48 protein-coding genes and 2 pseudogenes (1 of these 50 running past the window's edge) are annotated in these 57,671 nt (G+C 46.2%); 46 read left to right on the forward strand and 4 right to left on the reverse strand.

The window, feature by feature from the left end; genetic code table 11:
* The first annotated feature begins 323 nt into the window (after window positions 1-323).
* Window positions 324-947 carry a hypothetical protein gene (locus ACAN56_RS33690; protein ID WP_379148250.1) on the forward strand — a complete coding sequence of 208 codons (624 nt, stop codon included), beginning with the start codon at window positions 324-326 and terminating at the stop codon, window positions 945-947.
* Window positions 948-1,501: 554 nt separating this feature from the next.
* On the opposite strand, the gene ACAN56_RS33695 is transcribed toward ACAN56_RS33690, so the two are convergent.
* Window positions 1,502-2,260, reverse strand: a complete 759-nt coding sequence (locus ACAN56_RS33695) for a hypothetical protein (protein WP_379148322.1) — start codon at window positions 2,258-2,260, stop codon at window positions 1,502-1,504.
* A gap of 451 nt (window positions 2,261-2,711) precedes the next feature.
* Between ACAN56_RS33695 and ACAN56_RS33700 the strand changes: the two genes are divergently transcribed.
* The 12 genes and pseudogenes from ACAN56_RS33700 to ACAN56_RS33755 all read left to right on the forward strand — a co-directional run.
* The gene (locus ACAN56_RS33700; protein ID WP_269322560.1) at window positions 2,712-2,840 is read left to right on the forward strand and encodes a hypothetical protein; all 129 of its coding nucleotides are present in this window, start codon (window positions 2,712-2,714) and stop codon (window positions 2,838-2,840) included.
* Window positions 2,841-3,070: 230 nt separating this feature from the next.
* Window positions 3,071-3,148: a K(+)-transporting ATPase subunit F gene (gene kdpF, locus ACAN56_RS33705; protein ID WP_081966187.1), complete on the forward strand. Its 78-nt coding sequence runs from the start codon at window positions 3,071-3,073 to the stop codon at window positions 3,146-3,148.
* Between the two features lie 71 nt (window positions 3,149-3,219).
* Window positions 3,220-4,896: a potassium-transporting ATPase subunit KdpA gene (gene kdpA, locus ACAN56_RS33710; RefSeq protein WP_379148253.1), complete on the forward strand. Its 1,677-nt coding sequence runs from the start codon at window positions 3,220-3,222 to the stop codon at window positions 4,894-4,896.
* 19 nt (window positions 4,897-4,915) lie between these two features.
* Complete coding sequence (gene kdpB / locus ACAN56_RS33715; protein WP_379148256.1) at window positions 4,916-6,949, forward strand: potassium-transporting ATPase subunit KdpB; 2,034 nt, start codon at window positions 4,916-4,918, stop codon at window positions 6,947-6,949.
* Window positions 6,950-6,987: 38 nt separating this feature from the next.
* The gene (kdpC, locus tag ACAN56_RS33720; protein WP_379148260.1) at window positions 6,988-7,608 is read left to right on the forward strand and encodes a potassium-transporting ATPase subunit KdpC; all 621 of its coding nucleotides are present in this window, start codon (window positions 6,988-6,990) and stop codon (window positions 7,606-7,608) included.
* 70 nt (window positions 7,609-7,678) lie between these two features.
* Complete coding sequence (locus ACAN56_RS33725; protein WP_379148263.1) at window positions 7,679-9,985, forward strand: histidine kinase; 2,307 nt, start codon at window positions 7,679-7,681, stop codon at window positions 9,983-9,985.
* Between the two features lie 182 nt (window positions 9,986-10,167).
* Window positions 10,168-10,710, forward strand: coding sequence for a TetR/AcrR family transcriptional regulator (locus ACAN56_RS33730; protein ID WP_379148265.1), 543 nt, complete (start codon window positions 10,168-10,170; stop codon window positions 10,708-10,710).
* 26 nt (window positions 10,711-10,736) lie between these two features.
* Window positions 10,737-11,603, forward strand: a complete 867-nt coding sequence (locus ACAN56_RS33735) for a DegV family protein (protein ID WP_052092071.1) — start codon at window positions 10,737-10,739, stop codon at window positions 11,601-11,603.
* Window positions 11,604-11,641: 38 nt separating this feature from the next.
* Entirely contained in the window at window positions 11,642-12,979 is a 1,338-nt protein-coding gene (locus tag ACAN56_RS33740) for a voltage-gated chloride channel family protein (RefSeq protein WP_379148325.1), read from the forward strand.
* A 313-nt stretch (window positions 12,980-13,292) separates the two neighbouring features.
* The gene (locus ACAN56_RS33745; RefSeq protein WP_379148270.1) at window positions 13,293-14,771 is read left to right on the forward strand and encodes an Lsa family ABC-F type ribosomal protection protein; all 1,479 of its coding nucleotides are present in this window, start codon (window positions 13,293-13,295) and stop codon (window positions 14,769-14,771) included.
* Window positions 14,772-14,948: 177 nt separating this feature from the next.
* On the forward strand, window positions 14,949-17,330 hold the full coding sequence (locus tag ACAN56_RS33750; protein ID WP_379148272.1) for a polyprenyl synthetase family protein: 2,382 nt from the start codon (window positions 14,949-14,951) through the stop codon (window positions 17,328-17,330).
* Between the two features lie 160 nt (window positions 17,331-17,490).
* Window positions 17,491-17,562, forward strand: a pseudogene (locus tag ACAN56_RS33755) (DNA-binding response regulator); the annotation flags it as partial.
* A 36-nt stretch (window positions 17,563-17,598) separates the two neighbouring features.
* Here the strand turns inward: ACAN56_RS33755 and ACAN56_RS33760 are convergent.
* Window positions 17,599-19,041 (reverse strand): hypothetical protein, encoded by a 1,443-nt coding sequence (locus ACAN56_RS33760; RefSeq protein ID WP_038591737.1) that lies wholly within the window; start codon window positions 19,039-19,041, stop codon window positions 17,599-17,601.
* A 280-nt stretch (window positions 19,042-19,321) separates the two neighbouring features.
* On the opposite strand from ACAN56_RS33760, the gene ACAN56_RS33765 reads away from it, so the two are divergent.
* The 8 genes from ACAN56_RS33765 to ACAN56_RS33800 all read left to right on the forward strand — a co-directional run bounded on the left by ACAN56_RS33765 (window position 19,322) and on the right by ACAN56_RS33800 (window position 26,707).
* Window positions 19,322-19,936, forward strand: coding sequence for a DedA family protein (locus tag ACAN56_RS33765; RefSeq protein ID WP_038591740.1), 615 nt, complete (start codon window positions 19,322-19,324; stop codon window positions 19,934-19,936).
* 106 nt (window positions 19,937-20,042) lie between these two features.
* Window positions 20,043-21,509, forward strand: a complete 1,467-nt coding sequence (locus ACAN56_RS33770) for a sensor histidine kinase (RefSeq protein ID WP_038591743.1) — start codon at window positions 20,043-20,045, stop codon at window positions 21,507-21,509.
* Window positions 21,506-22,195, forward strand: a complete 690-nt coding sequence (locus ACAN56_RS33775) for a response regulator transcription factor (protein WP_038591746.1) — start codon at window positions 21,506-21,508, stop codon at window positions 22,193-22,195. The genes ACAN56_RS33770 and ACAN56_RS33775 overlap by 4 nt, the downstream gene beginning before the upstream one ends.
* Before the next feature lie 189 nt (window positions 22,196-22,384).
* Entirely contained in the window at window positions 22,385-23,140 is a 756-nt protein-coding gene (locus tag ACAN56_RS33780; protein WP_038591749.1) for an ABC transporter ATP-binding protein, read from the forward strand.
* The gene (locus tag ACAN56_RS33785) at window positions 23,115-23,864 is read left to right on the forward strand and encodes an ABC transporter permease (RefSeq protein ID WP_038591752.1); all 750 of its coding nucleotides are present in this window, start codon (window positions 23,115-23,117) and stop codon (window positions 23,862-23,864) included. Before ACAN56_RS33780 ends, ACAN56_RS33785 begins: the two co-directional genes overlap by 26 nt.
* 63 nt (window positions 23,865-23,927) lie before the next feature.
* Entirely contained in the window at window positions 23,928-24,707 is a 780-nt protein-coding gene (locus ACAN56_RS33790; RefSeq protein WP_038591755.1) for a COG4705 family protein, read from the forward strand.
* A 119-nt stretch (window positions 24,708-24,826) separates the two neighbouring features.
* A complete protein-coding gene (locus ACAN56_RS33795) occupies window positions 24,827-25,765 on the forward strand; it encodes a hypothetical protein (RefSeq protein WP_038591758.1) in 939 nt (312 codons plus the stop codon).
* A 123-nt stretch (window positions 25,766-25,888) separates the two neighbouring features.
* On the forward strand, window positions 25,889-26,707 hold the full coding sequence (locus tag ACAN56_RS33800; RefSeq protein ID WP_379148278.1) for an undecaprenyl-diphosphate phosphatase: 819 nt from the start codon (window positions 25,889-25,891) through the stop codon (window positions 26,705-26,707).
* 24 nt (window positions 26,708-26,731) lie between these two features.
* Here ACAN56_RS33800 and ACAN56_RS33805 read toward each other — a convergent pair whose 3' ends face one another.
* Window positions 26,732-27,619 carry an alkaline phosphatase family protein gene (locus tag ACAN56_RS33805; RefSeq protein WP_038591764.1) on the reverse strand — a complete coding sequence of 296 codons (888 nt, stop codon included), beginning with the start codon at window positions 27,617-27,619 and terminating at the stop codon, window positions 26,732-26,734.
* 506 nt (window positions 27,620-28,125) lie between these two features.
* Between ACAN56_RS33805 and ACAN56_RS33810 the strand changes: the two genes are divergently transcribed.
* The 15 genes from ACAN56_RS33810 to ACAN56_RS33880 all read left to right on the forward strand — a co-directional run bounded on the left by ACAN56_RS33810 (window position 28,126) and on the right by ACAN56_RS33880 (window position 41,411).
* Window positions 28,126-29,778, forward strand: coding sequence for an ABC transporter substrate-binding protein (locus ACAN56_RS33810; protein ID WP_052092072.1), 1,653 nt, complete (start codon window positions 28,126-28,128; stop codon window positions 29,776-29,778).
* A gap of 14 nt (window positions 29,779-29,792) precedes the next feature.
* Entirely contained in the window at window positions 29,793-30,761 is a 969-nt protein-coding gene (locus tag ACAN56_RS33815; RefSeq protein WP_038591767.1) for an ABC transporter permease, read from the forward strand.
* Between the two features lies 1 nt (window position 30,762).
* Window positions 30,763-31,599, forward strand: a complete 837-nt coding sequence (locus tag ACAN56_RS33820) for an ABC transporter permease (protein WP_038591770.1) — start codon at window positions 30,763-30,765, stop codon at window positions 31,597-31,599.
* Window positions 31,600-31,610: 11 nt separating this feature from the next.
* On the forward strand, window positions 31,611-32,438 hold the full coding sequence (locus ACAN56_RS33825; RefSeq protein ID WP_038591774.1) for an ATP-binding cassette domain-containing protein: 828 nt from the start codon (window positions 31,611-31,613) through the stop codon (window positions 32,436-32,438).
* Window positions 32,429-33,031 (forward strand): ABC transporter ATP-binding protein, encoded by a 603-nt coding sequence (locus ACAN56_RS33830; RefSeq protein WP_038591777.1) that lies wholly within the window; start codon window positions 32,429-32,431, stop codon window positions 33,029-33,031. The genes ACAN56_RS33825 and ACAN56_RS33830 overlap by 10 nt, the downstream gene beginning before the upstream one ends.
* Window positions 33,032-33,268: 237 nt before the next feature.
* Window positions 33,269-33,811 carry a biotin transporter BioY gene (locus tag ACAN56_RS33835; protein WP_038591779.1) on the forward strand — a complete coding sequence of 181 codons (543 nt, stop codon included), beginning with the start codon at window positions 33,269-33,271 and terminating at the stop codon, window positions 33,809-33,811.
* 6 nt (window positions 33,812-33,817) lie between these two features.
* Window positions 33,818-35,308, forward strand: coding sequence for an AMP-binding protein (locus tag ACAN56_RS33840; protein ID WP_379148285.1), 1,491 nt, complete (start codon window positions 33,818-33,820; stop codon window positions 35,306-35,308).
* Window positions 35,305-36,456 (forward strand): thiolase family protein, encoded by a 1,152-nt coding sequence (locus ACAN56_RS33845; RefSeq protein ID WP_379148288.1) that lies wholly within the window; start codon window positions 35,305-35,307, stop codon window positions 36,454-36,456. Before ACAN56_RS33840 ends, ACAN56_RS33845 begins: the two co-directional genes overlap by 4 nt.
* Window positions 36,453-36,827: an FAS1-like dehydratase domain-containing protein gene (locus ACAN56_RS33850; protein ID WP_379148291.1), complete on the forward strand. Its 375-nt coding sequence runs from the start codon at window positions 36,453-36,455 to the stop codon at window positions 36,825-36,827. Before ACAN56_RS33845 ends, ACAN56_RS33850 begins: the two co-directional genes overlap by 4 nt.
* Window positions 36,820-37,170: a MaoC family dehydratase gene (locus tag ACAN56_RS33855; RefSeq protein WP_052092073.1), complete on the forward strand. Its 351-nt coding sequence runs from the start codon at window positions 36,820-36,822 to the stop codon at window positions 37,168-37,170. Before ACAN56_RS33850 ends, ACAN56_RS33855 begins: the two co-directional genes overlap by 8 nt.
* A complete protein-coding gene (locus ACAN56_RS33860) occupies window positions 37,170-37,991 on the forward strand; it encodes an SDR family NAD(P)-dependent oxidoreductase (RefSeq protein WP_379148295.1) in 822 nt (273 codons plus the stop codon). Before ACAN56_RS33855 ends, ACAN56_RS33860 begins: the two co-directional genes overlap by 1 nt.
* On the forward strand, window positions 37,992-38,792 hold the full coding sequence (locus ACAN56_RS33865; RefSeq protein ID WP_038591791.1) for an energy-coupling factor transporter ATPase: 801 nt from the start codon (window positions 37,992-37,994) through the stop codon (window positions 38,790-38,792).
* The gene (locus ACAN56_RS33870; protein ID WP_379148298.1) at window positions 38,777-39,625 is read left to right on the forward strand and encodes an ATP-binding cassette domain-containing protein; all 849 of its coding nucleotides are present in this window, start codon (window positions 38,777-38,779) and stop codon (window positions 39,623-39,625) included. The genes ACAN56_RS33865 and ACAN56_RS33870 overlap by 16 nt, the downstream gene beginning before the upstream one ends.
* On the forward strand, window positions 39,626-40,429 hold the full coding sequence (locus ACAN56_RS33875; RefSeq protein WP_379148301.1) for an energy-coupling factor transporter transmembrane component T family protein: 804 nt from the start codon (window positions 39,626-39,628) through the stop codon (window positions 40,427-40,429).
* A 22-nt stretch (window positions 40,430-40,451) separates the two neighbouring features.
* On the forward strand, window positions 40,452-41,411 hold the full coding sequence (locus ACAN56_RS33880) for an NAD(P)H-dependent flavin oxidoreductase (protein ID WP_379148304.1): 960 nt from the start codon (window positions 40,452-40,454) through the stop codon (window positions 41,409-41,411).
* Here the strand turns inward: ACAN56_RS33880 and ACAN56_RS33885 are convergent.
* Window positions 41,408-42,574, reverse strand: a complete 1,167-nt coding sequence (locus ACAN56_RS33885; protein WP_379148328.1) for an epoxide hydrolase family protein — start codon at window positions 42,572-42,574, stop codon at window positions 41,408-41,410. The two genes, ACAN56_RS33880 and ACAN56_RS33885, sit on opposite strands and share 4 nt — an antisense overlap.
* 231 nt (window positions 42,575-42,805) lie before the next feature.
* On the opposite strand from ACAN56_RS33885, the gene ACAN56_RS33890 reads away from it, so the two are divergent.
* The 10 genes and pseudogenes from ACAN56_RS33890 to ACAN56_RS33935 form a co-directional block, all read left to right on the forward strand.
* Complete coding sequence (locus ACAN56_RS33890) at window positions 42,806-43,291, forward strand: GNAT family N-acetyltransferase (protein WP_379148306.1); 486 nt, start codon at window positions 42,806-42,808, stop codon at window positions 43,289-43,291.
* Between the two features lie 369 nt (window positions 43,292-43,660).
* A complete protein-coding gene (locus tag ACAN56_RS33895) occupies window positions 43,661-44,383 on the forward strand; it encodes a response regulator transcription factor (protein WP_076111967.1) in 723 nt (240 codons plus the stop codon).
* Window positions 44,384-44,595: 212 nt separating this feature from the next.
* Window positions 44,596-46,197, forward strand: a pseudogene (locus ACAN56_RS33900) (alpha-amylase); the annotation flags it as partial.
* A 348-nt stretch (window positions 46,198-46,545) separates the two neighbouring features.
* A complete protein-coding gene (locus tag ACAN56_RS33905; RefSeq protein WP_379148332.1) occupies window positions 46,546-51,096 on the forward strand; it encodes a carbohydrate binding domain-containing protein in 4,551 nt (1,516 codons plus the stop codon).
* A 544-nt stretch (window positions 51,097-51,640) separates the two neighbouring features.
* Window positions 51,641-52,228 carry a histidine phosphatase family protein gene (locus ACAN56_RS33910; RefSeq protein WP_231578267.1) on the forward strand — a complete coding sequence of 196 codons (588 nt, stop codon included), beginning with the start codon at window positions 51,641-51,643 and terminating at the stop codon, window positions 52,226-52,228.
* A gap of 43 nt (window positions 52,229-52,271) precedes the next feature.
* Window positions 52,272-53,591 (forward strand): sugar ABC transporter substrate-binding protein, encoded by a 1,320-nt coding sequence (locus tag ACAN56_RS33915; RefSeq protein WP_379148311.1) that lies wholly within the window; start codon window positions 52,272-52,274, stop codon window positions 53,589-53,591.
* Window positions 53,592-53,775: 184 nt separating this feature from the next.
* Complete coding sequence (locus ACAN56_RS33920) at window positions 53,776-55,086, forward strand: sugar ABC transporter permease (RefSeq protein ID WP_038591818.1); 1,311 nt, start codon at window positions 53,776-53,778, stop codon at window positions 55,084-55,086.
* On the forward strand, window positions 55,086-55,925 hold the full coding sequence (locus ACAN56_RS33925; RefSeq protein WP_081965828.1) for a sugar ABC transporter permease: 840 nt from the start codon (window positions 55,086-55,088) through the stop codon (window positions 55,923-55,925). Before ACAN56_RS33920 ends, ACAN56_RS33925 begins: the two co-directional genes overlap by 1 nt.
* Before the next feature lie 37 nt (window positions 55,926-55,962).
* Window positions 55,963-56,772, forward strand: coding sequence for a histidinol-phosphatase (locus ACAN56_RS33930; RefSeq protein WP_379148315.1), 810 nt, complete (start codon window positions 55,963-55,965; stop codon window positions 56,770-56,772).
* 16 nt (window positions 56,773-56,788) lie between these two features.
* Window positions 56,789-57,671, forward strand: the beginning of a protein-coding gene (locus ACAN56_RS33935; RefSeq protein ID WP_379148318.1) for a methyl-accepting chemotaxis protein. Its footprint extends 1,199 nt past the window's final position; the window shows 883 of its 2,082 coding nt (coding positions 1-883); it begins with the start codon at window positions 56,789-56,791; its stop codon lies off the right edge, out of view.

The raw sequence follows: 57,671 nt of genomic DNA on the forward strand, positions 1-57,671 counted from the left end.
ATGCTGCATGCTAATTCGTTCAATGCGTTGATTTGTCCTATCGTTTCGGTTAGACTTCATAGTAAGCGCCTCCTGATGGGTTTTTAGGGCTGTAGACCCCTTACACCCCCATCATACGAGGCGCTCTTGTTTTTGTCTAAGCTGAAAACTTAGCGTATACAGGAATGTTTACGAGTAAATGAATCCGCTACGGGCTTTTAGGGTCCCTACTTTCAATTTGTTTTGTAATTATAATCATGTGTTAAAATGGTAATGTTACAATAATATAGGATAGGAGGGTGGGTGAAAATTTTAGTGTCTAAAAATTTAGAAGGAAGGATGAAATGGTGAAAAATAAAAAAGTGTTTACAGTTTTAGCTACAGCATTTTTGTTAACTTCCATCTCTGTTTCTGTATCGGGGGCAAGTTCTACACCAAATGCTTCGGATGCACCTGCCAGAATTGCTCAGGTTGTTCCAAGTAGCAATTTCGTAGATAATTTAAATACAACACAGATTGAGACTAATTCTACTGTTCAAGTTACTGATGTCCCTAATATCACTGTCCCTCTATCCACAGAGCCTGTGCAAGTTCTGACTGAGAAAAACGTTGCTGCAAGAGGAAGTAATGCTCCAACTAACTTTTGGAACTTGGCAAATAACTCTTATTCAGGTTCTTTCTCTTATGTAGAGGACTATGTATTTACGAATTATTATTTCCCTGTTAATGGTGAGAAAATAATATATATCAATGTTACTACTACCCCAGTGAATCATGGGGCAACTGGAAAATATAGAATTGTTGCTTATGAACTTACAACTGGAAATGTTGCTGCAACCTATAAGGGGACTGTTGGCATAACTGCAAATGCGATGTTCTATAATCTCAATCAAAATAAGACATATTACTTTGGTATTTTGAATGATATGGATAGCCCAATAGATGGATCGCTTACAGTTTTTCACTAATAAAATGTTGTTTTTCTGCCCAACGGCTTCGGCTGATGGGCATTTTTTTAATTCACTTTGTGAAAGTTTTTATTGAAAATAATGATTCTCTTATTGACAGCCCTTTAGTCACTATATTCACAAATTGAGAAGGCTCTTTCTGTGGAAGGTCAAAAGAATTGTATTCAAGTAAATGACTATAATTATGCATAATATAGATTGAACTTGAGAATTACATGTAGGGAAAAGTGGCGGAGGGGGATTTTGGAACTGTAGGAGCGACAGCGTCCGCCTTTAGGATTGGATTTCTAGCGCGATTCGCGGTTAAATTCAGGAAATCCAAACCTAACAGCGGCCGGAAGTCCAAACATTCTCTGTAGTCACGACCAATCCCAAAATAGAAGAATTATAAGTTCAATCTATAGGTACAAAATGATTCAATAAAAAATAGTGTAATATCATTGAGAACACCAAACAGCGTTATAAATAGTGGAGATGCTTGGTCTCCACAGAGAAAAGGATCACAGAGCGGAATAGTAAGCCGCCTGTGATCCTGCTATTAAATGTAAAATGAATTAGAATACCTCGTAATTATGGCCATAGTTATTATCCCAATACGTTTGCCCGCCAGTTGTATATTCAATCGAATATTTAACATTTGTAGCACCCGGAACATTGAAACTATAGCTCCATCTTTCAACACTATTGAAATTATTCACGGAGCCATTAAAAGTGGCGTAGCCCTCATGAGTTGTTGCCCAGTCGTCCGTTGTGTACAGTATTTTTACTGTTTTCGCCGGATTCAGGTTTTTCACATAGATATTGCCGCTAAATTCACCATTGCTCAGAGTGCTATTGGCGTTAAGCACATTTGGTGATCCCAAAATCACTGAACTTAGGGGAACTGTATGATTCACTTGATTGTAATAATTCGCTCCCCCGTTGTTATCCCAATAGGTTTGGTTATTCACTTCGTATTTGATTGCGAATTTTATGAAGTCCAGATTTTTTAACTCCAAATGATCTGTTGAAGAATCAGTTCTGGAAATGCCAAAATGCCATTTCTCATGGTTTACATCCGCCGCCCCAACATAAGATGCACTCGTATCATACCAATTTGTGTTATCTGTCGTGTAGTGGACAGTCACATTCTTCACGGGTCCCAGATTAGCAACTTCAATATTGCCGCTGAATCCGACATATCCAGGTTTATAAATAACGCCGACATCCGAGTCAATAAGCTTGACCTCATTACCGCTGGCAAATGCCGATCCGGCAAAGGATACACCAAAAATCAGAGTAAACATCATCAATCCAGCAAAAAGTTTTTTCATTGCTTTCACAGTTCTCGCTCCTCTAATTTAAAATTTTTACACCTGAGTCTGAGCCGACAAGGAAGACATACATTTGAACGCGTTATTGTTCTTTCATCCCTCCCTTAACACTTTGAAACCAAATTGAAATTTACGGAAAGGAAATCATTTCCTGTTAATACAATAATCTTAATTGGGCTTGATGTAAATAGTAAAATAGTAACATAATTTATATATTAAGTAAGGCGACTTTCACACCTGAAAAAATGTACAGACTAACTGGATACTGTAGCACGGAATTAACCGTCTTGGGAGAAGGCGGTTTTTTTCGTTTCAAAAAAGGAAGGACTCGCCGTCTATACGATCAACTTAATGCAATCTTTATCCGCTCATACAAACCCTGACCCTGAATTAATGCCTTGAGTGCTATTCTAAACCGGTAGCTAAATATGACATTCAGGAAAGGATCTTTATGATGGATGAATTTTTGAAAAATGCCGGGTTGATCGCAATCATGATCGTGGTGCTTTATACCATTAAGAAGATTTATGACTACATTGATTTAAAGAGGGCAGGCGACTATGAAGATGATGAATTCTGACAATCTTAATGCAATCTTTATTCTCTCATGCAAACCCTAACCCTGAACTAATGGCATAGATGGTACGCTGAATCAGTAGTTAAAAGCAGAGATGAGAGAATGTTAGAGAGGAGTGCGAAGGATATGATGGACATGTATATGGTGGTGGCACTCGCTGTGTTTTTCGGTATGTTCTATGCGTTTGCACAGTGGTGTGGGCACGTCATCGACGATAAAGGGGGGAAAGAGCAATGACAGTGGTCCTGATCGCAACGATGCTGTTGTTTCTCTATTTGGTCTACGCCCTGATTCATCCGGAGAAATTTTAGGCAGTGCGGTAAAAAACAGCAAGACATATAGAGCATTGAGCTGAAGCTCATTAAATGAAGGAGGGGCATTCGTGGGTATTATACAAATCGTCGTAGTCATTGCCATACTGCTGCTACTGGTTAAACCGGTAGGAACTTATTTATATCATGTGTTCTCAAATGAACCAAACCGGTTGGACCGGATCTTTGGGGGATTCGAGCGAGGCATATACAAGGTAAGCGGCCTGAAAAACCGTGAAGGGATGTCCTGGAAGACCTATGCACTCAGCTTTCTTTCTACCAACATTGTGCTGGTTGTGTTCGGTTATCTGGTTCTCCGCCTGCAGGGCGGACTGCCTGTAAATCCGAATGGAATTACCCAGCTGGAGCAGACCCTTACGTTTAACACGGTAATCAGCTTCATGACTAACACTAATCTGCAGCATTACAGCGGGGAGACCGGTCTTTCCTATTTCTCGCAGATGGCGGTTATCACCATGATGATGTTCACATCGGCAGCCAGCGGTTTTTCCGTAGCAGCAGCTTTTGTGAGAGGGATTACCGGTAAAAATTCACTGGGGAATTTCTTCGAAGACTTCGTCAAGGCGATTATTCGGGTGTTCCTGCCGCTTGCACTGCTTGTAACAATGGCTTTAGTAGCACTGCATGTTCCGCAGACATTAAAACCTACACTGGAGGTAACTACGCTGGAGGGTGCTGCTCAACAGATTGCGATCGGGCCGGTTGCCTCACTGGAATCCATCAAGCATCTGGGAACGAATGGCGGAGGATTCTTCGGGGCGAATTCCGCACATCCATTTGAAAATCCGTCACCGCTTACCAATGTCATTGAAATCCTGTCCATGTGGATGCTGCCCGCATCCTTGCCTTATATGTACGGACTGTTCGCTAAGAATAAACGGCAGGGCTGGGGCATCTTTGCGGCCATGATGACTTTGTTCGTACTGCTGTTGTCGCTCAATTATGCTGCGGAGATCAAAGGAAATCCGGCAATGGCAGACCTGGGCATTGAAGCTTCTCAAGGCAGCATGGAGGGAAAAGAAGTCCGCTTCGGTGTACCGCAATCCTCCTTGTTTACGGCAGTAACAACCGCAGCGACAACAGGTAGCGTCAATAATATGCATGATACCCAAACCCCGCTGGGAAGTATTACGCCGCTTGCGCTAATGATGCTGAATAACGTCTTCGGTGGCAAAGGCGTGGGCCTTATCAATATGTTGATGTACGCCGTGCTTGCGGTCTTCCTGTGCGGGCTGATGGTGGGGAGGACGCCGGAATTCCTTGGTCGAAAGATTGAAGCGAGGGAGATGAAGCTGATTGCGGTGGCGATACTGATTCATCCGCTGATCATTCTGGCACCGACAGCAGCCTCATTCCTGACAGATCTGGGGCAAGGCGCTATTAGCAATAGCGGGTACCACGGTCTGACGCAAGTGTTATATGAATACACTTCCTCTGCTGCCAACAACGGTTCAGGTTTCGAAGGACTTGCGGACAACAGCACATTCTGGAATGTGATGACTGGTATTGTAATGCTGCTAGGACGCTATATCTCAATCATTGCAATGCTCGCCGTTGCAGGTTCCCTGATCCGCAAGCAACCCGTACCCGAGACAATCGGCACATTCCGTACAGACAACGGTCTGTTCACCGGCATCTTGATCGGTACGGTGCTGATCATTGGTGCACTGACATTTCTGCCGGTCGTGGTCCTGGGGCCGATTGCTGAACATTTGACTCTACGGTAGGAAAGAGGGAGAAATAGAGATGAGTACTGTACAAAAAAAGAAGCTGCTGAGTGGGCCTATTATACGAAGTGCAGTCAAGGACAGCTTTATCAAGCTGAATCCGATGACACTAATGAAGAATCCGGTCATGTTTGTGGTTGAAATTGGAACAATTATTGTTCTGCTAATGATTCTCGCCCCTGGTTATTTCGACGCTGAGGAGGCTAGAGGCTTCAATATAGCGGTCTTCTTCATACTGCTGGTTACCGTATTGTTTGCCAATTTTGCGGAAGCTCTGGCGGAAGGCCGCGGGAAAGCACAGGCGGATACACTGAAGAAGACCAAGCAGGATATTTCCGCGAATAGACTGGTGGGAGGCGTCATTAAGATAGTTGCTTCCTCCGAACTGCGTAAAGGCGATGTCGTTGTTGTCAGTCAAGGAGAACTTATTCCCGGCGACGGCGAGGTCATTGAAGGGCTGGCATCCGTGGATGAATCGGCTATAACAGGTGAATCGGCTCCCGTTATTAAAGAAGCCGGCGGAGATTTTGGCTCCGTGACAGGCGGTACGAGAGTCGTAAGTGATCAGATCAAGGTACAGATTACAAGTGAACCCGGCGAGTCTTTCCTTGACCGGATGATCTCACTGGTGGAAGGAGCCAAACGGCAGAAAACACCGAATGAAATTGCGTTAAACACGCTATTGATCAGCTTGACGATTATCTTCCTGATCGTGGTAGTCACCCTGCAGCCTATCGCCGCTTATCTGGAGGTCAACCTGGAAATTCCGGTCTTGATTGCACTGCTGGTCTGTCTGATCCCCACTACCATTGGGGGATTACTGTCAGCAATCGGAATTGCGGGCATGGATCGGGTTACCCAGTTCAATGTACTCGCCATGTCCGGTAAAGCGGTCGAAGCTGCCGGAGACATCAACACGATGATTCTTGATAAGACCGGCACAATTACCTTTGGCAACCGTATGGCCAGTGAATTTGTACCTGTGGGCAATGAGACGGTAGAGGATCTGGCCGGGTGGGCAGCTGTCAGCTCGCTGAAAGATGAGACGCCGGAAGGGCGCTCCGTCATTGAGCTGGCCAAGAAACAAGGATACAGTTACGAGAACAGCCTTATGGCTGGAGGCGAGTTTATAGAATTTCGCGCCGAAACGCGGATGAGCGGAATGGATTTGCAGGACGGCCGGATGGTTCGCAAAGGGGCCGTGGATTCCATTAAGCGCTGGGTGTCCTCCCAAGGAGGGCAGATTCCAGATCATTTGGATCAGCAAACGAATGCCATTGCCGGCAAAGGAGGGACACCGCTGGCTGTTGCAGTTGATAACCGGATATATGGACTCATCTATCTGAAAGACACGGTTAAGCCGGGGATGAAGGAACGATTTGATGAACTGCGCAAAATGGGCATCAAGACGATTATGTGCACAGGGGACAATCCGCTGACTGCCGCTACTATCGCCTTCGAGGCTGGAGTCGACGGATTCATTGCCGAAAGTACACCGGAGAATAAGATCGAGGTGATCCGCCGGGAGCAAAGTGAAGGCAAGCTGGTGGCAATGACTGGGGACGGTACGAATGATGCGCCTGCATTGGCACAGGCGGACGTGGGACTTGCGATGAACAGCGGAACCACAGCGGCGAAGGAAGCGGCCAATATGGTTGATCTGGACTCCGACCCGTCCAAGATCATTGAGGTTGTGGCGATCGGCAAGCAGCTGCTGATGACACGCGGAGCATTAACAACCTTCAGTATCGCGAATGATATCGCCAAGTATTTTGCGATTATTCCCGCCATGTTTACGCTGGCCATTCCAGAGATGGAAGTGCTGAACGTAATGGGACTAGGTTCTCCAAGCTCCGCGATTATCTCAGCACTGATCTTTAATGCAATTATCATTCCATTGCTTATCCCTTTGGCGATGAGAGGCGTATCGTATAAGCCGATGAGCTCCACCAAGCTGCTGAGCCGGAATATATTTATCTATGGGCTTGGCGGGATCCTGGTTCCCTTCCTCGGCATAAAGTTGATTGACCTGGTTGTAAGCATATGGATTTAAGATCACTGCACTTGGCTAGAAGAAAGGATGAATAAATTATGCAAATCGTCAATTCAGGCGCAATAGAGCAAAAGCCAGTTTCTAAAGGTTCATATATATTTAGTGTGATAAGACTTAGCCTAGTGTTTGTTGTATTATGCGGGATCATCTATCCGCTGGCTTCTACCGCGCTTGCCCAGGTTCTTATGCCTTCCCAGGCGAACGGGAGCCTGCTGAAGAATGGAGAAGGCCAGGTGATTGGCTCTGAGCTAATTGGCCAGAACTTTAAGAATCCGGCGTTATTCCAAGGCCGTGTGTCCAGTATTGAGTACAAGGCTGAAGCCTCGGGATCGAACAACTATGGACCGTCCAATCCGGATTTGCTAGAACGCACCAGCAATACTATAGCTGAGTGGAAAGCGAATAACCCTGACATTCCGGTTAGTGAGCTGCCTATAGATTTGGTCACGAACTCCGGTTCCGGCCTGGATCCGCATATATCTCCCGCTGCGGCTACGGTACAGATCCCCAGAATCAGCAATCTGACCGGTATTTCAGCAGATAAGCTAGAAGCATTGGTGGCAAAATATACTGAAGGCCGCGATCTTGGGGTGTTTGGTGAGGAACGTGTCAATGTGCTGAAGCTAAATCTCGCTTTAATGGAAACACCGGCGAATTAGAACCGGCTCACCCCTGCCTGCGCTTCCAGCGGACAGGGGTAGTTTCCGCTTAAGGATAGGAGGTTAACGAGTGGCACCATACAAACGCAAAACCCCGGAAGAAATTCTGTATTCCATTTACCGTTTGCACCGGGGCAGGCTGAAGATTATCATCGGCTCCGTCAGCGGATCAGGCAAAACCTATCATATGCTGGAGGAAGGCAAGTTATTGAAAAAGCAGGGCATTGATGTTGTAATCAGTGCCGTATCGACGATGCAGAGAGCGGAAACCATGCAGCAGCTTGCCGATCTGGAGCGTGTCCCCAGCATTCATTGGCTGAAAGACGGCAAGGAGCAGAAGGATCTTCCTTTGGAGACTTTGCTGGAGCGCAATCCCGAGGTACTGCTTGTAGATGGCTTGGCGCACCGCAACCGCAAAGAAGCCCGTTTTCAAACGCGGCTGGAAGATATCCGTTATTTGATGGACAACGGCATTAGCGTAATTACGACCATCAATGTGTATGAATTGGCTGGAGTGGGTGAGACCATCTTTCAAATGACGGGAATCCGCGCAGATGAAACCGTACCGCTGCATACCCTGGAGCTTGCGGATGAGGTCCGCTTGATCGATGTCTCACCTGAAACTATTCTGAAGCGGATCGAGGAAGGTGTTTTAGGCCATGAGACGCATCCTGCACTCTCCCGACCCGGCAATCTCGGCGTGCTTCGTGAGCTGTCTCTGCGTCTGGTGGCCGAAGGTGTCAATGATTCGCTAGAGAAACATCGCGAAGAACATGGACTCATTGGTCCTTCCGGCGCGATGGAGCGGATACTGGTATCCGCGCAGTACCATTGGAACGGGTCGCTTTATGTGAGAAGAGGCCAGCAAATCGCCAAGCGGTTGGGCGGTGATCTCATTGTGGTGACATTTGCTATTCCCAACCGGCCGCTGACGAAGAACCAGCAGACCTTTAAGCGTTCGATTGTAAAGCTGGTAGAGCGGGTGGGCGCCAGGTTTGAAGAGCTTCCTCTCACCCTTCAACGCCAGCTTCCTTCCGAACTGGTGCGTTATGCCATTCAAAACAATGTGACCCGGATCGTCATGGGCCACTCCCAAAAAAGCCGCTGGCAGGAGCGGTGGCAAGGCTCGATCGCTGACCGTGTACTGCGTCAGACCCGCAATATTGATGTGTTTCTGATGGCCGACCGGGCCGAGCAGGAAGGAGAACGGATTCTGCCGATCAAACGTAATCCGCAAGGGAAGAAGGAGCCTTTTCACCGGTTGACCAGTCAAGAGATGGAGAAGAAGATTGAAGTGATCCGCCGTGGAACCTTTAAGGTATATATCGGTGCGGCTCCCGGAGTCGGCAAAACCTACAAGATGCTTCAGGAGGGAAATATACTTCAAAGCAGAGGCATCGATGTTGCCATCGGGCTGCTGGAAACCCATGGCAGGAAGGAAACCCAGGAGCAGATAGGTGAATTAATGACGGTACCCCGGGCCAAAATTCTATATCAAAATACGCATTTGGAAGAAATGGACACGGACGCAATTATTACCCGCCGCCCGGAGGTCGTCCTGGTGGATGAGCTGGCACATACCAATGTGCCCGGCAGTATAACCAGAAAGCGGTATGAAGATGTGATCCGTCTGCTCGAAAACGGCATTTCCGTCATTACAACTGTAAATGTGCAGCATCTGGAAAGCTTGAACGACGCGGTAGCCCAATTAACCGGCGTACGTGTCAGGGAGACTGTGCCGGATGCGATTCTCAAAATGGCCAGTGAGGTCGAACTGATCGATGTAACGCCACAAATGCTGCAGGAGCGGATGCGGGAAGGGAAGATATACGCCTCAGAGAAAGTGAACCAGGCGCTGGAATCGTTTTTCAAGATCGGCAATCTCATTGCACTGCGTGAACTGGCCCTCCGCGAAATTGCGGATGATGTAGATGAACGGCTGGAGGCCTGGGACCGGGACAATTCCTTGCGGGGCCCATGGAGCAGGAAAGAGGTGATCTTCGTCTGTGTGGATCTGGGACCGAGGGCAGAGCGGCTGATTCGCCGCGGATTCCGCATCGCGCATCGCTTGAAAGCCGAGTGGTATGTTCATTATGTGCACTGCAGTTCGAAAGAAACACCCGAGGAGCAGAAACGGCTGGAGACGCTGCGTCGCCTAACAGAACAGCTTGGAGGGAATTTAGAGGTGACTATGGCAGAAAGCCGTAAGAACCTGCACGAGCATTTATTAATCAGGATCAATGAAGTGAAGACGACACAGCTGATCATCGGGCAGGTGCGGAAGCCGCTCTGGCGGACGCTCATCAAAAAAAGCTTCGTCCACTATCTGCTCCGTCATGCCCGGCATATGGATATGCTGGTGGTGGCTGATCAATGAGAAGAGTGAGGAAGACAGAAGGAACCGATCCTGTGGATTGGTTCCTTTTACATTCTTCTTTTAAAGTCTTATAATGAGAGAATGAATATTCATTCCGCTCAAATCTATACCGGTTTAATCCGGAACCATTCCAGTCTAAGGTAAGGGTGATTACACTGGCTACTAACAAACGGGAAGATATCATGAAAGCGGCCTTGGTGCTGTTTGCCGAGAGAGGATATGACGGCACAACCGTTCCGATGATTGCTGAAAGTGCGAAGGTAGGGGCAGGTACGATATATCGCTATTTTGCCAATAAAGAATCGCTTGTTAACGGATTGTTTCAGCATTGCGTGCAAGTGTTCTCGGACACGTTAAAATATGAGGGCATTCATTCCATGCCGGATATTCGGGAGCAATTTCATTATATTTTTCAGCGTTTAGTGAAGTTTGCCGATAATAATGTGAATGCGCTGCTCTTTATCGAATCCCATAATAGCGCTTATTATCTGGATGACCGAAGCAAGCAGGTGTTTGATGAGCTGCTTGGAACGTTTCGCCAAGTTTTGGAGAATGGTAAAAAAGTAGGGGTCATCAAAGAGTTCAATACAGATGCGCTGATTGCCATTGTATATGGTGCGTTTGTGCTGCTGTTCAAGCTGATTAAGTCTGGAGTGTTAACCGAAACCCCCGATCTGCTGGAAGGGGTCGAAGAAAGCTGTTGGAATGCCATTAGAATCCTATGATTCTAGTGTTTTAAGGAGACTGCCAAATGACAAAAGTAAAGATATTTACAGATAGTCTTTCAGATCTGCCGTCCACCGTAATTGAACAATATGAGATTGGCATAGCTCCTGTATATGTTGTTTTTAGCAATGAGCTGATATTTCGGCATACGGTCGATATAACTACTGAGGAGATCTACACCTACGTAAGAGAGAAGGGGACGATTCCCGGTATTGCTGCTCCAACATCTCATGACTTAAGTACTCTCTTTGCTCCTTGTATTGCTGCCGGAGACAATGTATTATTCATCAGCATGGCCTCGGGGTTATCCCCAACCTACAAGAATGCAGTGGCAGCTGCCCAACAATTTCCGGAAGGGAGAGTCACTGTCATTGATTCCTCAAGCATTTCCTCAGGGACGGCGATGATGGTCCTTCGGGCAGTCGCAGCGGCGAGGAAGAGAAGGCATCCCGCAACTATAACCAAAGAGCTGCATCACTCCCGGACAAACCTGGAGGAAGAAATGCTGCTTGATAAGCTTAACTTTGTAAATCAGGGTGGAAATGTTTATGGTTTGCATAATCGGATAAAAAGTCCTTTGAATTTAAAAAGTCCTGCAACGGTCAGATCGGGGCGCATGCATTTCTCCATGAATGAGCCACAAGGCGGCGCCACAAAAGCGCTGGATAAGATGCTGCACAATGCAATTGACAACAAAGACGAGATTGACCAGAAGCTCGTGCTTATCTCACAGACGATGGCAGAGCAGCCTGCTGAATATTTAAGGGAAGCATTGATTAAAAAAGTGGGATGCGACGAAGTGCTTGTGACTTCGAGCATCAGCGGCTTTCTCTCCCGCACCTCACCACGAAGTTTGGGTGTAAGCTACTACCGCAGAGCTGATCAGGACTGATATATTACGGAAAAGCGGGGAATACAGCAATGAAGAACATGTATGCGAAATGGGCGGCGCTTACGGAAAGAAGCAGCCAGCTGGCGCTGTGGAGCACTTTTCTGAAATGGATTGTCCTGGGCGGCATAGTAGGCGTATTGTCCGGAACGGCCTCGGCTTTTTTCCTCAAGAGTCTGGATTATGTTACTGAGGTTCGGCTGAATCATGGATGGCTGCTCTTTCTGCTTCCGGCGGGAGGCGCGCTGGTAAGTTTTCTATATATGCGCTACGGCAAAAACAGTGCCAAGGGAAATAATCTGATTTTGGAGCAAATCCGGGAGGGTAATGAAGCAATTCCGTTGCGGATGGCTCCTTTGGTGCTGTTTGGCACGCTTATCACTCATCTCTTCGGTGGTTCAGCCGGGCGGGAAGGAACTGCAGTACAAATGGGAGGCAGCTTGGCCGAAGGATTCGGGAGACTTATTAAGATCAATGCGCTGGACCGGAAAATATTGCTGATGTGCGGGATAAGTGGTGGTTTCGGCTCAATCTTCGGGACACCTCTGGCCGGGACCATTTTTGGGCTGGAGGTGATTGCGATTGGACTCATCAGCCATAAAGCGCTGTTGCCCTGTTTCACAGCCAGTTTTGTGGGCGATCTGGTGACTACCCGCTTATGGAAGGTGCATCATACCCATTATCAGGTGGATGTTTTTCCGGCTCTGGATCTAGTCGTCCTGTTAAAAGTAATCGCTGCTGCAATAGTGTTTGGTTTAGTCAGTATGTTGTTCAGCGAGCTGACCCACTTTTTAAAGCGAACGTTCACCTACTTCTTTAAAAACCCGATGCTAAAGAGTGCGATAGGCGGGCTCATTATTATTGCCTTAGTTTATGTCGTAGGTTCGAGGGATTACTTGGGACTTGGTATTCCACTCATCAGCGGGTCCTTTGAGACAGAAATGCCGCCATTTGCGTTCCTGTGGAAGCTCATTTTCACTGCATTTACTTTAGGCACAGGCTACCAGGGCGGTGAAGTTACTCCATTATTTGCTATAGGGGCGACACTCGGAAACAGCCTGGCTGGTGTACTTCATTTATATGCTCCTTTCCTGGCCTCACTGGGCTTTATTGCGGTATTCTGCGGAGCCACCAATACACCTATTGCCTGTTTCATAATGGGGATTGAATTATTTGGTTCCACCGGGGCGGTTTATATGTTTATTGCTTGTGTGGTCAGTTTTTTATTCTCAGGACATACCGGTATTTATACATCCCAGCAGATCGGCGTATCGAAAAGTCATCTGATCCCTATCCCAGAAGGGACTACCCTAGCCTCCGTCAAGGGTCTGCGCAAACGAAAAACAAAAGCCAGCGGAAAAAATCATACCAATCAGTAGATTTGCTGATCAAAACCATGCTTGGGTTGAAATTAAATAAAAGGTATGGTAAAATTCTGTTACTTTAATGACTGGAGTTGAAAAGGATAATGTAGAAATTTTCTTGCGAATCTTTTAAACAATAAAACGACAAATGCGATTTTATTTCGCATGTGTTTTATTCTTTATACGCAAGAAAGTTACGCATTTCTTTTCACTCAGACGAATATCCTTGTCTAACTCCGCTTTGGGGCTGGATTTGCTGTATTTATTTGAGCTACAAGAAAGTAACTTTCTTGTAGCTCTTATTTTTTTATATACAGGAGGAATATTTATGTCATTAATCAATGTTGCGAACCTCACGTTTGCCTATGAAGGCAGCTACGATAATATATTTGAGAACGTAAGTTTTCAAATTGATACCGATTGGAAATTAGGATTTACGGGAAGAAACGGGAGAGGGAAAACAACCTTCCTAAGCTTGTTGCTTGGTAAATATGAATACAGCGGAACGATTTCGGCTAAGGTCGATTTCGACTATTTCCCGTTCCCTGTCGAGAATAAGGAAAATAATACCCTTGACGTAATCAGCGACATCTACCCGGATTATGTTCACTGGAAGCTGATGCGGGAGCTTTCATTACTAAAAGTATCCGAGGATGTTCTATACCGGCCCTTTGATTCCTTGTCCAACGGTGAGCAGACGAAGGTGCTGCTTGCTGCATTATTTATTAAGGAAAACAGCTTTTTGCTCATTGATGAGCCTACCAATCATTTGGATCTGAATGCAAGAAAACTGGTCAGTGCTTATCTGAATACCAAAAGCGGTTTTATCCTGGTCTCCCACGACAGATCCTTTCTGGATAATTGTGTAGACCACATCCTGTCAATCAATAAAACCAACATAGAAATTCAAAAGGGGAATTTCTCCGCTTGGTGGGAAAATAAAAGGCGGCAAGATCATTTTGAACTGGCAGAGAATGAAAAACTAAGAAGAGACATCAAGCGCTTGTCGGATTCTTCTAAACGAACGGGTAACTGGTCGCATGAGGTGGAGAAAAGCAAAAATGGAACACGGAATTCCGGTTCCAAGTTGGATAAAGGTTATGTTGGCCACAAGGCTGCTAAAATGATGAAACGCTCTAAGGCCATTGAGCAAAGACAGCAATCTGCCATTGCTGAAAAGTCTAAACTGCTGAAAAATATTGAAAATTCCGACAGCCTGGAGATTTCACAGCTTGATTATCATAAAAACGAGCTGGTTGAGCTTGAACATGTCTCGATTCAATACGGGAAGAAGATCGTCTGCGCAGATATCAGCTTTTCGATTGAGCAGGGGGAGCGAATTGCACTTTCCGGTATAAATGGCTCCGGTAAATCAAGCATTATCAAGCTGATTTGCGGCGAGGAGCTAGACTACACAGGCACGCTCAGGAAGGACAGTCAGCTTACAATATCATACGTATCACAGGATACCTCGCATTTACAGGGCAATTTGACGGACTACGCCAGAAGCAACGGGATTGATGAAAGCCTGTTTAAATCGATTTTAAGAAAACTTGATTTCTCCAGAGTACAGTTTGAAAAGGATATATCTGCGTTTAGCGGCGGGCAAAAGAAGAAAGTGCTTATTGCGAAAAGCCTTGGTGAGAAGGTCCATTTGCATATTTGGGATGAGCCGCTTAATTTTATTGATATTATTTCCCGGATGCAGATTGAAGAGCTGCTGCTGGAGTACACACCAACTATTCTTTTTGTCGAGCATGACAGTGAATTTTGCAACAATATTGCTACAAAAATCATTCATCTGTAATCCATTACCTGAATTTCTCAGGACCGGTCACTGCAGACTTTCTCGGCTCACCCGAAATAACTCGTTACTCGTAACCCAAAGAGTTCTTTCGCGTATATGATATAAATATGATCCGACGAAGCTGCAGGGATTGAATGTTAAAGGTCCAAACTAAAAGAAGTTGAGGTAATCCATCTTATGAATGAATTTACACTGCATGCCGATACAGCGTATAAGCTGGCTGAGCAGAAAGCTGCTCAATATTTTGCATCACTTTTTACCCAGGTCAAGAATAGGAGTTATGTGCCTGCCTTAACTGCAGACTTTCATTTGTGGAAGAAGAGCCATATTCATCATCATTCATGGCTGTCCTTTTTTTCGCGAAACCAAAGGAACCCCGGATCTGCGGATTACCACCGTTATATTCAATGGCTGAACTACACAGGAAAATTAAATGATTATCTCGACCGGAGCATTTCCTATATCTACATGAGGGATCTGGGCAAAGCGCTGGATTCTCCGGACACCCAAACCAGGATTCAGCGGATGGTTGCTGATATCAAAGATCAGTTGATACCCTCAGCCGCAGCAGGCGGGGAAGCACAGCCGGACATGCTGAATTTGGCAAAGCTGTACCGCTGGGCCCAGAAAGAAGGGGTAGAAACAGCCACGATCTGGGTGATTACTAAACTCAAAACCGTCTCCGCCAATCTGCCGGAGGAAATGAATCCCGAGCAAGCCCAGCGTAAGCTGATTAAGATTATTATCGGGGTTGTCATGCATGTGATGGAAGAGATGGAAGGTAACCTTGCCTCTGCAGAACGTGCCTTAAGACTTGATGAAGCCATCCGGCTTGGCTACTCCTATGGCCTTACCTATCCTTTCATTGACGATCTTTTAGATTCTGTGGTCCTAACCGTTCCTGAGAAAGAACAGTATTCCCGGTTGATCCGTCAAGCGCTTCTCAGTGGAATTGTCCCGGAGCTGGGTGAGTGGGACGGTGAAAAGATTCCGCTGATGGAGTACGTGCATTCGGAGCTGCGGGAAGCCTTTGAGTACATTAAGAACCATCAGCGGATGGAGACGCAGAAATCGTTTTTTGAGCGTTCCTATGTGTTTTTTCACTCTCAGGAAATAGACCGGGCAAAGAATCTGTCCCATGATGGTTATACCAATGAGGAGCTCTATATTCCTGTGATCCTAAAATCATCTTCCTCCCGCTTGATTGTCCGCTCTGTAATCAGTGCGCCGCTAGATGACGGTTTTGATCATCGAACTTTCTATTATGGCTTATACAATCAGCTGGCGGATGATTTTGCCGATATGTCCGACGATATGCTGGAAGGCGCGGTTACCCCGTATACCTATTATTTAAAATACCGCCACCAGCGCAACGATTTGATCAATCCCTTTGAAATGTACTGGACTGTCATTTCCCATCTGCTCCATAATGTGTTTCATTCTGATCATAAAACTTGCGAGGTGATTCTGGACCGGGTCATTAACGGTTTGAAACGTTCTAGAGAACGTTTAGGCAGGGATAAATACAACGAAATCATGGAGATATTTGCGTCTGGCAGCCCGGAATTCAAACGCCTGGTAGACCGGATGGTTCACAAAGCAGAGGATGTCGATTTCTTCGACAAATTGCTTCGGGACCAGCTGCTTAATACACTTCGTAACAACCGGAAGGAAAAGGAAGAGTTTCACGATACGATCAAAACGGTACGCGGAATGATCAATAGCCAGCTCCTAATCCCTAAGCCTGAGGGAATGCCACCGATGAAGGAACTGCTTATAGATGCTGCTAATTACAGTCTCGAAGGAGATGGGAAACGAATACGTCCAGTCTTAACGTGGGTTATGGGCGTAAGAGAATATGGACTGGAGCCAGCGGATATTGTGCCGCTGCTCAGATCCTTGGAATATATGCATACCGCTTCCTTGATCTTCGATGATCTGCCATCCCAGGATAATGCGTCAACCCGCAGAGGGCGTGAAACCCTGCATCAGGTGCATGATGCTGCGACTGCCGAATTAACCGGCCTGTTCCTGATCCAGAAGGCTACAGAGGAACAAGCATCTCTCCGTCATTTCGATCCGAAAACCGTGCTTGCCCTGATGCAGTATTCAGCACAAAAGACTGGGGATATGTGCATGGGGCAGGCGATGGATCTGCATTCCAAAGGCGAAGATTTAACTCTGGAGCAACTGAATGAGATTTGCTTTTACAAGACCGGGATTGCCTTCGAGGCGGCGCTGGTCATGCCAGCTATGCTGGCTCAGGTGAAGGAGGCGGAAATTACTGCGCTGAAGAAATTCGCTTATCATGCGGGGATCGCCTTCCAGATTAAAGATGATTTACTCGACCAGGAGGGTGACCGGCTATTGCTCGGCAAACCCGTTGGCCAGGATGCCGGAAATAACACTTCGACTTTCGTATCCATTCTTGGGCTGGAGAACGCCCGGAAAGAGCTGTGGGAACATTACTGTCTGGCCTCGGAAGCATTGAGCGAGCTGCCCCGGAATATTGCTTTTCTGAAGCATTTATTGAATTATATGGTTAACAGGAACCGCTGAACTGCACACATGAAATCATACAGTAAACGGCAAGCCTCTGCACTTGGAGGTTTGCCGTTTCTTCTTGCTGCTGTCACCAAGAGAGATAGTTAATAAATTTTTAATAAACAGCGCGTAAACTGACAATACAGTAAGGGGCAAAGATGTAGGAATAAACTGTTTGGACAGCGGAGCGGATGACTATCTTCCAAAGCCATTTGCACTCGAGGAATTGCTGGCAAGAATGAGGTCGACTAGGATATGTACTCCGAAAATAAGGGCAGTGCGATTACAGAAATGAAAACACGCTGCCATACGTCCCCTTATACACGGGTTGTCCGAATTTCCGTACCCATTCATCGAACAGCTTCTGGGAAATGCCATTGGCGACAATTACATAATCCGGATGGTCATACTCAATAATGTCGGGAAGATATTCCGAAAATCCGTACATGGAGCGTTCAAAAGCAGTCCATCCCAGCGCGCCAAGGGAGGCTTTCGTAATAAATGGATCCTGCCTGCCGTCACACAGCACATCACCGCCGCGGAACATCACATAACCGGATGAACCATAACGGTCAAGGACTTTGGGCCGGGTTCCTTCAGGGGTACGCTGCAGAATGTAGTTCATTTCATCCACCGGATAATTGTACGCATTAATGACAGGCGGAACCATGAATATATACGCAATATTTAGAAGTAACCCTGCTGCAAGCAACAGCCTTAGTGTGCTTTGCCGGATTAGAATACCTGGTTTGCGTAAGAACGCCAGAGGAATAGCTTCAAAAAATACAGCTCCAAAATAAGGGATGAAAAGCCACATAAACAAGTTCTGCTTAAAGTTGGACACACCCAGATACAATATACCGAGCATGAAAAAATAACGAAAAGGTTTTCCCTGTAGTGCAAAAGGAAGGGTACAGGCAAAAAACAGCAGCAATATCATAAGGGGCAGATTCTCCAGACTGTTGTAATGAATCGGCTTCCATTCATTGATAAGCAGATTGAAGTTTTTTTGCGTCACCGTCAGGATATACAGAAGACTCTTCAGTCCTCCAGGATTTGCAATGCCAATCAGCCAGACCAGGACAAAGACAATGGTTTTATGTAAATTCAGCGTTCGATTCAGTAAGGATTCTAGCAGTGCCATACCGGTAAATACGGCAATGACTAGCCACACACCTGCATGGAAATTGGCGATGGCCAAAGAAAGGGCGATCATAGCAACGGCATATTTAGTTTTAGCTGACAGTTGATACTCCCTCAGATAAACGAAGAACCAGACAATCATGAACGACGAAATCATCTGCGGACGGCCTTTGAAGTAGTTGTAATAAACCCAGCATGAAATCAGCAGTACAAAAGGGAGCAGAAGAACATGCTCCTCCTGAAGTCCCAGCTCTTTGCGCGATATTTTACCTAGACGTAACAGTCCAAGCACTAAAAAGAACAAACAAGCCGCAGTCAAAACGTACACTCCCGGCCAGCCGAATGCCTGATAGAGCGGTGCAACGAGGATTTGAAATCCAACTTCATGCGGGACATATGGCAGCTTGTCACCGTAAAACGTATGAATGGCATGATGCAGGACTTCTCCGTGATTGATCATATAACGGCCAACCTCAATATGCCAGAAGGTATCGGGATCATTGTAGGAAAACTTGGGAAACATTAACAGAACAATCCCGATAATCACTATTCCGTATATCGATTTGACTATTTTAAGCTTCATGTTGACTGCCTCCCCCTGGGTTTTGAGTTCTATTATAACCTCCTATTCTTAAAGGAAGGTAAAGACATCCAATAATCCTGCTAAATTAATAGTTCGTTAAGAATTGCTTCACGGCCAGTTTATACTTAGCCATTACACTCAGACTAGACGAACCATAAATGGATAACAGGAGGATGTAAGGCTGTGCTTACTTTGTATAATTCCCCCCTTACTGCTGCTCTAATCTCTATAGTTTCATCCTGCAGCGCACGATATGAACTAATGAAACGGAGTGAAGTGTATGCATCAACTATTGACATGGATAACTGAAACGGCGCTTCATCTTGTACATTCACTGGGGATCTGGGGGATATGGATCGGAATGATCCTGGAGAGCGCCTGCATCCCTATCCCCAGTGAGGTAATTATGCTCAGCGGCGGCTTTCTGGTTGCCCAGGGATCACTTTCATTTTTGGAAGTGGTCGTGGCAGGTTGTATTGGGAATCTCATCGGCTCGATCATTGCCTTTTATGTCGGCCGTGCCGGAGGAAGACGCTTGCTCGATAAATACGGTAAGTATATCCTGCTGAATGCGCATCATCTTGAGCAGGCGGAACGCTGGTTCAATAAATTTGGAGAGGGCACCGTATTTTTTACGCGGATGCTACCCTTTATACGGACCTTTATCTCTTTGCCGGCAGGAATTGCCGGAATGAAAACTTGGAGATTTATAGGATTTACCTTGCTGGGTTGTATCCCTTGGAATGTGGCTCTTGTCTATTTGGGATACCGTTTAGGCGGGAACTGGAGCGTCGTGGAACAGTATTTGCGCCCAGTCAGTTATGCGGTTGCCGGAGCCGTAGTGCTTCTGTTGGCATGGTGGTTACTTCGTAGAAAGAAAGAACGGGCAGTTTAAACAGTTTTACGTCTTAATAAATCCACCTTGTGCTTTTGGATTCTTCTTGAATTATCGTATGATAAGGAAATCATGGAACTAATAAGAGGCGGGTGATTGACCGGATATGTCCATACGTTTGAAATTTCTGCTGTCCTATGCGGCCATGCTGGTGGTACCGCTGCTTCTGCTTGTTCTTACTGCTCTGCTGCTGACGGTTGTCTATCACGGAGATGTGCAAAGTCTGAAAAGCGCATATGAGAGCAAATTTGAAGGAATGGAAGAGAGCGATACTCGTAACCTGATTAAACATACCTTCATGCAAAATACAGATTTACTTACAGATACAGCCTTTCTGGACGAATTATCTGCTGATATGCTCAAAAAAAACACGTCAATCTATATCCGCTCAGGGAATAAGTCACACTATGCCTCAGAGGATCTCCAGCTTAAACAGGGGTTAACCGATGAATTGCCGCCGTTCAAACAAGCGGGATCCCATAGCGAGCCTTTCAGAACGAAATATGACAATGACTGGTATAAGGTTGCCCAGTTCGATTTATTGTCCAGCCATGCAGAGCCGGTAAGCATTTTCCTGGTGAGTAAAATTGATCCTTTGGTTCATTTTGTGCGGACATTCTTCCCTATTCTGTTTCTGTCGACGATAGTCGTACTTCTGCTGACACATACCCTGCTGACAACCTATATGTCGAGAAGGATTATCCGCCCCTTGCTCGAACTGCGCAAAGCAGCCCGAATGGTGTCGGAGGGGGATTTGGATTTTCAGGTCCAGATTGACGGCAAGGATGAATTGGGGCAGCTTGGGTTGGCCTTTGAGGAAATGAGGTCCCGACTTCAGCAGTCTATACAGATTCAGCAGCAATATGAAACGAACCGTAAAGAGCTGATCACGAACATATCACATGATTTAAAAACGCCAATTACTGCTATAAAAGGCTATGTGGATGGAATATTGGAGGGCGTGGCAGATTCACCCGAAAAAAACGAGAAATATATGCGAACCATTGCTGCCAAAGCCGGTGAAATGGATCATCTGATTGATGAATTATTTTTGTACTCGAAGCTGGATATGCAGAAGCTGCCTTTTGCGTTTGAGTCGGTACGTATTGTGCCTTTTCTAAATGATTGGGCGGAGGAGCTCAAGGTGGAGCTGGAGAAGCAGGAGGTAGATCTGCGCATAGCGATAAACGGCGGGGAAGAGGCAAGGGTAGCTGTAGACCGTGATTCCTTCAAACGTGTGTTTGGCAATATCATTCAAAACAGTCTGAAGTACATGGATAAGCCGGAAAAGAGAATCACCATCCAAACCTCGATAGAAGCGCAGCAGTTTACTCTGGCCATTGGCGATAACGGATCGGGGATTCCGGCGGAGGCGGCTGGGCACATCTTTGAACGGTTTTACCGGGCAGAGCAGTCCAGGAATACAAAAACGGGCGGAAGCGGCCTGGGTCTTGCCATTGCCAAACAGATTATTGTGGAGCATGGAGGGACCATTTATGCGGATAGTGAGCTAGGCGAGGGGACCGTGATACACATTGTTTTACCGATTGAACAAGGAGGTGCTGGAGAATGAAACGAACGATACTGATTGTAGAAGATGAGTCTTCGATTGCCGAGCTTCAGCGGGATTACCTGGAGATGAACGGTTTTGAAACCGAAATCGCTGTTAATGGAGAACAAGGTCTTGAGCTTGGTCTTAGCGGCAAATTCGAATTAATTATACTGGATGTTATGCTGCCCAAGCTGAATGGCTTTGAGGTGTGCAAAAAAATCCGCGATGAACTGGACATTCCGATTCTTATGGTTACCGCCAGACGCGAGGATATTGACATTGTTCGCGGATTAGGCCTCGGTGCAGATGATTATATGACCAAACCCTTTAAACCCGGAGAACTGGTTGCCAGAGTAAAGGCCCATTTATCCCGGTATGACCGTTTGAAAGGGCGCGGCTCCTCTACAAGCGAATTGGAGATCAGAGGGCTTCGTCTGAATCCGGATGCCCGCAGCGCTTATGTCAGGGATGAGGAGATTACGCTGACGACCAAGGAATTTGATTTGCTATATTTTCTGGCGCTCCATCCCAATCATGTATTCAGCAAAGATCAGCTCTTTGAGCGCTTGTGGGGCGTAGACTCCCTGGGAGATACACAGACAGTGACTGTGCATATCCGCAAGCTGCGCGAAAAAATCGAAGAGAATTCGGCCAATCCGCTCTACATTGAGACGCTTTGGGGTTCCGGCTATCGTTTCCGTTCCTGAGTGCCTCTATGTACACATACAAGCCAATGCAAATCCATGGGATGCTGCTTTGGCTTTTTTTGTTGCTTAACGGGAGTTAAGAATTATTTAAGGGTCTGTTCACAGGCACTTTAGATTTACCCGTTAATCTAATAGCACGGGAAGCTTCCGGGAATAAAACTGAAGTATCCACACCAAGGGGGAGAGGTCATGGAATATATAGCCAAGCTAACAGGAGTCAGCAAAAAATTCCGTAACGGTAGAGGCATTAGCGGCATGGATATGGCGCTGCAGCAGGGAGATATCTACGGTTTGCTTGGACCCAACGGTGCCGGCAAAACCACACTTTTGAAAATGCTGACCGGCTTGATTTCTCCGAGCGTCGGAAACATTTCATTGTTTGGGCAAGATCTGGAGGAATCCTTATCAGCAGGTATGCGGAGTGTGGGCTGTATGATCGAATCCGCCGATTTTTATGATTATATCACAGCAGCACAATACTTAAAGCTAAACACCAACTTCTATCCGGAACTCAGGTCCCGGCGGATTGATGAAGTTCTTGAAGCGGTGGGTCTTGCCGCTTTTGCCAAAGAGAAAATAAGAAACTTCTCTACCGGCATGAAGCAAAAGCTCGCAATGGCTTCTTCTATTCTGCATTATCCGGAGCTCGTGATCTGGGATGAACCGACAAACGGGCTGGATATTGAAGGCGTTGTTCATTTTCGTGCGCTCGTTAAGCAATTATCCGTTGAAGAAGGAATTACCTTCCTGATTTCCAGCCACATGATTCATGAACTGGAGCAGCTATGCAATAGAGTGGGTATTTTGCATCAAGGCGTTTTGGTTCGCGAAGGTAATGTGCAGGAGCTGCTGACGGACAATATATCCCTGGAGGAGTATTATATTGCCGAATTACAAAAAGGGAAGGAGATGATGGAGCTTGGACGGCTTAACAGCAGGGCTTAAAAATGAAATACAGCTCATGATCTACCGCAAAAAAACAATTTTCTTCTTTTTGGTTTCCGCGTTGCTTCCTGTTCTGCTGATTATATTACTCCATACGCTTCAACCCATTCTAGGACTTGCTGCCATCAGCCCTTCTTATCCGGTTCAAATGCTGGAAATCTATACTGTATTCTTGATTCCCTTGTTTATGTTTCTAGAGATTGCCGATTGTTTTCCGCAGGAAATATCATCGCGCACCCTGAAGCTGGCGCTGCTGAGGCCGATCACAAGATTGGGGGCTTACACGGCAAAATTTCTGGCTCTCGGAGTGGCCATCGGCGTGTTGCTCATGCTTCTGGGTATCGTGAGCACGCTGTGCAATCTATTCTTCGGGACACCAGGGGCGGGAAGCATTAATCTCTTCGGTGTAGGGAAAGCCTACGCCGCAGCCTTCCTGTCCATGTGGTCTATGGCCGCCCTATTCGTATTCATCGCTCAATTTTTCCGCAGCGCCTCCGGGTTTCTGATATTTTCCATACTATTCTATACCGGAGCTAAGGCAGTTCCTTACCTTATAAACGGATTTTCTTCTTTCTCCATTACTGCCTATACAGATTGGTATTCGTTATGGTTAAGCCACAGCATCGCCAGCGGCAGGCTCGTTACATCTTCTTTATTCCTCTTGTCCAGTTTGGTTATGTTTCTAATGTTAGGCTATATCTTCTTTGAACGTAAGGAGGTCTAGCGGTTAAATTGCCTCAGGTTATGAACTTGTCAATTAATGCATAAATGAGAGGGGAATCCACCTATGAATACAATTCATCCGCCCGGGCAGGAAGAACGCCAGCTATGGAATAAGGTTCCACAAGTTACGATTTTCTTCTGGATTATTAAAATTATGGCCACCACTGTAGGTGAGACCGCAGCAGACTTTCTTAATTTCAATCTGAATTGGGGCCTGACCATCACAACGCTTGCGATCAGTGGTTTGCTCCTAATCTCCCTATACTTCCAGATGGACGCCAAAAAATACGTACCGTCATTGTATTGGATCACCGTTGTGCTGATAAGTGTGGTTGGCACACTGATCACCGATAATCTTGTAGACAATCTTGGAGTTCCGCTGGAATCAGCTACGCTTTGTTTCTCTATAGCTTTATTGATAACTTTTGTAGCTTGGTACGCCAGTGAGAAAACCTTGTCGATCCATTCCATTACCACTGCTAAGCGGGAAGCCTTCTACTGGCTGGCGATTCTTTTTACCTTCGCCTTGGGTACGGCTGCTGGTGATCTTGTCGCAGAGAGTATGAACTTGGGATATGGGGTCTCAGCGGTAATCTTCGCAATAATCATTGGTGCTGTTACCTTCGCGCACTTCCGTTTGAAGCTGAATGCTGTGGCTGCATTCTGGATCGCTTATATATTAACCCGTCCTTTGGGAGCCTCGCTCGGAGATTATTTATCGCAACCCCGCAGTGAAGGTGGACTTGAATTAGGTACGACCGGTACCAGCTTAATTTTTATTGTGATTATTTTCGGATTGATCCTGTATTTAACCAAGTCCAAGAAGGATCAGATTGCGGCTTAAGTTCGCTTGTCCCTGATCCAATACTTAAGATTTATTTAATAGTCTATTCACGGTGAATTTAGGAATATGGCTTAGGCTGAAGCAGCAAGTGAATTTAGCATTGAGAGGAAGATAGAAGAATGAAGAAGAAGTGGTTGTTAACTGGAAGCACGCTAGGAATTAGCGGTGCTATAATGCTGGCTACCGGATTTACGGTGTTTGCGGGAACCTCTGGTTATGATGATTACAAGGCTGCGCTGAAGAATACGGCGCAGAATCTGGAGAGTGTTACTGTCCAGGCGGAAGCTCGCCTTAAGGACAATGGCAGCCTGCTTAGCCAGGTGCAGAGCAATTTGAAGGCCAGCCTGCAGAATGAAGTGGTGAGCGGAACCGTCAAAATCGACGGCAGCGCTGGTTCGCAGAACATCAGCCTTTACAGTCAGCCGGATGGCCAAGTCTGGAAAAGTGATGCTTCCGATACTTACTATGTGAAGCAAGACCAAGCCGATAAGGATGATCAGACAGCGGGTAAGAAAACAAATGACGATGTTTGGTTCAGCAATCAGGGAGAGACGGTTATTGATGCGCTAATCGGGAACTTAAAGAATGAAATTACTTCTACTACCGGCAGTGACGGGTCCAAGAATATTTCACTTCAACTGGAAAGCGCGCAAATTCCGGCTGCCTTGCAGGCCCTGGCACCTATCGCCTTTAAACAACTGTCGGATCCTTCAGAACGAGGGGACCGTCCAGACAATGATTCGGTTGATATTCAAAGTGATCCCGAAGAACTGTTTCAACAAAGTCTGTTTAACATTAAGGAGATTGCTCTGACAGATGGTGTGCAAATTCAAAGCATCAGCCTGAATGCAGTGATTAATCCATCCAATGAAATTCAGCGCCAGCAATTTGAGATCACATTTACCGGACTGGACGCGAAGGGAGTATCCCATACCCTGACTGCCAACCTGGATGTCCAACTGTCCGGCATGAATGGAACAACTCCGGATACCATTGACTTGACCGGTAAGCATGTAGTGCAAGTAAAGGATGATCATGAAGACGGGCATCACGAATAACCCCGGCGGAGAATGACTATCCCATTGGATTGGAATACGGGCGGATTAAGGACATGACGTTCTTATCCGCTCTTCTTATAGCCACCTATATTAATAATTGCAGCAGAGAGGAGCGAACTATACATGTACGATTATATAATTGCTGTGATTCAAGGCATTGTCGAAGGAGTAACTGAATTTCTGCCGGTATCCTCCACAGGCCATTTAATACTTAGCGGTTCCCTTCTGGGATTCACCGGAGATAAAGCTGACACCTTTGAAATCATTATTCAACTGGGAGCCATTCTAGCCGTTGCAGTCATTTACTGGCGGAGGATTCTTGGTCTGCTAGGTCTGGTAAAAGCTGAATCCGGGAGCATGAACACAAATGGAGGGCGGAAATTGAATCTTATCCATATCATCCTGGCTTGTCTGCCCGCGATGGTGCTTGGACTCGTTCTTCATTCCTTCATCAAAACCTATCTGTTCTCTCCCTATACCGTGCTTGCTGGACTTGTGTTTGGAGGATTGTTTATGCTGTACGGCCAGAAGAGACAAATTGCGGTACTAGCGGAGAATATTGACCAGCTAACCTACAAGCAAGCCATTAAGATAGGTTTGTTCCAGTGTTTGGCCTTGTGGCCGGGCTTTTCCCGTTCCGGAGCAACAATCGCAGGGGGCTTGCTTGGGGGGGCAGGCTACAAAGCCGCAACTGATTTCTCCTTCCTTATTGCTATTCCGATGATGGTGGCAGCGAGTGGTTATGAACTTCTTAAGAGCTATCAAACCTTAACAGCGGCCGATGCCGGATTTTTCATCACCGGCTTTCTTGTAGCCTTTGTCGTTGCACTGCTGGCCGTAATTACATTCCTGAAGCTGCTGCAGCGGTTGAAGCTTGCACCCTTTGCTTATTACCGGTTTGTACTGGCTGCCGTATTTTTGATTTATCTGCTGGTTCGCTGATATCTCACTGGGTTTACAAAGGTTCTATCTCCAAATGTCGATAGGCTTGGCATCCCGGCTTTTACCGAGGGTGCTCAGCCCGTAGATATCTTCAAGGGTCCGCAACAATGAATAATGATTTGTTTTTACCGCTAGTGCACCTTTCTTAACATTAGCGCCGACGATGAATGTCGGTATTTTATTATGTTCGCTCATATCATCCTCATCCCAGGTTACAATGAGCAGACTGTTATGTTTAATGGCCCAGGCAGCATAGGAGGACAGATGATTCTTAAGCCACTGGTCCGCTGTTTTGACGCTGCCGTCATGCATATCATTATTCAGGCTCGGAATGACAAAAGAAACGGTCGGCAACTGATTGAAATCCTTGGGAAAATTGGATAACGGCATGTTGAGGCTGGCAGGCAAATTGGAGAAATTCACCCAGGGGTTATGTTTTCGTGCATATTTCGTCTTCAGATCATAAGGACCCGTATAGCCAACTTTAGGCAAGCCTTCGGAGTAGCCTCCAAATGTAAGTCCATGACGAATGAGCTCGGAAGCCAGATTAGCGCGGTGAATTGGAGCGTGGGAAAGGTCATCCGTAACCCCTTGATTAGAGCCGGAGAAGAGATCTAAATAGTTCGGCTGGCTTGGGTGTTCTATGGCATAATGGTTGGTAAGGCTCAAACCTTGTTTGGCCAGGCTGTTCATATACGGTGCAGATGGATTGTTTAGAATCTTGTGTGAGGAATGGTTTTCTTCGACTACAATGACGATATGCTCAATAGTTGGCTTAACAGCATTGGACTTATTCGCCGTCAGAGAAGTGGAAGCCAGCATAGCCGCACTGTCTGAAACGGGGTGGGCCGGAGAATTGACCCCTATTGTTATTAAAGCTATAGAAGCTATCATTAGTTTGGATTTGAACATTATCCTTACCTCTTTCGTATGTAAAATCTAGAGCATTTCTTATTCTACACTCTATTTATTAAAATTCTCTAAAGAATGAGAGCCGTTGTACAATTCAATCTGTCTGGACGGTTCAAGATATATCCAGACTAGTGTTCAGAGAACGGGAGAGATAACATTGAGCGCTTTATTCGAAGTACATTGCCGTAGGAACTGTCCGGTCAGCGGTTTAGCTAGGCGGTTTGCATAAGGGCAAATAGAAACAAGGCATTACCGGCACCCATAAGGGGTGCCGGTTTTTTCATTCTCAAGAAAGGTCATTTGTTTATCCGTTCATTATGAAAAAAAAGTAAAGATTGACATACTTAATAGTAATAATTACAATTAAACTCAATGTTAATAGTAATAATTACTATTAAAACTGCAATCCAATTCTAACCGCTTGGAAAGGAGTATATAAAACTTTCGGCATAGGGGTTCTGCCAGAAATCTTATCATTGCGAATTATCATTCTATGGAGGTATCAAATGAAAGAAAATCAAAAGAAACTCACAAACAAGCGAGCTTTTTCTTATGCAGCCTTGGTGTTGTCAGTGCTCTTATTGCTGGCCGGCTGTTCAACGGGTTCCAAGCAATCTGACCCTTCACCCGGCGCACAAAACACCAGCAAAGTGAAAGACGATTTAGTACTGGCCGTTGGTATCATGGATGGCGGACAGTTTGATCCTAAAAAAGGCTGGGGAATGACCCAAATCCGTCTGACCCATAGCTCACTGCTGGCTATCGACTCTGATCTCAACTTTATTGGGGATCTTGCAAAATCCTATACGATCAGTGAGGATGCACTAACATGGACCTTCCCGCTTCGCGAGGAAGCCAAATTCTCCAACGGGGAGCAGGTTACTCCGGAAGATGTCAAGTATACATACGAAATGCTCAAGGAAGACGGCATTAAATTCGATTTATCTTTCGTTAAGTCGATTGATGTATTAGAGAACAACACGATCGCTATTACGCTTAATGAACCGCGCTCTACCTTTGTAAGCCAGCTTACAGAGATCGGAATTGTGCCTAAGGCCCACTATGATGAACATTATTCCGAGAACCCGGTCGGTTCCGGCCCTTATAAGGTGGTTCAATACAATGAAGGACAGCAAGTTATCATGGAATACAATACGTACTGGTACGGCAAAGAGCCGCAGTTCAAAAAATTGACCTTCCTGCTTCTCGAAGAAGATGCCGCCCTTGCCGCCGCAAAAGCTGGAGAAGCCGACATTGTCTACGTTCCGCCGACTTTCGCAGAGCAAAAGGTAGAGGGAATGACCCTACGCAGCTATGAGAGTATTGATTCCCGCGGGATCATGCTGCCTGCAGTCCCTAGCGGCGGTAAAGGCTTGACCAATGGCAAGGAAGTGGAAACAGGTAATGATGTGACCTCAGATCTCGCTATCCGTCAGGCACTTAATGTTGGTCTGGACCGCCAGAAGCTACTGGATGTGGCACTTGATGGACATGGTAAAAAAGCATATTCCCTCGCCGATGGTTTGCCATGGTTTAACGAAAAAACCGTGATCGAGGACGGGAACATTGAAGCGGCAACCAAAATCCTCGCCGATAGCGGCTGGGTAGATACGAACAAGGACGGCATTGTGGAAAAAGACGGCCGCAAGGCTGAGTTTGACATGTATTTCAGCTCCAGTGACCAGCTTCGCAGTGACCTGTCCCTAGCTGCTGCAGATCAAGCGAGTGCTTTCGGCATCAAGATCAACCTCATCGGGGTTACATGGGATGAGATTTATCTTAAAGGCAAGACAGCAGCAGTGGCATGGGGAGGAGGTAGGCATCACCCTTACCAGCTGTATACGATGAATGCCTCAGACCAAATCGACAAGGGCATTGGCAATATGTCTAATTACCACAATCCCAAGGTGGATGAGTACCTGCATCAGGCGCTCACGTCTTCCTCACTCGAAGAGGCCAATAAATACTGGAAGCTTGCCCAATGGGATGGAGAAACGGGCTTCAGTGGCATCGGAGATGCTCCGATCGTTTGGCTGGTGCGCGTTGACCACTTGTATTTGGCCAATGAGAAGCTGGATCTTGGTAAACAGCCGATTCACTCGCACGGTCATGAGTGGGCATTATTCGGCAATGTAACCGAATGGACATGGGGTAAGTAGGAAGGGGAAATATTGTGGCCAAAAGCATCGTTATTCGCCTGATTCGCGTTGTAACCCTGCTGATCGGATTATCCATTCTGACCTTTTCACTTATTCATCTGTCTCCAATGGACCCGGTCAATGCCTATATCGGTGGGGACAGCTCAGCGTCGCCAGAGCAAATTGAAAAAATCAAACAATATTGGGGTGTAGACAAAAGCCCGGTGGAACAATACCTTGCTTGGGCAAAAGCATTGCTGCAAGGCAACTTTGGGATTTCAAAGCTGTATCGCAGCCCGGTCATCGACATTATCCAAAGCCGGTTTTTAACATCACTTGCTTTAATGGGGACAGCATGGATTTTATCGGGAGTCATCGGATATGTACTAGGAATGACTGCCGCAATGAACCGGGGCAAATGGATGGACAAGCTCATTAAATGGTACAGCTATACGCTGGTATCCACTCCAATCTTCTGGATGGGCCTCATTCTATTAATCGTATTTGCTGTCTGGCTTAAATGGTTTCCTGTGGGTTTGGCCATGCCGGCCGGGGTGATGGAAAGTGATGTGCGGTTCATCGACCGGATTCATCACTTTGTGCTGCCTGCTCTGACATTGAGCATTCTGGGAGTCGCCAATGTTGCGATGCACACCCGCGAGAAAATGATTGATATTCTAAACACAGAGTATGTCATTTTTGCCAGAGCAAGAGGGGAAAGCAAGTGGCAGATATTTAAAAATCATGGTGTTCGAAATTCGATCATTCCCGCGATTTCCCTGCAATTTGCCTACTTTGGCGAACTTTTTGGGGGCTCTATGCTGGCCGAGCAGGTATTTGCTTATCCCGGGCTGGGCAGCACCTTGACCACTGCAGGTTTAAAGGGGGACCTCCCGTTAATGGTGGGCATTATTCTGATTAGCTCCTTGTTTGTTTTTGCAGGGAATCTGATCGCCGACATTTTGAATAAGGTTGTAGATCCGCGCATGAAGGGGGAGGCCTGAGATGCTGACCATACCTGAAGGAATGAATGTACGCAAGAAAATGATTCTGCTGCTTGCGTTGTCTTCCGGCTTTCTGCTGGCCATATTGATTCTCAGCTTTTGGCTGAGCAATGACAATCTCCGATTGAGTGCGGCAAGCAAGAATCTTGCCCCAAATCTTCAATATATATTCGGTACAGACTGGCTCGGCAGAGATATGTTCACACGTACCCTCAAAGGACTGCGCCTCTCACTGGCGGTAGGAGCGTTCGCCTCCATCCTCAGTGTCATCATCGCTACTGTAATGGGGATTTGTGCGGCGACCTTTGGCAAGACAGTAGATGCCGTCATTTCCTGGTTAATTGATTTGTTTATCGGTATGCCTCATCTCGTGTTTATGGTTTTGATCTGCTTCATTGCAGGTGGTGGAATACAAGGCATCGTACTCGGTGTATCCCTTACGCATTGGACAGGGCTGGCAAGGGTAGTCCGTTCCGAAGTGCTGCAAATTAAAGGTGCGGAATACATTCAAATCTCTAAAAGCTATGGAAAATCAGCTTGGTATATCGCAACAAAACATATACTGCCTTCTATTTTCCCCCAAATTATGATTGGTTTTCTGCTGATGTTTCCGCATGTGATTTTGCATGAAGCCGCATTAACATTCCTGGGTTTCGGGCTTTCTCCTCAAACTCCGGCTATTGGGATCATATTATCTGAAGCGATGAACCATATTTCAACCGGCAAATGGTGGCTGGTGGTGTTTCCGGGACTGCTTCTGGTCGTAGTGGTTAAGAGCTTTGACAGTATCGGCGAACAGCTTCGTATTCTGATGGAGCCTGCCAGTTCCAATGAATAGAGGGATGGATAATGACTAATGTACAGAATAAACGGCTGTTGCAGGTTGAGAACCTGTCCATTGGCTTTTCACAATATGTGAAAGGTACGCAAAGACGGATGATCCAACCGATAACGGATATGCATGTGGACATTGATGAAGGTGAAATTGTTGCCGTGGTAGGAGCGAGCGGTTCAGGGAAAAGCCTGTTGGCACATGCTGTGCTGGGTATCTTGCCAGGCAATGCGATCAGCAGCGGAAGCATCTTATACCAGGGAGAAGAGTTGACGCAAAAGAGAAAGGAACAGCTCCGGGGCCGGGAGATCTCATTCATTCCACAGTCCGTCAATTATCTTGATCCTCTTATGCGAGTCGGGAAGCAGGTACAGATCGGGCTGGATCAGGCAACCGCACAGGCTAAGCAAGAAGAGCTATTCGCAAGGTATGACCTGAAAAAAAGTGATGGACGTCTGTTTCCGTTTGAATTATCGGGCGGGATGCTGCGCAGGGTGTTGTTCGCGACAAGTGTCAGAGAAGGGGTGAAGCTGGTTATTGCCGATGAGCCGACCCCCGGAATTCATCCGCAGGCACTCTCCGAAATCTTGCGGCAACTTAAGCAATTCGCTAAAGAGGGGGCCGGAGTAATGCTGATTACTCACGATATCATGTCGGCGCTGGAAATTGCTGACCGGGTGGCCGTGATCAAGGATGGAACAACAGTGGAAATCTCCGCCGTTTCGGCTTTTGAAGGCAAAGGGGAACGATTAAAAACCGATTACACCCGAAGGTTATGGCGGGCCTTGCCGCAGAATGATTTTGATTTGGAATTTAAGCGAGAGGAGGCGGAGTCATGTCTCTGATCGGAGAAAGCTTAGGTCATTATTATCAAAAAGACCGCTGGATTTTTAAAGAGATCAACCTGTCAGTAGCCCCGGGCGAGGTTCTTGGGTTATCAGGTTACAGCGGATGCGGAAAAACTACACTGTCCCGAATATTGGCCGGGTATATCCCCCCGCGTGAAGGGAAGGTAACGTCAGATCAGATAGACATGAAGGGGCCGGGATTTCGGCCTGTCCAGTTAATCTACCAGCATCCGGAAAAAGCGATTAACCCCAAGTGGCGTATGCGGGATGTTGTAACGGAGTCCTATACTCCTTCTCAGGACATTCTGGATGCTTTCGAAATCCGCAAGGAATGGATGGACCGTTGGCCGATTGAACTCTCAGGGGGAGAGAAGCAGCGCTTCTGCATCGTCCGTTCCCTGAATCCTGCCACCAAATATATTATTGCCGACGAGATGACCACAATGCTGGACGCTATTACACAGGCACAAATCTGGAACACTTTTCTCCGCATTTGTAAAAGCAGGGAAATTGGAGTTATTGTGGTCAGCCACGAGACCAGCCTTCTGAACCGGATATGCGATACGATCTATAAGGTGGGCAGCAGTTAAAAAAAGGAACATCTGTAAGGTCATTAGCCCTACGGATGTTCTTTTTTAGCCTGCATAGTTTTATAATGAGAATAATGCGGATGATCCGTTGTTATTGTATTATTCGATTCAAATACCAGCCAAAAATTATATGAATAAGGTTTACAATCCTAACATATCAAACTATGATTTAGCTTGAATATAGATGACAAATCTCATAGGAATTAATATTTACATCACACTAACGGAGGTCGCAAGTTGAAGACAAAAGAGATGGTATTTGCCGCATTATTTGCTGCACTAATAGGGGTATTAGGTATGATTCCACCGATTCCGCTAGGGTTTATCCCGGTGCCCATTACCGCACAAACACTTGGTGTCATGCTGGCGGGAAGTTTTTTAGGTAAGAAGACAGGAAGTCTTAGCCTGATTTTATTTATCGTGTTAGTCGCTCTGGGTTTACCTTTATTATCCGGAGGACGTGGAGGTTTCTCTGCATTAGTCGGGCCGTCAGCCGGTTACATTTTAAGCTGGCCCGTAGCTGCATTTTGTATCGGATATGCGACAGAAAAAGTCTGGTCCAATGTAAAAACATGGAAAGTTATCGTCATTAACTTAGTTTTTGGTGTGATGCTTGTTAGTTTGATCGGTGCGCCGGTTATGGCTTTGATTACACATACCTCTATTTGGGCCGGTCTTGTGGGAGCAACCGCATTTTTGCCGGGGGATTGTATTAAAGCGGTCATAGCTGCTATTATAGCGCTACAATTAAAAGCCGTCAGTCCAATCGAAGAGAAGTGATAAAAGATGAATCTGATTGAACCCTTACTGCGTTATGCAGAGCACCAGCCCGACCATATCGCTTTAACCGATGGCGAAGAGAGCCGTACTTATTGGTCATTGGTACAGCGTATGACTACAATTGCACAGGGTATACGGCAAAATGGCCTTCACCATGATAAGATTGCCATTTTATCTGCGAACCGCATTGAATTTGTAGAGGTGTTTTTAGGAGCTATTTATGCCGGGTGTGTTCCCATCCCTTTGGATCCCAAATGGAGTATAAATCAAGTGAACGCTGTTCTACAGCAATGTCAGCCGAAAATGATTTTTGCAGAGACCCATTTGGCAAAGATTCTAGACTTACAGGACACGGCAATTCAACTTCTAACTTTTTCTGATCAGGACATGGGTTCAGGTTCTTATGACAGCTGGTTGCTCACTCTCAAGCCGGAAGCTGAAATGGATGAATCGAATGAATTATTGTTTATCGGCTTTACTTCAGGCACAACAGGAACACCTAAGGGGTATATGCGCACCCACTTGTCGTGGATTCAGAGCTTCGAGGCGACCAAAGAGGCTTTCCTGCTAAACCGCATAGAGCATATGTTAGCTCCAGGCCCCTTTGTTCATTCCTTGTCTTTATTCGCGGTAATGCAGAGCCTATACAGCGGTGCAACCTTTCATATCGTAAAAGAGTTCGATGCCGGCAAGGTTCTACAGTTGTGTAAACAGAATCCCGATGTTATTTTGTTCGTCGTGCCGACGATGATTGAAGCACTGCTCCAGCAGAAGGATAAATTTGGTCAGACACAAATCCAGGCATTAATCAGCTCAGGCGGGAAATGGTCAGAGAGGTCTAAGAATAGGTGCAGGGAGATATTCGGCACAGCGAAGCTATATGAATTTTATGGCTCATCTGAAGCTAGTTATATCAGTTACCTGGATGTTCATGCCGACAACAAGCCGGATTCAGTAGGCAAACCCTTTTCTGGTGTACAGATATCAATTCGTGATGAGCATCTTCAGGAGGTAACCCCAGGGGGCATCGGGCAGCTTTATATTCGGAGTGATATGATGTTTACCGGGTATTATCATTTGCCGGAAGAGACTTCAGCGGTTTTTCGTGACGGATGGCTGATCATCGGAGACTTTATGTATATGGATCAGGATGGATATTTGTATTTGGCTGGCCGCTCAAAAAACATGATGGTTTCCGGTGGCCTTAATGTTTTCCCGGAAGAAGTAGAGTCTGTGCTGCAGCAGATGCCGGAAATTCAAGAAGTGATGGTACTGGGAGTACAGGATGCCTATTGGGGTGAACAGGTGACAGCACTTGTGAAGTGGAGCGGACAAACGCGTTTATCTGTAGAACAAATCAAGGATTACTGCTGCCGGCAAATTGCGAACTACAAGGCCCCAAAACAGCTCATCACGGTAGAGCAGTTCATTTATACAAGTAGCGGAAAAATTGCCCGGCAGGCAATGAAAGACTACGCGAAAAGATGGATGTTATGATAGAGGCTGTAATTGTGATCGCTAAACGGACGCCCATTGGCAGGATCGGCGGAGTGTTAAGTGCTCTTGAGCCGGAAGCATTATTAGCACCGCTTATTCAGCATATTGTCGCAGAAACGAATGTGCCGAAGGAATTCATTGATGATGTCATCATTGGCAATGTAGTAGGTCCAGGCGGCAACATCGCACGGCTTTCTGCTCTGGAAGCAGGACTGCCAGTGACGGTCCCGGGTGTCACGGTTGACCGGCAGTGTGGTTCTGGTCTGGAGGCAGTCAATCTTGCGGCAAGGCTGATTCAAAGTGGTGCTGGCGAGATTTATTTGGCTGGTGGAGTTGAGAGTACGAGCCGTGCCCCTTGGAAAATGACCAAACCTCAAACGCTAACGGGTGCACCGCAGCTATATACACGGGCCCGTTTCACTCCCAGTGCCTACGGCGACCCGGATATGGGCATCGCAGCCGAGAATGTCGCCCGTAAATACGCGATTTCCCGGGAAGAACAGGACCGTTATGCTTTGAAAAGCCATCAAAAAGCCATTCATTCGCAGCAAACCGGCCGATTTCTGCAAGAGATCGTTCCTGTACAAGCGAATGGCGGATGGGTTACCCTAGATGAATGCCCCAGAGCCAATACTAGCCTGGAAAAGCTGCCGCAGCTGCCGCCAATCTTTCTGGAACAGGGTACGGTAACGGCTGGCAATGCATGTCCTCTGAATGATGGAGCGGCTCTGGTTCTGATGATGTCCCGCGAGAAATGCCGGGAGCTTCAACTAAAGCCTATTTTGCGTGTCGTTGATGCCCAAGCGGCAGGCGTTGATCCCAATTATTTAGGTATGGGGCCTGTTCCAGCTGTTCAAAAGGTGCTTAACCGCCAGCACCTGAGTGTTGCCGATTTGGATATCGTGGAGTTTAACGAAGCTTTTGCCTCACAAGTATTAGCTTCACTACAGGAGCTTCAGATTCCGCAGGAAAAGGTGAATCGTGGAGGCGGAGCACTGGCCATTGGCCATCCTTACGGTGCTTCCGGCGGCATCTTGATTACACGGTTATGCACGGAGATGTTATATAAACCTTATAAACGGGGGCTGGCCACACTAGGCATTGGTGGCGGGATAGGTCTGGCCACGCTGGTGGAGGCGGTCCAATGAATACAGTCCGGCATCAGGTTCATATCACTGCGGAGTGGATTTCTGACTATGCTCAAAGTATCGGAGCTCCCTTGCAAATGATAAAAGGTGATCTGATCGCACCTGCCACAATGCCGATTATTTTCTGGCAGTTCTTCGATATTCCCTGGTTGCAGACGGATGTCCCCTTAATTCACGGCACACAGCATTTTACCTACCAGGAACCAATTACCGCAGGGATGATCCTGGATTGTGAATTATCCTTAACGAGGATGGATAAGAAAGAAGTTAGACAGGAACGGATGACCTTTTATTACCACACGCTTATTTATACCTGTGGCGGTAATCTCATAGGGACGGCAGATACCATATTAATCCGGGCAGGTGATTAAGATTAAGAAACGTATAACTGCCGAGGCTGTCCGGCAATATGGTGCTGTCTCTAAAGATACGGCTGCCATTCATCTGAATGCCGAAGCTGCTGTTAAGGCTGGCTATAAGCGGCCTATAGCGCATGGTATGTATATCATGGGGCTGGCACAATCGTTATATCTAACCGATCATCCAGCACAGTGGATTACAACGTATAGCATGAAATTTCATAAACCGCTTGTAGTAGATACAGATGTGGTGTTTCACTTTGAGCCTAGCGACGGTCATATCGAAGTGAAAGTCACATTAGAATCTGGTGATGTGATTGCTTCAGGTACCTTTTCAGTGAAAGAGATGAAGTGATGGATAAAGTAGCCGTAATTACAGGAGCCACCAGAGGGATTGGGCGCAGCATCGCCTTAAAGCTTGGCCAATCCGGTTATCAAGTGATTGTCAACGGGACAAAGCAGGCGCTAATCGACGAGGTTGTGCAGGAGATTCACCGGACAGGCGGCGAGGCGCTGGGGATTTGTGCCAATGTCGCAGATCCGCTTGAGGTCACTGCGATGGTGGATGCTGTCATCGCTAAGTATGGCCGTATAGATGTATTGATACATAACGCCGGTAATTTGCATGACCAGCAATGTCTGCATATGACGGATGAAGAATGGAATTCGGTGCTGGATGTGCATCTGAATGGAGCTTTTTATAGCATTCGCCGGGCACTGCCTCATATGCAAAATCATGGCGGAGACATTCTTCTGATGACCTCCACTGCCGGATTAACAGGTTCGATTAAGCAGGTGAATTACAGTGCGGCCAAAGCTGGAATGCTTGGAATGATGTGGACGCTCGCAGCCGAACTAAAGCGCAACGGTATTAGGGTAAATGCCATTGCGCCTGCTGCCTTAACGGATATGACCCGGCCTGTCATCCAGCATATGAAGGAAAAGTACGCCAGCCGCAAAGAGCCGTTCCCGGAGTTCTGGCAGGTGGGGGAAGCAGATGATATTGCCCGGTTCGCAGCCGCATTGCTGGAACAGCCGGATATTGAGTTAACAGGTGAAATATTTGGTGTGAATGGTTCGAAGGTAACGAAGTGGCAAAAGCCGGAGCCTGCTTTTACCGAAACCGGCATAGAGGCATTTTTCAAAACATGGCGGCAACAGAAGGGTAGTCATTAAATGCTGACATTCGATCACGTTCATTTTTATTATAAAAAAGGGCAGCCCGTCATAGAGGATTTAAGCTTTACGATTGAGACGGGGGAGTTCGTGGCAATTGTCGGGGCGAATGGCTGCGGCAAGTCTACAATTGCCAAGCTAATGGATGGATTGCTGCTTCCAAAACAAGGGGATGTAACCTTTCAGGATCTAAACACCTCCAGACCCGCAGACCTTAGGATGATCCATGAGCAGATAGGGTTTGTATTCCAGAATCCGGAGGACCAATTCATTACTACAACGGTGATGGATGAAGTGATCTTTGGATTGGAAAACATTCGTGTGCCAAGGGAAGAAATACGCTGCCGGTTGGATCAAGCCCTACAGGCTGTGCAAATGGAGAATTATTTGGAGTCGATGCCCCATCAGCTCTCAGGCGGTCAAAAGCAACGGGTAGCTATTGCCGCCATCCTGGCTATGCAGCCCCGGATTATTATTTTTGACGAAGCTACTTCCATGCTTGATCCGCAGGGGAGGGAGCAAGTGCTTTCGATCATGCAGGAGCTGCACCGCCAAGGCATGACCATTATCCACATCACCCATCATATGGAGGAAGTGCTGGCTGCGGGGCGTATTTTACTCATGGATAAGGGGCGTCTTGTATTTGATGGAGATCCGGTTTCTTTTTTTGAAACGGTGCCCGTTGAAGACTACCAATTAGAACTTCCTTTTGCGGTTCGAGTATATCGAATGCTGCATCCGGACATGCCGCTAACGGTAGATTGGAAGGAGATGATCCGCTCACAATGGTCTACCATCTAAACAATCTAAGCGTGAGTTATGCCGATCGGGCAGCTCTGCAAAATGTCAGCTGCACGATTCAAGAAGGCAAGTGGATCTCTGTCATTGGCCATACAGGCGCCGGCAAGTCTACATTTGTCAAAGTGCTGAAGGGGCTGATTCCGGACATTGCCGGAGAGTATTTGATTAATGATCATCCCATTCCCAAGGACCGTAAAGGACAACTAAAAGCTCTACCTGATATAGGCTACGTGTTTCAATATCCCGAGCATCAATTATTTGAATCGACGGTGTACAAGGAGCTTGCCTTTGCTCCTAAGCTGCGTGGGGATACGCCTCAGCAGATAAAGAAGTCAATAGAAATCATTCTTTCGCAAGTAGGTCTGACAGAAGATATCCTGCCATTGGTTCCATTTCAGCTAAGCGGGGGGCAAAAGCGCCGTGTGGCTATCGCTTCCGTATTGATGATGGATCCGAAGCTGCTTATTCTGGATGAACCGACAGCAGGTCTCGACCCAGTTAGCCATGCCGCAGTGCTTCAGCTGCTAAGTAAATGGCAGCAGCAAGGTAATCGCACCGTTCTCTTCGTATCCCATCAAATGAACGATGTTGCCGAATACTCGGATGAAGTCATGGTATTTCACGAGGGGCAACTCATGGGGCATTATGAGACCGGCACTTTATTTCTGAACCAAGCAGAATTGCTGGAACAACTCGGTTTATCACTGCCGGAGCCTGTGCAACTGTTAAAGATAGTTGAGGAAATGTCCGGTGAGATAATTGAAGTGGCGAGCTGCAGAGAGCAGGATATATTCGCAAAAGTGCTGCCCATCTGGCAGGCAAGGAGACTCTAAATGTCTAATACCCTGTTAATGGGACAATATTTGGAGACGCACTCCATATTTCACCGTCTGGACCCGCGGACAAAACTTGTGAGCATGATTATTATCATGCTGAGCTTCCTAATGCTGGACACGTTCGTCAGCTACGTTGTCGCAACCCTTTTTTTGGCCGGGATTATGTGGTTATCCAAAATCCCGTTACAGGTCTTTTGGAGAGGCTTGAAGCCGGTCTTGTTTATTTTGATGTTTACTTTTCTCTATAATGCCTTATCCACGAAGGGTAATATCATTTGGTCCTGGTCCGTTATAGAGGTGACAGAAGAGGGACTGCTGAACGGGTTACGTTTCGTTTGGCGTATTGTCTTAATCATCTTGCTGGCTTCTATTTTAACGTTAACTACAAAACCGCTGACCTTAACCCATGGGCTGGAGAAATTACTGGCCCCTTTATCCAAACTCAATGTGCCGGTGGAGCAGTTTTCACTAATGATTGTGATTGCGATCCGGTTTATCCCAACGATTATGCAAGAGCTTGATCGGATTCTCCTGGCCCAGAAGGCCAGAGATTATGATATTACCACCTTAAAGCTGCCAAAACGTATATTTGCCTATATTCCGATTCTCGTGCCTTTGCTTCTAACGGTGATTCAACGTGCCGAACAATTGACTCATGCCATTGATGCGCGTGCTTATGGGAATGGGAAAGGGAGAACTTCCTATAAGCAATTGACATTCCAGCGTGTCGATTATCAAGCAGGGGGAGCAGTTATTCTATTGACCGTGATCCTGCTGCTGTTGAAAATTTGGGGATTTTAAGTGGATAGAAGGAGAGATAACGATGAAATGGGCTACACGGGTAACTGAATTATTACAAATAAAATATCCTATTATTCAAGGGGGACTTGCCTATTTAGCCTATGCAGATCTTGCGGCTGCGGTTTCAAATGCAGGGGGATTAGGCCAAATTACCGCTATGAGTCTCCCGGATGCAGATGCCTTGCGCTCGGAAATTGAGCGTGCGCGTACCCTGACGAACCAGCCCTTTGGTGTCAATTTTGCTATTGGCAACCATAATATTAATTATAGGGATCGGGTCCAGACAGCTATTGATGAGCAGGTCCACGCTGTGACGATCACTGGTGGAGATCCTTCAGCGATACTAGAGATGATGCAACCCACGGCTATTAAAACACTGGTGCTCGTTTCCTCACGAAGACAAGCACAAAAGGCGGAACAGCTGGGCGCATCGGCGGTGATTGTTGTCGGGCAGGAAGGCGGCGGGCACTTAGGGCGTGATGATGTTGGAACGCTGGTGCTTGTCCCGCAAGTGGTCGATGCTGTTCAAATTCCCGTCGTTGCCTCAGGTGGAATTGGGGATGGCCGGGGCTGGATGGCTGCCCATGCTCTTGGTGCTGAAGGTATTGAAATGGGGACACGCTTTATCGCCACTCAGGAATGTGTGGACGCCTCCGCCTCTTACAAAAAAGCCTTGATTGAGAGCTCAGAGGCGGATACAACAGTGATCAAACGTTCCATCCATTCACCGGCCAGGGTATTGCGAAGTGCCTACACGGAGAAAATTCTCGAAATAGAGCGCGTAACCCCCACCTATGAAGCATTAAAAGAATATATTAGCGGTGAAGCCAACAAACGCTGGATTTATGAGGATTGTGAAGAAGAGGGGTTCGGTTGGGCAGGTCAAGTGACCGGCATGATCCATGATATCCCAACCGTCGCCGAGTTGATCAATAGAATGGTCCAAGAGGCGGAGAAGGTACGCGGAAAATGGGGAAGTTAGCGTCCACGGAAAGTCCGGCGCAAGTCCTCGGTCCATTTGTCCGGGATTTCCCAGGGGATAAAATGTCCACCTTCTGCATGGGCTGTGATATTGACATGGTTATACCAGGGAGCGCGATCGCTGTCCAGGAAGTTCTGTACGCGGTTTTCGGTTGTGATCCCTGGCGGATTTTCGTAGCCCACGAAGCTAATACCGGTTGGTGCCTCAATGACAGGCCAGCGATCATGAGCGGGTGTCCACGGATAGCGGTTGGCGTTGGCGTAGACGCGAATTGAGGTTTCGATGGCGTTGTTAACCCAGTAGATTGTTGCGTGTGTAAGGATGTCGTCCTTGGAAAAAACATTCTCGACGTTGCCTTTATTATCACTCCATCTTGCCCAGCGTTCCAAGATCCATGCGAGCATGCCCGCGGGCGAATCGCTTAGTCCAAAGGCGAGGGTGGCGGGATCAAGGACATGTACGGCGAGATGCGATGCGAAACGGCGATCCAGATTTAGAATCCCCTTCCTGATATCTTCAGGGATATCGCCGGGTATAGGGCGGCCTCCTGCGTAATCCCAAGCGCGCTCCCCGTTGAAGAAGTTAAGTTTCAGCGCTGACCCGATGTGTATCGCATAGAGCTCATCTGGATATTTATGTCCCAGTTGACCTGTCACGAGAGCGCCTACATCGCATCCTCCTGCAGCGTATTTAGTATAGCCGAGGATCTCTGTCATGAGTGTATGCCGGAGATCGGCAATTTTCCAAAAGTTCATATCCGGGTTGTCCGGCAGTGGCGTCGAAAATCCGAAACCGGGAAGTGAGGGGACGATTACGTCAAAGGCTTCGGCTGGATCGCCTCCGAAGGCGCCAGGATCCGCAAGTTGATCAATGACCTTGGACCAGTGCCAGAATGTCCAGGGCCAGCCATGAGACAAAATTAAGGGTGTAGGGTTTGGTCCTACGCCTGGTTTACGCATAAAGTGCACAGAAACTCCCTCAATGTCTACTTTATAATGTTCATAGACGTTGATCGCTTTCTCGGCTTTGCGCCAGTCAAACTCGTGAATCCAGTAATCAACGAGTCCCTCAAGATAGTTCCGGTTTACCCCGTAAAACCAGTCATCATTACCGGCGTCTAAAGGCCATCTCGTAGACTTCAGACGAGATAGAATGAACTTAATAACTACACAAAAAGGTAAAAGTAGCGGAGGGGGATTTTGGAACTGTAGGAGCGATAGCGACCGCCTTTGTCACCGGATTTCCACCGCAAATAGCGGGTTAAATCAAGAAATTCTTACGACAACAGCGGCCGGAAGTCCAAATATTCACCGTAGTTACGTCCTAGCCAAAATGGGAAAATTTTAAATTCAATCTATATGGCTTCCTAATATCCACTATTGAGGTGAAGATCCATGAAGCAACCAGAGATAAGAAAAGCCGCCGTCAAAGATGGCATAACCGTATCAAAGATTATTACTGAATCATTTAAAAGACGAACCGAATTACTTCAGGTATCAGAAACAGAATATCCCAATCATGTTGCGTTTGAAACGGAAAGGATGGCAATAACCAGAATTAACAATTCAACGGTTAAAATTTTATTTGTGTATGATGAACCAATAGGGATCATAGGCACCCGGCAGGAAGGAGAGATTGGAATTATTGATAGATTGGCTATCCTCCCATCCTACAGAGGTGAAAATTACGGAAGGTTATTATTAGAGCATTCAGAAAATGAATTATTTAACAACGATTGTACAGAAATACATATTTCCTTAGTTGCCAGCTATCAAAATTTAAGGAGGTTTTATGTTGAACACGGGTATACCTGCATAAGTTCAACAACTCTATCAGGCTTGCCCTGTGAAGTGCTTTCATTACGAAAATATAAAAGATGAGTTGAGCTGAGAATGGACCATGGTGCATCACCGGGAAGAGAAGAAGGCCGATACAGAAGCCTTTATACAATTTCTCCAGGATCTTCTCTCTGCCTATTCGAATAGAAAAAACGCCTTAGAATCTTAATTGTGGTCTATATAGTTGCGATATACCACAGCATATGATATTTTTGTATGAAAATAACAGGACTTTGTACACGCTCTAAAGTTCACCTTGTAATGTTAATATCTACAAGAGGTTAAGATTGTTTTTAACTATTGTTTAAATTAGGGATAGGCCAGCAAACGACCACCCTGGAAATGAAGTTAGGCTGTTTCTCTAACATTATTAAGAAAGCGCTTACACATCTTATGAAAGGAGAAAAATGAATGCGGGAAAAAATCATAATCATTGATGATGATACTGAAACTCGCAAAATATTGGTTCAATCCTTACTAGAGCATGGATATGAAGCTGTTGGATATCCTCACAGCGGACAAGCATTGGTAAGCTTCATTCATTCTCACGATCCTGATTTAATTATTCTTGACCTGTCAATGCCAGGAGCGGGCGGCTTGAACTTATGCACGGAATTGCGCAAATTCAGCGATAAACCAGTCCTTTTTACAAGTCATCATACCGAAGATTATCTCAGAATTGAAGCCTTGAACCGGGGGGCAGATGAATTTATTGCCAAACCCTCCAGCTTTGAGGTATTGCTCGCCCGGATCAGAGCACACCTCCGCAGGTATAAACGGGCTTTCCCTGTTAATCAACGTCATTTAATTGTTTATCCAGGCCTGCAGATCGATCCTACTACCCACACAGTAATGGTCTATGGCAAGGAAGTCTTCTTATCCTCTAAAGAATTCCGACTCCTTGTTGTTCTGGCAAAGAACCCGAATCGCGTATTCCACACCGAAACCTTATATGATCTTATTTGGAAAGACATTAAGCATGGGGACATACGAACTGTCATGGTCCATATTTATAAATTGCGGCAAAAAATTGAAAAAAACCCGAGTGAACCGCTATATATTCATACTGTCAGAGGTGCCGGCTATAAATTTAACGGATCGGTTTCACTATTGATGGAATCCATGGATGCGTAGTATTAAAACACCGTTTATCGAATAATCTAAGACTTTGCTAAAAAAACTTATTTCATTACTTTAACTAGACTTTAACATACGTTGGTAAGATGGACTTGGATGCAAACGATTGCAGTCCGCAAAAAACCAGCTTTTTAGCAGTATATACCTTGCTGGTTTACGGATCACATACTCGTTTTCATACCAAAGGGTACAGGAGGAGAAAAAAGCTAATGGTGAAAAAGAGTTGCAAAGTTTTACTAAGCATGATGCTGCTCTGCTCAATGCTGTGGAGCGTTACAGTATTGCCAGCGGGCCAAGCAACAGCGGCCACAGTGAACCCGACAGCACCGTCCGCAGCAGCGTCTGCAACAACCAGCAACGCGCCGGTTAATAACACGATGATGCAGTTTTTCGAATGGAATACACCTAAGGATGGTGGACATTGGAACCATCTTGCTGCCGAAGCAGCTAATCTGAGCGATGTGGGGATCACGGCAATCTGGATACCGCCAGCTTATAAAGGCCATGTAGGAACCGATGATGTTGGTTATGGCGTTTACGATTTCTATGATTTGGGTGAATTTAACCAGAAAGGAACCGTACGTACCAAATATGGTACGAAAGCTGAACTGAAATCGGCGATCAGCTCGCTTCACAACAACAATGTTCAAGTCTACGGCGATATCGTTGTCAACCATATGTTGGGCGGCGATCAAAGCGAGAACCTTAAAGTGACACAAGTACAGGGCAACAACCGCAACCAGACGATTGGCGAGTTCAATACAAACGTTTGGACAAAATACAATTTTGATGGCCGCAACAATGCCTATTCCAATTTCAAATGGAATTGGACGCATTTTGACGGTTCAGGTGACTACGATAAAATTTACCGCTTTCCAGACAAAGCATGGGATTGGGAAGTTAGTACCGAGAACGGTAACTATGACTACCTGATGGGTACCGACATTGACTATGACAACACTGCAGTTGCAGATGAAATAAAAAAATGGGGCGTATGGTATGTCAACGAAATGGGTCTGGATGGTTACAGACTAGATGCTGTTAAACATATCAAATACGGCTTCATGAAGGAGTTTGTAGAAAATGCCCGTGCCAAAACAGGCAAAGAGTTGTTCACTGTCGGTGAATTTATCGGTGGTACAGCTGAATTGAACTCCTACCTGGGCAAAGTGAATCAAAGCATGTCCTTATTTGATTTCCCGCTCCGCAACAACTTTGCGACAGCTTCCAGTTCCAACGGAGGTTATAGCATGCGCAACCTGGCCAGCGGAACATTGACGGGAACAAATTCGGGTAAATCCGTTACTTTCATTGAAAATCATGATACGCAGCCTGACCGTTCAGATGCTCATGGCGCACAGGTTCTTGATTGGTTTAAACCGCTAGCTTATGCGTACACTCTGACACGACAGGAAGGTTATCCTTCAGTATTCTATGGTGACTACTATGGAACCAGAAGCAGCAACACTGCTGGTCCTGGAACAGGAAAAATTAAATCGCTTAAGAGCAAGCTTGATCCGCTTCTGAAAGCACGCAAGGATTACGCTTACGGTAAACAAAACGACTATCTTGATAGTGATGACATGATCGGCTGGACTCGTGAAGGTTTGGCTTCCAAACCAAACTCCGGATTGGCAACGGTCATGACAGACCGTGCCGGCGGATCGAAAACGATGTATGTGGGAACAAGCCACGCCGGTGAACAATGGAAAGATATCACAGGCAACTTCTCTGATAAGGTAACTATCAGCCCCAACGGTAATGGTACATTCAAGGTTAAAGACGGTTCTGTATCGGTATGGGTACCAGATGTGGCAACTCCAACCGATCAAGCCCCTACAGTACCAACAAATGTACAAGGAACAGCAGTAGGCACTACATCTGTAAATCTGAGTTGGACAGCATCTACTGACGACAAGGGAGTAGCTAAATACGAGGTTTATCGTGACAGCGCTCTCATCGGTGAATCCACCAGCACTACTTACAACGATTCAACAGTAGCAGCCAACAAGACCTACGCCTATACGGTTAAGTCTGTAGATACAATCGGACAGAAATCAGCATACAGTGTTCCTGCTGTCTTGAAAATCGGCAACGGTGGACAGCAGCAGCAAGAAGCAAGCCTATTCAGTTGGGACAATGCAAACGTTTACTTCGTCATGACAGACCGTTTCAATAACGGCAATACCAGCAATGACGGCGCTTATGGCAGACCTAAGACTGATGCATGGGGCTCGAATGTGGGTACATTCCACGGTGGAGATATTAAAGGTTTGACCAAGAAGCTGGAAGAAGGCTATTTCACAGATTTGGGTACAAATGCAATTTGGATCTCAGCTCCTTGGGAACAAATGCACGGCTGGGTAGGCGGTAAAGACGGTGACTTTGCTCACTATGGCTACCATGGCTACTATGCACTTGATTTCACTGCGATGGACAAGAGCATGGGTACCATTGATGAAATGCGCGAGTTCGTTGACCTCGCTCATACCAAAGGAATTCGTGTTGTCCTTGATGTGGTTATGAACCATGTCGCTTATCCGACACTTGTGGATATGGCGGAATACGGATACGGTGACCGCGGCGGACTCGCCGGAAACTGGACTCCGGATAAAGGCCAAGGCCAGAACTGGCACACGCACAACAACATTATGAACACAAATAATTCCAGTGCATGGGCTTCCTGGTGGGGCAGCAGTTGGATTCGCGCCAACACTATTGCGGGTTATGATCAATGCGGCAGCAACGATCAGACGCTGTGTGTAGGGTTCCTGCCTGATATCAAGACCGAATCCACTAGTGGTACCAGTTTGCCGCCGCTACTGAAGACGAAGTTCAACAAAGAAACAAGCGGTTACGACAACTGGATCGTTCCGGCTGCCAAGCAATACCGCAAAGATCTGAATGTCGCCCCTAAGGATTACATGATCAAATGGCTGTCTTCATGGGTCGAAGAATTCGGAGTTGATGGTTTCCGTATTGATACTGCGAAGCATGTTCAAGCAGACAAATGGAAAGAACTCAAGACAAGCGCAAGTAGTGCGCTTGCGAAATGGAGACAGAATAACCCGTCGAAACCGGGAGCAGATTGGACAGATAACTTCTGGATGACCGGGGAAGTTTGGGGTCAAGGCCTTGGAAGAGACAGCACTTATTTCGATAACGGGTTTGATTCCTTAATCAACTTTTCTTTCCAAGGTGCGAATATGAGTGACCTGGAAGGCCTTTTCTCCCGATATGCAAGTGAATTAAATGGAGATCTGCCTAACTATAATATGCTCAGCTATCTTTCTTCCCACGATAAAGGGTTGTACACCCGTGGAGGCTTGATTCAGGCAGGCACCGCGCTTCTGCTTCTTCCGGGCGGAGTGCAGACGTACTATGGAGATGAAACGGCAAGACCGTTCGGGGCTACTGGCTCTGACCCGTATCAGGGTACGCGCTCATTCATGAACTGGAGCGGCATTAACCAAGGTGTTCTGTCACACTGGCAGAAGATTGGGCAATTCAGAAACAATCACATTGCAGTAGGTGCAGGAACTCATAAGAAAATTGCAGACAGCCCGTATACGTTCTCACGCACCTATGAGGAGGATGATGTTCTGGATAAAGTAGTCGTGGCTACAGGAGCTTCCGGAACTGTGGATGTGAATGTATCCGGCATCTTCCCGGATGGCACTACGGTACGCGATACTTACACGCAGAACGAAGTGGTTGTAAGCGGAGGCAAGGCCAAGTTCACCGCTGGAACCAACGGCGTTATTCTGATTGAAAATGTTGGCGTAAACAAAAAGTTCCCGGTTCTGACGGCCTCACCAGCAGGCGGTAAATTCAAAACCGAAACTACCTCTGTAACGCTTTCGATCAAGAATGCGGACAGCGGCAAGTACACGCTGGATGGCAGTGATCCGGTTAACGGAACTGCATTTACCAGTGGAACAACAATCACAATTGGCGCAGACATGGCCATTAATGACAAGAAAACACTGAAGATGTACGCCACGAATGAAAATGGCGAAGGTACGGCGTCGCACGATTTTACTAAGGGTGATCCTAACGCCAAGCTGGAAGTTTACCTCAAGAAACCGGCTGGATGGGGAACACCTTCCATTTACTTCTACGACACAGCACCTAAGGACAATGACCCAACCTGGGCTACAGCTCCAGCTATGACAAGCGCTGGCGGAGACTGGTATGTCTACAGCTTCGACAAAGCTGAACAAGCTACAATTATCTTTAAAGACAGCACAGGCAAACAAGTGCCTGCTCAGAACCAAGCTGGATTCGCCAGAACAGCAACAGGCTGGTATGACGGAAGCGCTTGGTCCGATACAGATCCGCGTGTTGTGACTAAACCGACGGCACCGTCGAACCTGGTTAGTTCTGTAAAGACAGACAAGACAGTAACATTGACTTGGAATGCGTCCGCTGACAGCTCCGGAATTGCCGGATACGACGTATACCGCAACAATGTGAAGGTTGGATCGTCTACAGCAGCAACTTATAAGGATACAGGCTTGACTGCTGAAACAACGTATACCTATAAAGTTACTGCCAGAAGTCAATCCGGCGGAACCTCCGATCCAAGTAACGAGTTCAGCGTTAAGACCAATCCGCCTGAACAAGGCACAGACAACACCGTTACGGTTTACTACAAAAAGGGATACGCAACTCCCTACATTCACTACCGCGCTGAAGGTGGCAACTGGACAGCCAGTCCTGGTGTGAAGATGGAGGATTCTGTAATTCCGGGATATGCTGTGCACACGATTGACCTGGGAACCTCATTGGCAACACGAGCAGAGGCAGCATTCAACAATGGCAGCGGTCAATGGGACAGCAACAATCAAAAGAACTATTTCTTCAATATAGGCGACAATACCTATGACACAGGTAAAGTGACCGCTGGTAAACCGGAAGGTCCAAAGCCAGGAAATAAGGTTACCGTCTACTACAAAGAGGGCTGGACAAATGTAAACATTCATTATCGCGCCGAGGGTGGTACCTGGACATCCGTTCCAGGTGTGAAGATGGAGAATGATTCGTTGAACCCTGGCTACAAAAAAATAACTGTTGATATTGGAACCGCTAGCCGTCTGGAAGCTTGTTTCAATAACGGAAGCAATGTTTGGGACACCAACAATCAGAAGAACTACTTCTTCAACGCAGGCGACAATATTTACATTCCTGGCAACAATAATGCTGCAGGACAAGTGAAGCTTGGGGAGAAACCGGTGGGAGTAGATACGATTGCTCCTTCAGTTCCAGCTAACCTGGCTGGCAATCTCAGCAGTGGAACTCCTAAGACGATCACCTTGACTTGGAGTGCCTCTACTGACAATGTTGGCGTAGCAGATTATCAAATTACCCGTAAGGCTGGTACAAGCACGGAGACATTTACGGTGAATGCAACAACTTTTATCGACAGCACGGTAACGGAAGGTACGACTTACAAGTACCAAGTCCGTGCTCGTGATGCTGCAAATAATTTCTCTGCTAACAGCAATGAAGTAACCGTTGAAACTTCAGCCGGAACCGATACAGAGGCGCCAAGCGTTCCAGCCAGTCTTATATCGACCGGCAAGACAACTTCAACGGTGAGTCTGTCCTGGGCAGCTTCAACAGATAATGTGGCTGTAGCAGGTTACGACATCTATCGTGGTGCAGTAAAAGCAGGAACATCAACAACTCCTGCATTCACAGACACCGGGTTAGCTGAAGAAACATCGTATACCTACACCATAAAAGCTTTCGATGCTGCAAATAACTTCTCAGCAGCAAGTGCTGAGCTTACAGTGGTCACATTGAAAGGAACGATCGTTATTCCTGGTGGTGACAAGCCCTATTCCACTAATCCTTCATTTGGTAAACGCGTAACTACTCCAATCACAATTGACGGAACTAACAGTGGTGAATGGACAGATGACATGCTGATTGCTATTGACATGGCCGGCGATGATCCGCGTACACTTGGCAGCAATTGGTCTCTTCATGAAGCGCCAATGGATCTTAGCCATCTGTGGGCAGCTTGGGACAACGAGTTCCTGTATCTGGCTTGGCAGTATGTAGATGTTACAGACATCGTTGATCCTGCTAATGCTGGTTCTGCAGGCGGTACACCGATCCGCTCCATGGATATGCCGCAGACGATTGCCATTGATACGATTCATGGTGCTGGCGCAACAAATGATATGTGGAAGAAGAATGGAAATCAGCCGCTCTGGGGCGGGCTGGATCTGCCTGATTATCAATTCAACATCGCTTCGAATATGTTCCACTCCGGTTACATTTCCAGAGCCGTAAACGGTGTGTTCCCTGTCGACGATGCTGGAGTGAACTATAAGACAGGCGCAGCAGCAGGTATTACCGTTAAATTTGCTAAAGGCAAAGGTTATTCATCCCTGTGGGGCGTGAAAGATGCTGATGATGTTAATGATTCAAGCAAGCTTGTAAACTTCATGGTACTTGGCCACGATCCAAATCGTGACACGCTCTATGAAGCGAAAATTCCTCTCAGCGCACTCGGAAATCCGGATATTGAAAATGCAGGTATCGGCGTAATGCTGCACCAAGGCGAGTACTCGCCAATGGACACCCTTCCCAATGATCCAGGGACTTCGAACACGCCAGGGGTTTCGGATTCCAACTCTCCTAAAGAGTGGGGCGACATCGATTTATTGACTGCACCATTCGCACGTATCGGCAGATAATAGCGGAAGGCCATCATTGAATTACACATTCCCCGCAACAACACAAAGAGGTCGGCCAGTTTTCTGGCTGACCTCTTTTCAATGAAACACTGTCAATGAACAACAAAAACATATAGCAATCTTTTGCACATTGATATTTCCATCTGTATAAGTTTCAGTAATGGAAAATCATTGGAATTCCAATAATATGTGAATCATAATGATTTGTCGTCATGAAACAAATGATGAATAATAATGAAATAAAAAAAGATATTTTAGTATATATTTCACTAAAAGCATTACTATATTCCGAGTTCATGTCGATAATAAGGTCAAGATAGGCGGATATTCATAATATTTTGCTAACTCAAGGTGAAAAAGTTGTTTTTTCACTTCACAAAACTTAATATCTATGATTAAATGATTATGAAACGATAGTAAATATTTATGAAACGTATTTCACTATGATTGCATCACGGTGATAAGCGTTCACAGCTTTTATAATACGGAAAGGGGGTGAATACAACTATTGCATCTGTATGTCATTCGACATGGACAGTCGACAATGAATATCGGGAAAGGGGGAGGTGCGGATTGTGAGCTGTCCGCTATAGGTTATTGGCAAGCCGAACAAATCCCATCCTTCTTCCGGAACATTAAAGTTAAGGTCATTTATTGTAGTCCACTTCGAAGAGCGATTTTATCAGCATTGCCTCTTGCGCGGTTCTGTAATTTGCCGGTAATTCTTGTTCCTGAAATGTCAGAGATGTTCCTGGAGCCTTGGACGTATTATCGGGATTACGAGTGGCAGAGTTGCGTTCAAATTGAAAGCGGTTACCAAAACGTGCGATTCATACATACACATGATGAAAGCAAGCGATGGTGGCCGGTATGGCCGGAAGTACCGAGCTCAGTCAGAGTAAGAGTTCAGTCCTTCTACGATGCTCATATTGCTCCGGAACTCGGGACGGACGAACATATTGTCGTATTTGGGCATGGGCAGTCCACAGCGGACTTGAAACAAATCGCCAACCCTGGCGACCTCATCCCAGTCTACAATGCGGGAATTGTACAGTTCGTTATGAATGCTGCTGGTAAATGCGAGTCTGCCGTAGTCCATACAGAGCATCTTGGGGTTCATGTGTCTGATTAAAACTGCAACAACAAACACAATAGATTGAAAGGGGTTTCACACAATGGAATTCAAAAAGGCAACATTACTGTTGACAGCACTTATTACAGCTTTTTCTGTTAGTGCATGTTCATCTAATAAAGACAATACGCCGACGTCAAGCGCAAGTCCTGCTGCTGCAAACAATACTCAAGGAGCTGCAGAAAACGTGGGGGAAGAGGGGCTTGCTCCTGAAGCTGGCGCAAAGTTAGTAGTCTGGGAAGCTAAAGATGAGAAACCTTTCCTTGATACGATTGCAAAAGAGTTTACAGCTAAATACAATATCCCGGTTGAATTCCAGGAAGTACCGTCAACTGAGCAACGTAAAAAATTGAAAACTGACGGCCCTGCAGGACTGGGCGCTGACGTTCTGGTTATGCCTCATAATACGCTTGGTGATGCAGTTGCTTCCGGGATTGTCCTTCCTAACGATTTCTACTCAGAAGATACAGTGGCTAATTATCCTGAAAAATTAGTTGATGCCGTATCACTGGACGGTATGATCTATGGTTACCCTCGTAACGTAGAAACGTACCTCTTGTACTACAATAAGAGCCTCGTGAAAGAGGAAGATCTCGCATCATGGGACAACATTATCAAATTTGCCAAGGGTTATAATGACGTAGCGAATAACAAGTTCGGCTTTATGTGGCAAGTGACCGATTTCTACTATAACTATTCATGGATTGCCGGAAGCGGCGGGTATGTTTTTGGTGCTAACGGCACAGATCCGACCGATATTGGTTTGAACAATGATGGAGCTGTTGAAGGCATGAAGTTTTTCCAAAGCCTGCGTGAGGCGCTGCCGATTAAAGGTGTAGATGCTACCGCAGACGTAAAAACGAACCTGTTCCAAACCGGTAAGCTGCCAATCAATATGGATGGCGTTTCCCAATTGAGCAACTTTACAACTGAAAAACTTGGATTTGAAGTAGGAGCTGTTCCGCTTCCTCCTATGCCAAATGGTAAAGCACCGATCAGCTTCTCAGGCGTTAAAGCCTATTATGTAAGCTCTTTCAGCCAATACCCTAACGCTGCGAAACTCTTCATTCATTTTGCCACTTCTGAAGCTGCTGCGAAGAAAAACTTTGAATTGACGGGTCTCATTCCTGCACGCAACGGCATGGATTCGGATCCGGCTATTGCAAACAATGAAGTTGCAAAGGCCTTCACCGAACAAATTAAAAACTCCCAGCCAATGCCGAACATTTTGCCTGCAACTCAAATTTGGGGACCATCGACTGCTTCACTGGAATTGATTTGGGATGGCGCAGATGTGAAGGAGACTTTAGACAAGTCTGTTGCTGATATTAAGGCCGGTATCGAACAACAAGGAAAGAAATAGATTTCGAAGCAGAATACAAAATTGGCAACTACCCGCTGAATAAGTGGGTATAAGATGAACTTGAGAATGAGGCGGCGGAATGGCTGGGAAGCCCTATACACCGGGTACTCAGCCATTTTAAAACGTAAGATTCTCAAGTTCACGTTCTATAATTGCTTCATTTAAAGGAGATGTGTCACTGAAGATGAACCAGAAAAGGAAGACGGCTACAATTCTCTCCGTTCTAGCAATGGGTTTAGGGCAAATCTATAATCGCCAATACATAAAGGGAATTCTGATGCTCCTATTATATGGTTGTGGATTATATTACATTATCTTTAACCTGAAAGAAGCATTATGGGGGATCTTTACCCTTGGAGAGAATGCGCAGCACTTAGAGCTTGTCGGTAAAATATATAAGATGGTTCCCGGAGATCATTCGATTTTCCTTATTGTTCAGGCCTTGATTGTCTTATTCGGACTTATTGTCTTTGTTTATATGTACATTGCGAACATTAAAGATGCATATAAAACAGGGAAGTCCCGTGAACAAGGGATTACACCCCATACATTCATAGAAACGGTACATTATATTAATCAGCATAAATTTCCACAGTTCATTATTGCTCTCCCGCTTGTATTTGTATTGTTCTTCACTGTATTGCCTCTAGTTTTCTCGGTAATGATTGCTTTTACGAATTACTCTTCGCCAAAGCATCTGCCTCCAGCCAATTTGATAGACTGGATTGGCTTCGATGCCTTTAAAGAACTGTTTACGTTAAGCAAATGGGCCAAGACATTTTATGGAGTATTCACTTGGAATGTCATCTGGGCAATACTTGCAACGCTATCCACATTTTTCGGGGGTTTTGCGGTAGCGCTGCTTGTACAGAATTCGCGTACCCGCCTGAAGCCTTTATGGCGCACAATCTATATCCTGCCATTTGCAATTCCGAGCTTTGTCTCCTATTTGGTTATGCGCAACATGTTTAACTCCCAGTTTGGTCCTATTAACCAGTATCTGAAATGGTTTGGTATACAGGGTCCGTCGTGGCTCTCGGATCCAACTTGGGCCAAGGCAACGGTTCTGCTGGTTAATCTATGGCATGGTTATCCTATATCTATGCTGCTCATTATCGGGATTCTGACCACCATCTCCAAAGAGCTGTATCAGGCTGCGGATGTTGATGGAGCATCGGCATTTCAACAGTTCAAAATGATCACCTTCCCAAGTGTCATGTTCTCGTTATCTCCGATTCTGATTGGTATGTTCGCTGGCAACGTGAACAGCTTCAGCGCTATATTCCTGTTGACTAACGGTAATCCGGCCAATAGTGAATATCAATTTGCAGGAAGCACGGACATTCTGATCACATGGTTGTATAACTTGACGATGAACCAAGGAAATTACAATTTCGCTTCCGTAATTGGAATCATTATATTTGTCATTCTGGCGACCTTGTCCATTTGGAATGTGCGTCGGACACGTTCGTTTACAGAGGAGGAGATTAACTGATGGTTAGTAAACTGAAACTCAAGAATATGTTCAGCACTGTAGTCCACCATATTCTGCTGGCAGTTATCGCCATTATAACCATCTACCCGGCAATATGGGTTGTGTTAGCCTCCTTTCGGCCAGGGACTGCGCTGTACAGCGAGCACCTGCTTCCTGATCGATTTACAATAGAGCATTACAAGGAACTGTTTAAATCATTCCCCTTTTCACAATGGTATGTGAACACACTGAAGATTGCTGTTATTTCAATGATTTGCAGTACTTTTTTTGTATTGCTGACGGGCTACGCGTTTTCACGGTTCCGTTTTAAGGGGCGGAAAACCTTAATGTCGGGGTTGTTCGTTCTGAATATGTTCCCATCCTTTATGAGTATGATTGCGGTCTATATTTTGCTCCTGAACATGAACTTGCTGAATACTCACTCTGCACTGATATTTGTATATTCCGCAGGGGCAGCTATGGGATATTTGCTCGTTAAGGGCTTTTTCGACACCATTCCAAGGAGCTTGGAAGAAGCGGCAAGAATAGACGGGGCCAACCATTGGATCGTATTCTTTAAAATATTTATGCCATTGTCCAAACCTTTGGTTGTGTACTTGGCTGTTACCTCGTTTGCGGCGGCATTTAACGACTTTATCTTCGCCCAAATGGTACTGCGTACCAAGGAGCAGCAAACACTCGCAGTGGGATTGTATAACATGGTAAATACTCAGTTTTCAACGCAGTTTACCATTTTTGCGGCAGGATGCGTATTGGTTGCATTGCCAATTACGATCGTATTTATGTGCTTCCAGCGCTTCTTGGTGGAGGGGCTGACTGCAGGGGCTGAAAAAGGATAACCGTTAAACCGTTTATTGAAGATTGGAGGAGAAGCAGTTGTTTGATTTGCATACACATCACGAACGATGCGGCCATGCTGTAGGTTTGCTGGAGCGATATATAGAGAACGCAATTTCAAAAGAAATAAAGATTCTTGGAATTTCGGATCATTCACCTTATTTTTTCTCGGAGGAGGACAGACCCTTTCCGGGACTGGCAATGGCCAAAAGTGAATTTATCAAATACGTAGAAGAAATTATCAGGTTGAAGAAGAAATACGAGGATCGCATTGAGCTGCTGATTGGCGTGGAATCGGATGTTTTCAAAGAGCACATCGATTTATATGGCCAAGTCTACAGCGGATTTCCTCTTGACTTTGTAATCGGATCGATCCACTTCACATCCCCATCTTGTATTATGAGAGGGCTGGACTGGAGTATCGCTTCCGAGGAAGAACGCGAGGCAGAATTCAGGCGGTTTATTGAACTCATACAGCTCACTGTTCAAAGCGAGTGGGTTAACATTATCGGACATATGGACAGGTTCAACCGGGGATATCAGTCATTTACTGATTTGTACAAGCCACATATCGCTCCTACGCTTAAAATGATGGCAGAACGGGGCGTGGCTATGGAAGTGAACACAGGCGGCTTCCGGACGGCTTTAGAGGACTGGTATCCAGCGATGGATGTGATTGAGCAAGCCCACTATTATGGGGTGGAAATTACATTTGGTTCGGATGCTCATAAGCCTGAGCGGGTCGGCAATGAATGGGAGCAGGTTCGTGACACACTGGAACATATAGGCTATAAACGATGGGTTATTTTTAGACAACGGAAGCCGTATTATTTAGATCTCAAATCCTAGAAATCTGGAGGAGTCCATGAAAAACAGAATGTCAGGTGCGAGATTGCTCGGCAGCCTTAAAAGATCGGTCGGAATAAAACTCTTTTTCATGTTTTTTTGCACTATAGTTGTACTGGTATCCATACTTGGAGTAGCTTCCTACACTGTCTCAAAGAATGTTATTAAGAAAAAGGTTGCTGCAGCCTCGTTGCAAACGGTTGTACAGGCGTCAGACAAGCTGGATTTTATGTTCGGGGTATATGAAGGCCTCTCAAGACAACTGCTGGTCGATCAAGATTTGTCCGGTCAACTGGTCTCCTTTAATAAACCGGATATTAATACGGCTGAGAAAACAGAGATATCGAATGCGGTAGTCGCGAACCTTAACAGCATCGTGGCTTCTGACCAAAAGTTGTTTTCCGTAAGGCTTGTGCCTAAGAATATGGATAAAACCAAGATTTTTTATTCCAAGGGCGCGAGTTCGCTCAACATAACGTCCAATAATAAAATATGGCTAGATAAAGTGGTCGAAGGCAATGGACAGGTCGTTTATATTCCTGTGCATAAGAAGGGTCTGTTTGAGCTGAATACAGAGCCCACCATGATGATCGGAAGATTGCTTAAAAATCTGAATAATAAAGATGCGGAATACATTCTCTTGCTGGAAGTTAAAGATCAAGCGTTAACCGATGTGCTGTCCAATGTAAATATCGCAGAATCGGGACAAATTATGATCCTTAATAACGACAATCATGTGGTTCATACCGAAGCTGCAGAACTGCTGGAAAGTGAGTCAGCCCTCAAAATTCCCGATAGCGAAACTGCCGAAGAAGGTTCTTTCTTTACCAAAGATGAGCAGGGCAACAGTCAGCTTGTGGTATACAAACAGACCGGATTGTCTAAATGGAAGATGGTAGGCT

Source organism: Paenibacillus paludis, assembly GCF_042610515.1.
In the GTDB taxonomy this organism is placed as follows: domain Bacteria; phylum Bacillota; class Bacilli; order Paenibacillales; family Paenibacillaceae; genus Paenibacillus_AQ.

Bases quoted from the DNA above. Each gene is read 5' to 3' on its own strand.
- ACAN56_RS33805 (WP_038591764.1), bottom strand. From the start codon at position 27,619: ATGTTCAAATCCAAACTAATGATAGCTTCTATAGCTTTAATAACAATA.
- ACAN56_RS33700 (WP_269322560.1), top strand. From the start codon at position 2,712: ATGATGGATGAATTTTTGAAAAATGCCGGGTTGATCGCAATCATGATC.
- ACAN56_RS33780 (WP_038591749.1), top strand. From the start codon at position 22,385: ATGGAATATATAGCCAAGCTAACAGGAGTCAGCAAAAAATTCCGTAAC.
- ACAN56_RS33895 (WP_076111967.1), top strand. From the start codon at position 43,661: ATGCGGGAAAAAATCATAATCATTGATGATGATACTGAAACTCGCAAA.
- ACAN56_RS33740 (WP_379148325.1), top strand. From the start codon at position 11,642: ATGTATGCGAAATGGGCGGCGCTTACGGAAAGAAGCAGCCAGCTGGCG.
- ACAN56_RS33730 (WP_379148265.1), top strand. From the start codon at position 10,168: ATGAAAGCGGCCTTGGTGCTGTTTGCCGAGAGAGGATATGACGGCACA.
- ACAN56_RS33820 (WP_038591770.1), top strand. From the start codon at position 30,763: ATGCTGACCATACCTGAAGGAATGAATGTACGCAAGAAAATGATTCTG.
- ACAN56_RS33840 (WP_379148285.1), top strand. From the start codon at position 33,818: ATGAATCTGATTGAACCCTTACTGCGTTATGCAGAGCACCAGCCCGAC.
- ACAN56_RS33690 (WP_379148250.1), top strand. From the start codon at position 324: ATGGTGAAAAATAAAAAAGTGTTTACAGTTTTAGCTACAGCATTTTTG.
- ACAN56_RS33845 (WP_379148288.1), top strand. From the start codon at position 35,305: ATGATAGAGGCTGTAATTGTGATCGCTAAACGGACGCCCATTGGCAGG.
- ACAN56_RS33915 (WP_379148311.1), top strand. From the start codon at position 52,272: ATGGAATTCAAAAAGGCAACATTACTGTTGACAGCACTTATTACAGCT.
- ACAN56_RS33770 (WP_038591743.1), top strand. From the start codon at position 20,043: ATGTCCATACGTTTGAAATTTCTGCTGTCCTATGCGGCCATGCTGGTG.
- ACAN56_RS33695 (WP_379148322.1), bottom strand. From the start codon at position 2,260: ATGAAAAAACTTTTTGCTGGATTGATGATGTTTACTCTGATTTTTGGT.
- ACAN56_RS33750 (WP_379148272.1), top strand. From the start codon at position 14,949: ATGAATGAATTTACACTGCATGCCGATACAGCGTATAAGCTGGCTGAG.
- ACAN56_RS33860 (WP_379148295.1), top strand. From the start codon at position 37,170: ATGGATAAAGTAGCCGTAATTACAGGAGCCACCAGAGGGATTGGGCGC.
- ACAN56_RS33830 (WP_038591777.1), top strand. From the start codon at position 32,429: ATGTCTCTGATCGGAGAAAGCTTAGGTCATTATTATCAAAAAGACCGC.
- kdpC (WP_379148260.1), top strand. From the start codon at position 6,988: ATGCAAATCGTCAATTCAGGCGCAATAGAGCAAAAGCCAGTTTCTAAA.
- ACAN56_RS33790 (WP_038591755.1), top strand. From the start codon at position 23,928: ATGAATACAATTCATCCGCCCGGGCAGGAAGAACGCCAGCTATGGAAT.
- ACAN56_RS33810 (WP_052092072.1), top strand. From the start codon at position 28,126: ATGAAAGAAAATCAAAAGAAACTCACAAACAAGCGAGCTTTTTCTTAT.
- ACAN56_RS33880 (WP_379148304.1), top strand. From the start codon at position 40,452: ATGAAATGGGCTACACGGGTAACTGAATTATTACAAATAAAATATCCT.
- ACAN56_RS33800 (WP_379148278.1), top strand. From the start codon at position 25,889: ATGTACGATTATATAATTGCTGTGATTCAAGGCATTGTCGAAGGAGTA.
- ACAN56_RS33925 (WP_081965828.1), top strand. From the start codon at position 55,086: ATGGTTAGTAAACTGAAACTCAAGAATATGTTCAGCACTGTAGTCCAC.
- ACAN56_RS33890 (WP_379148306.1), top strand. From the start codon at position 42,806: ATGAAGCAACCAGAGATAAGAAAAGCCGCCGTCAAAGATGGCATAACC.
- kdpF (WP_081966187.1), top strand. From the start codon at position 3,071: ATGACAGTGGTCCTGATCGCAACGATGCTGTTGTTTCTCTATTTGGTC.
- ACAN56_RS33825 (WP_038591774.1), top strand. From the start codon at position 31,611: ATGACTAATGTACAGAATAAACGGCTGTTGCAGGTTGAGAACCTGTCC.
- kdpB (WP_379148256.1), top strand. From the start codon at position 4,916: ATGAGTACTGTACAAAAAAAGAAGCTGCTGAGTGGGCCTATTATACGA.
- ACAN56_RS33735 (WP_052092071.1), top strand. From the start codon at position 10,737: ATGACAAAAGTAAAGATATTTACAGATAGTCTTTCAGATCTGCCGTCC.
- ACAN56_RS33910 (WP_231578267.1), top strand. From the start codon at position 51,641: ATGAATATCGGGAAAGGGGGAGGTGCGGATTGTGAGCTGTCCGCTATA.
- ACAN56_RS33775 (WP_038591746.1), top strand. From the start codon at position 21,506: ATGAAACGAACGATACTGATTGTAGAAGATGAGTCTTCGATTGCCGAG.
- ACAN56_RS33765 (WP_038591740.1), top strand. From the start codon at position 19,322: ATGCATCAACTATTGACATGGATAACTGAAACGGCGCTTCATCTTGTA.
- ACAN56_RS33905 (WP_379148332.1), top strand. From the start codon at position 46,546: ATGACAGACCGTTTCAATAACGGCAATACCAGCAATGACGGCGCTTAT.
- ACAN56_RS33760 (WP_038591737.1), bottom strand. From the start codon at position 19,041: ATGAAGCTTAAAATAGTCAAATCGATATACGGAATAGTGATTATCGGG.
- ACAN56_RS33850 (WP_379148291.1), top strand. From the start codon at position 36,453: ATGAATACAGTCCGGCATCAGGTTCATATCACTGCGGAGTGGATTTCT.
- ACAN56_RS33865 (WP_038591791.1), top strand. From the start codon at position 37,992: ATGCTGACATTCGATCACGTTCATTTTTATTATAAAAAAGGGCAGCCC.
- ACAN56_RS33875 (WP_379148301.1), top strand. From the start codon at position 39,626: ATGTCTAATACCCTGTTAATGGGACAATATTTGGAGACGCACTCCATA.
- ACAN56_RS33870 (WP_379148298.1), top strand. From the start codon at position 38,777: ATGGTCTACCATCTAAACAATCTAAGCGTGAGTTATGCCGATCGGGCA.
- ACAN56_RS33795 (WP_038591758.1), top strand. From the start codon at position 24,827: ATGAAGAAGAAGTGGTTGTTAACTGGAAGCACGCTAGGAATTAGCGGT.
- ACAN56_RS33920 (WP_038591818.1), top strand. From the start codon at position 53,776: ATGAACCAGAAAAGGAAGACGGCTACAATTCTCTCCGTTCTAGCAATG.
- ACAN56_RS33745 (WP_379148270.1), top strand. From the start codon at position 13,293: ATGTCATTAATCAATGTTGCGAACCTCACGTTTGCCTATGAAGGCAGC.